54 protein-coding genes and 1 pseudogene (1 of these 55 only partly in view) are annotated in these 56,688 nt (G+C 73.4%); 13 read left to right on the forward strand and 42 right to left on the reverse strand.

Annotation, left to right across the window (positions count from 1 at the left end; genetic code table 11):
- Positions 1-113: 113 nt before the first annotated feature.
- A complete protein-coding gene (locus tag ACFOYX_RS31845; protein ID WP_322442639.1) occupies positions 114-1,325 on the forward strand; it encodes an arginine deiminase in 1,212 nt (403 codons plus the stop codon).
- Between the two features lie 72 nt (positions 1,326-1,397).
- Here ACFOYX_RS31845 and ACFOYX_RS31850 read toward each other — a convergent pair whose 3' ends face one another.
- The 14 genes from ACFOYX_RS31850 to ACFOYX_RS31915 all read right to left on the reverse strand — a co-directional run bounded on the left by ACFOYX_RS31850 (position 1,398) and on the right by ACFOYX_RS31915 (position 16,283).
- Positions 1,398-2,282 carry a DUF5926 family protein gene (locus tag ACFOYX_RS31850; protein ID WP_109803782.1) on the reverse strand — a complete coding sequence of 295 codons (885 nt, stop codon included), beginning with the start codon at positions 2,280-2,282 and terminating at the stop codon, positions 1,398-1,400.
- Between the two features lie 61 nt (positions 2,283-2,343).
- A complete protein-coding gene (locus ACFOYX_RS31855) occupies positions 2,344-2,760 on the reverse strand; it encodes an ATP-binding protein (protein WP_201749828.1) in 417 nt (138 codons plus the stop codon).
- A 66-nt stretch (positions 2,761-2,826) separates the two neighbouring features.
- A complete protein-coding gene (locus tag ACFOYX_RS31860; RefSeq protein ID WP_109803784.1) occupies positions 2,827-4,281 on the reverse strand; it encodes an ATP-binding protein in 1,455 nt (484 codons plus the stop codon).
- 140 nt (positions 4,282-4,421) lie between these two features.
- Positions 4,422-5,213 carry a glycerophosphodiester phosphodiesterase family protein gene (locus tag ACFOYX_RS31865; protein WP_322442638.1) on the reverse strand — a complete coding sequence of 264 codons (792 nt, stop codon included), beginning with the start codon at positions 5,211-5,213 and terminating at the stop codon, positions 4,422-4,424.
- 12 nt (positions 5,214-5,225) lie between these two features.
- Positions 5,226-5,561 (reverse strand): rhodanese-like domain-containing protein, encoded by a 336-nt coding sequence (locus ACFOYX_RS31870; RefSeq protein ID WP_109803786.1) that lies wholly within the window; start codon positions 5,559-5,561, stop codon positions 5,226-5,228.
- 29 nt (positions 5,562-5,590) lie between these two features.
- Entirely contained in the window at positions 5,591-6,508 is a 918-nt protein-coding gene (locus tag ACFOYX_RS31875; RefSeq protein ID WP_201749829.1) for an LCP family protein, read from the reverse strand.
- A gap of 211 nt (positions 6,509-6,719) precedes the next feature.
- Positions 6,720-7,931 carry an LCP family protein gene (locus tag ACFOYX_RS31880; protein ID WP_109803787.1) on the reverse strand — a complete coding sequence of 404 codons (1,212 nt, stop codon included), beginning with the start codon at positions 7,929-7,931 and terminating at the stop codon, positions 6,720-6,722.
- 204 nt (positions 7,932-8,135) lie between these two features.
- Complete coding sequence (locus ACFOYX_RS31885; protein WP_109803788.1) at positions 8,136-9,377, reverse strand: LCP family protein; 1,242 nt, start codon at positions 9,375-9,377, stop codon at positions 8,136-8,138.
- A 74-nt stretch (positions 9,378-9,451) separates the two neighbouring features.
- On the reverse strand, positions 9,452-10,432 hold the full coding sequence (locus ACFOYX_RS31890; RefSeq protein ID WP_322442637.1) for an NAD-dependent epimerase/dehydratase family protein: 981 nt from the start codon (positions 10,430-10,432) through the stop codon (positions 9,452-9,454).
- A gap of 94 nt (positions 10,433-10,526) precedes the next feature.
- The gene (locus tag ACFOYX_RS31895) at positions 10,527-12,200 is read right to left on the reverse strand and encodes a cation acetate symporter (protein WP_109803790.1); all 1,674 of its coding nucleotides are present in this window, start codon (positions 12,198-12,200) and stop codon (positions 10,527-10,529) included.
- A complete protein-coding gene (locus tag ACFOYX_RS31900) occupies positions 12,178-12,546 on the reverse strand; it encodes a DUF485 domain-containing protein (protein ID WP_109803791.1) in 369 nt (122 codons plus the stop codon). The genes ACFOYX_RS31895 and ACFOYX_RS31900 overlap by 23 nt, the downstream gene beginning before the upstream one ends.
- Positions 12,547-12,704: 158 nt before the next feature.
- Positions 12,705-13,334, reverse strand: coding sequence for a flavin reductase family protein (locus ACFOYX_RS31905; RefSeq protein ID WP_322475121.1), 630 nt, complete (start codon positions 13,332-13,334; stop codon positions 12,705-12,707).
- A gap of 496 nt (positions 13,335-13,830) precedes the next feature.
- The gene (locus tag ACFOYX_RS31910) at positions 13,831-15,534 is read right to left on the reverse strand and encodes an ABC transporter permease (RefSeq protein ID WP_322442636.1); all 1,704 of its coding nucleotides are present in this window, start codon (positions 15,532-15,534) and stop codon (positions 13,831-13,833) included.
- Positions 15,519-16,283, reverse strand: a complete 765-nt coding sequence (locus ACFOYX_RS31915) for an ABC transporter ATP-binding protein (protein WP_109803792.1) — start codon at positions 16,281-16,283, stop codon at positions 15,519-15,521. The genes ACFOYX_RS31910 and ACFOYX_RS31915 overlap by 16 nt, the downstream gene beginning before the upstream one ends.
- Positions 16,284-16,496: 213 nt before the next feature.
- On the opposite strand from ACFOYX_RS31915, the gene ACFOYX_RS31920 reads away from it, so the two are divergent.
- Positions 16,497-16,841 (forward strand): VOC family protein, encoded by a 345-nt coding sequence (locus tag ACFOYX_RS31920; RefSeq protein ID WP_109803793.1) that lies wholly within the window; start codon positions 16,497-16,499, stop codon positions 16,839-16,841.
- Between the two features lie 149 nt (positions 16,842-16,990).
- Here ACFOYX_RS31920 and ACFOYX_RS31925 read toward each other — a convergent pair whose 3' ends face one another.
- Genes ACFOYX_RS31925 through ACFOYX_RS31945 form a run of 5 tightly spaced genes read right to left on the reverse strand, consistent with a single transcriptional unit; the run spans position 16,991 to position 22,372 of the window.
- Entirely contained in the window at positions 16,991-18,631 is a 1,641-nt protein-coding gene (locus tag ACFOYX_RS31925; protein WP_322442635.1) for a cation acetate symporter, read from the reverse strand.
- Position 18,632: 1 nt separating this feature from the next.
- Positions 18,633-19,079 carry a hypothetical protein gene (locus ACFOYX_RS31930; protein WP_236648196.1) on the reverse strand — a complete coding sequence of 149 codons (447 nt, stop codon included), beginning with the start codon at positions 19,077-19,079 and terminating at the stop codon, positions 18,633-18,635.
- Positions 19,080-19,110: 31 nt separating this feature from the next.
- Complete coding sequence (locus ACFOYX_RS31935) at positions 19,111-20,628, reverse strand: DUF4173 domain-containing protein (protein ID WP_322442634.1); 1,518 nt, start codon at positions 20,626-20,628, stop codon at positions 19,111-19,113.
- Positions 20,625-21,698: an ATP-binding protein gene (locus ACFOYX_RS31940; protein ID WP_377534675.1), complete on the reverse strand. Its 1,074-nt coding sequence runs from the start codon at positions 21,696-21,698 to the stop codon at positions 20,625-20,627. The genes ACFOYX_RS31935 and ACFOYX_RS31940 overlap by 4 nt, the downstream gene beginning before the upstream one ends.
- Entirely contained in the window at positions 21,695-22,372 is a 678-nt protein-coding gene (locus ACFOYX_RS31945) for a response regulator transcription factor (RefSeq protein WP_322442633.1), read from the reverse strand. The genes ACFOYX_RS31940 and ACFOYX_RS31945 overlap by 4 nt, the downstream gene beginning before the upstream one ends.
- Before the next feature lie 162 nt (positions 22,373-22,534).
- Between ACFOYX_RS31945 and ACFOYX_RS31950 the strand changes: the two genes are divergently transcribed.
- A complete protein-coding gene (locus tag ACFOYX_RS31950) occupies positions 22,535-23,086 on the forward strand; it encodes a Uma2 family endonuclease (protein ID WP_322442632.1) in 552 nt (183 codons plus the stop codon).
- Positions 23,087-23,146: 60 nt separating this feature from the next.
- Positions 23,147-23,359, forward strand: a pseudogene (locus ACFOYX_RS31955) (RNA polymerase sigma factor); the annotation flags it as partial.
- Between the two features lie 69 nt (positions 23,360-23,428).
- Here the strand turns inward: ACFOYX_RS31955 and ACFOYX_RS31960 are convergent.
- Positions 23,429-23,599: a hypothetical protein gene (locus tag ACFOYX_RS31960; RefSeq protein ID WP_322442644.1), complete on the reverse strand. Its 171-nt coding sequence runs from the start codon at positions 23,597-23,599 to the stop codon at positions 23,429-23,431.
- A gap of 61 nt (positions 23,600-23,660) precedes the next feature.
- Here ACFOYX_RS31960 and ACFOYX_RS31965 point away from each other — a divergent pair, with 61 nt between their 5' ends.
- On the forward strand, positions 23,661-24,167 hold the full coding sequence (locus tag ACFOYX_RS31965) for a hypothetical protein (RefSeq protein WP_322442643.1): 507 nt from the start codon (positions 23,661-23,663) through the stop codon (positions 24,165-24,167).
- Between the two features lie 49 nt (positions 24,168-24,216).
- Here the strand turns inward: ACFOYX_RS31965 and ACFOYX_RS31970 are convergent, their stop codons facing one another.
- The 5 genes from ACFOYX_RS31970 to ACFOYX_RS31990 form a co-directional block, all read right to left on the reverse strand.
- Positions 24,217-24,915, reverse strand: coding sequence for a DUF5701 family protein (locus ACFOYX_RS31970; protein ID WP_322442631.1), 699 nt, complete (start codon positions 24,913-24,915; stop codon positions 24,217-24,219).
- A gap of 63 nt (positions 24,916-24,978) precedes the next feature.
- Positions 24,979-25,740 carry a LytTR family DNA-binding domain-containing protein gene (locus ACFOYX_RS31975; RefSeq protein ID WP_322442630.1) on the reverse strand — a complete coding sequence of 254 codons (762 nt, stop codon included), beginning with the start codon at positions 25,738-25,740 and terminating at the stop codon, positions 24,979-24,981.
- Complete coding sequence (locus ACFOYX_RS31980) at positions 25,737-26,960, reverse strand: histidine kinase (RefSeq protein ID WP_322442629.1); 1,224 nt, start codon at positions 26,958-26,960, stop codon at positions 25,737-25,739. Before ACFOYX_RS31980 ends, ACFOYX_RS31975 begins: the two co-directional genes overlap by 4 nt.
- Positions 26,961-27,000: 40 nt before the next feature.
- The gene (locus tag ACFOYX_RS31985) at positions 27,001-28,506 is read right to left on the reverse strand and encodes a sugar transferase (protein ID WP_322442628.1); all 1,506 of its coding nucleotides are present in this window, start codon (positions 28,504-28,506) and stop codon (positions 27,001-27,003) included.
- 327 nt (positions 28,507-28,833) lie between these two features.
- Positions 28,834-29,694 carry a DNA-formamidopyrimidine glycosylase family protein gene (locus ACFOYX_RS31990; protein WP_322442627.1) on the reverse strand — a complete coding sequence of 287 codons (861 nt, stop codon included), beginning with the start codon at positions 29,692-29,694 and terminating at the stop codon, positions 28,834-28,836.
- Between the two features lie 24 nt (positions 29,695-29,718).
- Between ACFOYX_RS31990 and ACFOYX_RS31995 the strand changes: the two genes are divergently transcribed.
- Positions 29,719-30,987, forward strand: coding sequence for a glycosyltransferase family 4 protein (locus tag ACFOYX_RS31995; protein WP_322442626.1), 1,269 nt, complete (start codon positions 29,719-29,721; stop codon positions 30,985-30,987).
- Positions 30,988-30,997: 10 nt separating this feature from the next.
- On the opposite strand, the gene ACFOYX_RS32000 is transcribed toward ACFOYX_RS31995, so the two are convergent.
- From ACFOYX_RS32000 to ACFOYX_RS32025, 6 genes are all read right to left on the reverse strand, one after another.
- Positions 30,998-31,723: a CDP-alcohol phosphatidyltransferase family protein gene (locus ACFOYX_RS32000; RefSeq protein WP_322442625.1), complete on the reverse strand. Its 726-nt coding sequence runs from the start codon at positions 31,721-31,723 to the stop codon at positions 30,998-31,000.
- Positions 31,698-32,765, reverse strand: a complete 1,068-nt coding sequence (locus ACFOYX_RS32005) for an iron-containing alcohol dehydrogenase family protein (RefSeq protein ID WP_322442624.1) — start codon at positions 32,763-32,765, stop codon at positions 31,698-31,700. Before ACFOYX_RS32005 ends, ACFOYX_RS32000 begins: the two co-directional genes overlap by 26 nt.
- A complete protein-coding gene (locus ACFOYX_RS32010; RefSeq protein ID WP_322442641.1) occupies positions 32,753-33,484 on the reverse strand; it encodes a phosphocholine cytidylyltransferase family protein in 732 nt (243 codons plus the stop codon). The genes ACFOYX_RS32005 and ACFOYX_RS32010 overlap by 13 nt, the downstream gene beginning before the upstream one ends.
- Positions 33,485-33,565: 81 nt before the next feature.
- Entirely contained in the window at positions 33,566-34,324 is a 759-nt protein-coding gene (locus ACFOYX_RS32015) for a hypothetical protein (RefSeq protein WP_322442623.1), read from the reverse strand.
- Positions 34,321-34,770, reverse strand: a complete 450-nt coding sequence (locus ACFOYX_RS32020) for an NUDIX domain-containing protein (protein WP_322442622.1) — start codon at positions 34,768-34,770, stop codon at positions 34,321-34,323. Before ACFOYX_RS32020 ends, ACFOYX_RS32015 begins: the two co-directional genes overlap by 4 nt.
- Positions 34,734-36,029, reverse strand: a complete 1,296-nt coding sequence (locus tag ACFOYX_RS32025) for a transposase (protein WP_322442621.1) — start codon at positions 36,027-36,029, stop codon at positions 34,734-34,736. Before ACFOYX_RS32025 ends, ACFOYX_RS32020 begins: the two co-directional genes overlap by 37 nt.
- Before the next feature lie 34 nt (positions 36,030-36,063).
- Between ACFOYX_RS32025 and ACFOYX_RS32030 the strand changes: the two genes are divergently transcribed.
- Positions 36,064-36,237: a type II toxin-antitoxin system prevent-host-death family antitoxin gene (locus tag ACFOYX_RS32030; protein WP_322442619.1), complete on the forward strand. Its 174-nt coding sequence runs from the start codon at positions 36,064-36,066 to the stop codon at positions 36,235-36,237.
- Positions 36,238-36,424: 187 nt separating this feature from the next.
- Entirely contained in the window at positions 36,425-36,817 is a 393-nt protein-coding gene (locus ACFOYX_RS32035) for a CBS domain-containing protein (protein ID WP_322442618.1), read from the forward strand.
- 128 nt (positions 36,818-36,945) lie between these two features.
- Here the strand turns inward: ACFOYX_RS32035 and ACFOYX_RS32040 are convergent, their stop codons facing one another.
- From ACFOYX_RS32040 to ACFOYX_RS32080, 9 genes are all read right to left on the reverse strand, one after another.
- Positions 36,946-39,993, reverse strand: coding sequence for a malectin domain-containing carbohydrate-binding protein (locus ACFOYX_RS32040; protein WP_322442617.1), 3,048 nt, complete (start codon positions 39,991-39,993; stop codon positions 36,946-36,948).
- Between the two features lie 243 nt (positions 39,994-40,236).
- The gene (locus ACFOYX_RS32045; protein ID WP_322442616.1) at positions 40,237-41,283 is read right to left on the reverse strand and encodes a glycosyl hydrolase; all 1,047 of its coding nucleotides are present in this window, start codon (positions 41,281-41,283) and stop codon (positions 40,237-40,239) included.
- 136 nt (positions 41,284-41,419) lie between these two features.
- Entirely contained in the window at positions 41,420-42,352 is a 933-nt protein-coding gene (locus tag ACFOYX_RS32050) for a sulfotransferase (RefSeq protein ID WP_322442615.1), read from the reverse strand.
- 28 nt (positions 42,353-42,380) lie between these two features.
- On the reverse strand, positions 42,381-44,003 hold the full coding sequence (locus tag ACFOYX_RS32055; RefSeq protein ID WP_322442614.1) for a polysaccharide biosynthesis C-terminal domain-containing protein: 1,623 nt from the start codon (positions 44,001-44,003) through the stop codon (positions 42,381-42,383).
- A complete protein-coding gene (locus ACFOYX_RS32060) occupies positions 43,973-44,836 on the reverse strand; it encodes a sulfotransferase (protein ID WP_322442613.1) in 864 nt (287 codons plus the stop codon). Before ACFOYX_RS32060 ends, ACFOYX_RS32055 begins: the two co-directional genes overlap by 31 nt.
- A gap of 17 nt (positions 44,837-44,853) precedes the next feature.
- Complete coding sequence (locus ACFOYX_RS32065) at positions 44,854-46,065, reverse strand: hypothetical protein (protein WP_322442612.1); 1,212 nt, start codon at positions 46,063-46,065, stop codon at positions 44,854-44,856.
- Positions 46,065-47,552 (reverse strand): O-antigen ligase domain-containing protein, encoded by a 1,488-nt coding sequence (locus tag ACFOYX_RS32070; protein WP_322442611.1) that lies wholly within the window; start codon positions 47,550-47,552, stop codon positions 46,065-46,067. Before ACFOYX_RS32070 ends, ACFOYX_RS32065 begins: the two co-directional genes overlap by 1 nt.
- The gene (locus tag ACFOYX_RS32075) at positions 47,549-48,550 is read right to left on the reverse strand and encodes a DUF3048 domain-containing protein (protein WP_322442610.1); all 1,002 of its coding nucleotides are present in this window, start codon (positions 48,548-48,550) and stop codon (positions 47,549-47,551) included. Before ACFOYX_RS32075 ends, ACFOYX_RS32070 begins: the two co-directional genes overlap by 4 nt.
- Positions 48,547-50,358 (reverse strand): Wzz/FepE/Etk N-terminal domain-containing protein, encoded by a 1,812-nt coding sequence (locus ACFOYX_RS32080; protein ID WP_322442609.1) that lies wholly within the window; start codon positions 50,356-50,358, stop codon positions 48,547-48,549. Before ACFOYX_RS32080 ends, ACFOYX_RS32075 begins: the two co-directional genes overlap by 4 nt.
- A 498-nt stretch (positions 50,359-50,856) precedes the next feature.
- Between ACFOYX_RS32080 and ACFOYX_RS32085 the strand changes: the two genes are divergently transcribed.
- From ACFOYX_RS32085 to ACFOYX_RS32100, 4 genes are read left to right on the forward strand one after another with little or no spacing between them, the layout of a single operon-like run.
- Positions 50,857-51,333 carry a UDP-N-acetylglucosamine--LPS N-acetylglucosamine transferase gene (locus tag ACFOYX_RS32085; protein ID WP_109799803.1) on the forward strand — a complete coding sequence of 159 codons (477 nt, stop codon included), beginning with the start codon at positions 50,857-50,859 and terminating at the stop codon, positions 51,331-51,333.
- Positions 51,330-51,914 (forward strand): glycosyltransferase, encoded by a 585-nt coding sequence (locus ACFOYX_RS32090; protein WP_322442608.1) that lies wholly within the window; start codon positions 51,330-51,332, stop codon positions 51,912-51,914. The genes ACFOYX_RS32085 and ACFOYX_RS32090 overlap by 4 nt, the downstream gene beginning before the upstream one ends.
- The gene (locus ACFOYX_RS32095; protein WP_322442607.1) at positions 51,911-52,942 is read left to right on the forward strand and encodes a sulfotransferase; all 1,032 of its coding nucleotides are present in this window, start codon (positions 51,911-51,913) and stop codon (positions 52,940-52,942) included. Before ACFOYX_RS32090 ends, ACFOYX_RS32095 begins: the two co-directional genes overlap by 4 nt.
- 55 nt (positions 52,943-52,997) lie before the next feature.
- Positions 52,998-53,912, forward strand: coding sequence for a glycosyltransferase family 2 protein (locus ACFOYX_RS32100; RefSeq protein WP_109799800.1), 915 nt, complete (start codon positions 52,998-53,000; stop codon positions 53,910-53,912).
- A 58-nt stretch (positions 53,913-53,970) separates the two neighbouring features.
- Here the strand turns inward: ACFOYX_RS32100 and ACFOYX_RS32105 are convergent, their stop codons facing one another.
- Both ACFOYX_RS32105 and ACFOYX_RS32110 read right to left on the reverse strand, forming a co-directional pair.
- Positions 53,971-55,440 (reverse strand): hypothetical protein, encoded by a 1,470-nt coding sequence (locus ACFOYX_RS32105; protein ID WP_322442606.1) that lies wholly within the window; start codon positions 55,438-55,440, stop codon positions 53,971-53,973.
- A gap of 102 nt (positions 55,441-55,542) precedes the next feature.
- Entirely contained in the window at positions 55,543-56,412 is an 870-nt protein-coding gene (locus tag ACFOYX_RS32110) for a 3'(2'),5'-bisphosphate nucleotidase CysQ (RefSeq protein ID WP_322442605.1), read from the reverse strand.
- Between the two features lie 205 nt (positions 56,413-56,617).
- On the opposite strand from ACFOYX_RS32110, the gene ACFOYX_RS32115 reads away from it, so the two are divergent.
- Positions 56,618-56,688: the 5' portion of a PLP-dependent aminotransferase family protein gene (locus ACFOYX_RS32115; protein WP_322442604.1), read on the forward strand. 1,024 nt of this gene lie beyond the right edge of the window; the window shows 71 of its 1,095 coding nt (coding positions 1-71); the start codon lies at positions 56,618-56,620; its stop codon lies off the right edge, out of view.

Below are 56,688 nucleotides of genomic sequence, written 5' to 3' on the forward strand. Positions count from 1 at the left end.
GTGTCTACACCGATCATCAGGGCAGCTACCCGACGTACTCACACCGTTGCGCGGAAAGGCTCATTCACACTTCTTTTCCGGATGGTGCCGAACCCCTGTCCTACGCTGCGAAGGTGACCCACTACGTGGACAGCGAGGTGGCCCGGCTCGGCACGGTGCTGCTGCACCGCCCGGGACCGGAACTCGCCCGGCTCACCCCCCGCAACAACGACTCGTTGCTCTTCGACGCTATCCCATGGGTGGGCCGGGCACAGGAGGAGCACGACGCGTTCGCCGCCGCCCTGCGCGGTCGCGGAGTCGAGGTGCTCTACCTGGCCACCCTGCTGGCCGAGACGCTCGCCGTCGCCGACGCCCGGGCCGAACTCACCGGACTGGTGCTGCGTTCGCCCCGGCTCGGCGACACCCTCCGCCGCCGGATCGCCGATCATCTCGCCTACCTCGACCCGGCCGCCCTCGCCGACGTGTTCATCGCCGGGCTCGCCCACGAGGAGCTGCGGCTGGGCCGGGACCGCCCCGGCGGCCTGGTCTGGACGCTGATGGACCGGCACGACTTCGTCATCGACCCGCTGCCCAACCTGCTGTTCACCCGGGACTCCTCGGTGTGGATCGGCGACCGGGTCGGGGTGACCAGCCTGGCGATGCCCGCCCGGCGGCGGGAGACCACGCTGACCGACGCCATCTACCGGTACCACCCGCGCTTCGTCGGCACCGAGTTCGTCTACCATCCGGAGCTGGAGCACCTGGAGGGCGGCGACGTGCTGCTGCTGGCGCCGGGGGTGCTCGCCGTCGGGGTGGGCGAGCGGACCACCCCGGCCGGCGCGGAACGGCTCGCCCGGCAGGTCTTCGCCGCCGGCCTGGCGCACACCATCCTGGTGGTGCCGATCGCGCAGGAACGGGCCACCATGCACCTGGACACCGTCTGCACGATGGTCGACGTGGACGCCGTGCTGATGTACCCGAACATCGCCAGCACCCTGTCGGCGTACACGGTGATCGCCGGCGCGGACGGCGACGAGCCGCGGGTGGGCGGGCCGGCGCCGTTCCTGCGCGCCGCCGCCGACGCGATGGACCTGGACCAGCTCCGGGTCATCGACACCGGTCTGGACCCGGTGACCGCCGAGCGGGAGCAGTGGGACGACGGGAACAACACCCTCGCCCTCGCCCCCCGGCTCTGCGTCGGCTACGAGCGGAACGTGGAGACCAACGCCCAGTTGGAGCGGGCCGGCATCGAGGTGATCGCGATCGCCGGCTCGGAGCTCGGCTCCGGCCGGGGCGGTCCGCGCTGCATGTCCTGCCCGCTGGTCCGCGAGCCGCTGCGGCGCTGACCCCGGCCGGTCGCCGAGCGACTCGGGCCCGCCCGACGCGAGGCGTCCGGCGGGCCCGTCGCGACGTTCGGGTCAGCGGAGGGTGAGCTGCCGGCCGACCAGACCGTGCCGGGCCCGCCGGCCCGCCGCGTCCAGCGGCTCGGTCTCCTTGAGCGCCTCGGCGTACCGGTCGGCGAAGGCGGCGACCGGCGCCTCCCACTCGGTCGCCGGGGTCGCCTCGGGCAGGTCCCACACCGGCACCAGCCGGCCGTGCGCCCGGAACATGCCGGCGAAGCGAGTGTGCTCCCCGAGGGTCAGCGTGCCGGCCACGCTCAGCCGGGACAGCGCGTCCAGGGCGGCGTCCTCGTCGTCCGGCAGCACCCAGCGCACGTGGGCCTTCTCCGGCACCTGGCACCAGTACGCGGCCCGGGCGGCGGCCAGCCGGACGGTCGGGTAGACCGCCGCGTTGGCGCGTTCCAGGGACGCCTGCACGGTCGGGTCGTCGGCCGCACCCGGGTCGAGCCAGAACTCGAAGCCCTCGTGCATGGTGATCTCCAGCGGACCGTCCACCAGGATGTCCTGGAGGCGGGGCCCCGGACCGGGCAGCGGGGGGACGGTGACCTCGCCGCCCGGCTCGGTCCGCAGCGCGCAGAGCAGCGCCTCGGCCAGGTCCCGGGAGACGTCGCCGGACTGCTGGTGCCGCTGGAGGCCGACGAAGACCCGCCCGTCCGGCTTGGTCATCGCCGGGGCGGCCATCGGCAGCACGGTGGCCAGGGTGACCGGTCGGTCGCCGTACTCCTCGACCAGCTCGGGGGTCAGCCGCAGCGGCGCGGAGGCGGCCGGGACCAGCTCACGCAGGGCGATCCACTCCGGCTCGTCCACCAGCCCCTCGAACGGGCGGGGCACGAAGACGTCGCGCACCTTCTCCCGCTTGGGGGTGGCTTCGGTGGCCCGCTGGCTCTTTCGACGCTTGCTCACGGCGAGACAGCCTAGATGCCGGGCGGGCGCGGGGTGGGCGCGACCCGCCCCGGGGGCCGGCTCAGCCGGCCGCGACCAGGTCCGGCCGGGCCGTCGCGACCGGGTCGAACTCGGCCCAGACGCTCTGGCCGAGGCCGTCCCGCTCAACCCCCCAGCGGCTGGCCAGACCGGAGACGATGTGCAGCCCGCGCCCGTCGGCCGCGTCCGGGCTGGCCGCCCGCATCAGCGGGCCCGAGGCGGAGCCGCCGTCGGTGACCCGGAGCTGGACGTGCTGCCCCTCGGTCGTCCACCGCAGCCGCCAGGCCACCCGGACCACCCCGCCGGGCAGCGGGTCGGCGTGCCGGACGGCGTTGCCGACCAACTCGGCGAGGACCGCGACCAGGTCGGCGAGGAGGATCGGCCGGACGAGGTCGGCCAGTTCGTCGGCGAGCCGGTGCCGGGCCAGGCGCGCGCCGGTCGCGTGGTGGGGCACCACCACGCACCATGATCGTTCGGCCGAACCCGTCGACACCGTCGTCCCTCTCCGCCCCCGTCGGTGCCGGGATCATCCCCGCGGCAGCCGCACCTCTGCGACGGTACCGCCACCGACCCTCGGTCGGAGGGATACCCATCCATTCTGCTGTTCAACGATCTGCCGGACGAGATAGAGACCGAGCCCGGCGCCCGGATAGCGCCGCCGGTCGCCGGACTCGCCCTGCCAGAACCGGTCGAACGCCCGCTCCACGTGCTCGGGGCGGATGCCGATGCCCCGGTCGGCGACCCGGAAGGAGACCGTTCCGTCGCAGGCCGACGCGCTCACCTCGATCGGGGTGTCGGGCAGCGAGTACTTCCCGGCGTTGGTGCTCAGCTCGGTCAGCACGGTGGCCAGGCTGCGCCGGTCACCGAGCGCCTTGGGCAGGTCGTCCGGCAGGTCGAGGACGATCCGGTGCCGGACGTCGGCCGGCAGGTCGGGCACCGCGGCGCGGAGGGTGTCGGCGAGGTCGAAGGGGGCGGCCGGCTCGCCGCCGGGCCGGCTGTCGGTGGCCGCGGAGAGCAGCCGGTCGACGAGCCGGGCCAGCTCGTTTGCCCGCTGCCCGATGATCCGGGCCGCCTGTCGCCGGTCGCCGTCGTGGAGCGACTCCCAGTGGTCGGTGAGGGTGTCCGCGTACCCCTTGATCACGGTGACCGGGGTACGCAGCTCGTGGCTGGTCACCGCGACGAAGAGGTCCCGGTCGTGGTCGCGCCGCTGCTGGTCGGTGATGTCGCGGAACGTGACCACCCGCAGCGCGCCGGGGCCGGGCAGTTCCCCGGAGGTGATCCGCAGCCAGCGGCCGTCGGGCATCCGGTGGTCGAGCACCTGCCCCGGCGGGGGCAGCGGGAAGGGCAGCGGACGGCTCAGCGCCTCCCCGGCCGGGCGGCCGGTGACCTGGGCGGCGGCCGGGTTCCAGAGCCGGATGTGGTGGTCCCGGTCCACCACCGCCAGCCCGTCGGCGAGGGCCGCCACCACCGGGCCGTCGCCGTGCACGGGCAAGCCGGTCTGGTCGCCGTACATGTGCGCGATGCAGGAGGCGATGTAGCCGACGACGGCGTGCTGGGAGGTGTCCTCCGGGTCGCCGTCCGGGTAGAGGGCGTGCAGGCTGCCCACGGTCAGGCCGCCGATCTCGGCGCGGGCCACGATCATCCGCAGCAGACCCCGGTCGGCCAGCTCGTCGGCGAGCGCGCCCGGGATCCGGTCCACCCGCACCTGGCGTAGCGGGGGGCCGGAGAGGAGGCAGACGGTGGCCGGGTCGGCGGCCGGCAGCGGGCGGCCGATGGCCCACTCGGCGTCGCCGGTCGCCGCGATCACCCGGCCGCCGGTGGGGGCGAACTCCACGAACGCCAGGCTGGCCGCGCCGATCGCCGGCTGAACCACCCGGAGCAGCCGGGTGAGGACGGGCAGCCCGGAGTCCCCGGCGTTGATCATCTTGATCACCGTGGTGTGGCCGGCGATGAGGGCGGCGTAGTCGGTTCGCTCCGGCATGTCCCGAGTGTGCCCCGGCCGACCGGTCCGGGGACACCCCCGCGTGGCCGACCCGCACCGACCGCCGGGCCGACCGGCCGTGCCCGTGGGGCGCCCGCGTCGCCTCCGGTGATGGACCGGGGCCGGGCGAGGGGTGGGGCTCAGCGGCCGAGCCGGGCCAGCGCGCGGGCCGGGCGGTCGGTGATCACCCCGTCCACCCCGGCGGCGAGGACCAGTTCCAGGTCGTCGGGCTCGTTGACCGTCCAGACGTACACCTGGTTGCCGGCCGCCCGCAGCGCGGGCACGAGCTGCGGCCGGGCCCGTACCAGGCCGATGCCCGGGCCGGCGATCCGGGTGCCGAACGGCAGCCGGCCCAGCCGCAGCCAGCGCGGCAGCACCTCCAGCAGCAGCACGGTGGGCAGGGCGGGGGCGAGGTCGCGGATCCGGCGCACGGCCAGCGGGGAGAAGGACATCACGGTGACCCGTACCGGGTCGTCCGGCTTCGGGTCGGCGAGGCCGTACCGGCGCAGCAGGGTGACCAGTCGCCGTTCCACGTCCCGGCCGAACCGCGAGGGGTGCTTCGTCTCCACCAGCAGCCGGACCGGCCGGCCGGCGGCCAGCACGGCGTCGAGCAGCCGCTCCAGGGTGAGCAGCCGGGTGTGCGACTCGTCGAGCCGCTCGTCGCCGTCGGCCGGGATCCCGCCCGGGTGCCAGGAGCCGAAGTCGAGCATCTCCAGCTCGGCCAACGTGCGCGCGCTGACCAGCCCGTGGCCGTTGCTGGTCCGGTCCAGCCGGCGGTCGTGCACGCAGACCAGGTGCCCGTCCCGGGTCAGCCGGACGTCGCACTCCAGGCCGTCGGCGCCCTCGTCGAGGGCGCGCAGGTAGGCGGCGAGGGTGTGCTCGGGCAGGTCGTACGAGGAGCCGCGGTGCGCGAAGACCAGGGGGTCGCCCATGCCGGTCGGTCCCTAGACGACCCGGCCCGGCTGCCCGTCGTCGGTGACCACCGGCCGGCCGGCGGCGGCCCAGTCACCCATCCCGCCCTCGACGTTGCGCACCTGGTCCCAGCCGTTGCGCATCAGGTACGCGACGACCTGCGCGGACCGCCCGCCGGAGCGGCAGATCACCGCGACCTCCCGGTCGTTAGGCACCTCGGCCAGCCGGGCGGGCAGCTCCATCATCGGCAGGTGGTGGGCGGCCGGCGCGTGGCCGGCGGTCCACTCGTCGTCCTCCCGGACGTCGAGCAGGTAGGTGTCGTCGGGCACGGCCGACGCGGGCACGCTGGGAACCTGGGGTCCGAACACGGCTACCAAGCCTAGTCGGGCCGGTCCGGTCACAGCCGGTTGACCCAGCGGGGATTGGCCCCAGCCCACTCGGGCAGCCGGGTGCCCCGGACCGCGTCGAAGAGCCCGTCGCCGCCGTTGTCGAGCACCACGTAGGAGATCTCGTCGATGGTCTGCGGGTACGACGGGACCTGGACCCCGTGCAGCGCGTCCGCGGGCAGCGACCGGAACGCGAGCAGCAGGTCCTCCAGCGGTACGCCGTTGGTGTCCACGGTCAGCGAGCCGCCCACCGCCCGGAGCACCTGGTCGAGCTTCACCGGGTCGCTGCGCAGGTGCGTCTCGCCGGCCTTGTCCAGCACGGCGCGGAGCATCTGCTGCTGGTGCCGCTGCCGGTCGTAGTCGCCGCCGGGCAGGTCGTAGCGCTGCCGGACGTAGTCCAGCGTCCGGGCCCCGCCCATCTGCTGGCAGCCGGGGGTGAAGAGGGTCCCGGTGTGGATCGAGCGGACCTCGGTGTCGACGCACATCCGGATGCCGCCGAGCAGGTCGATGACCTCCTTGAACCCGGAGAAGTCGATCAGCGCCGCCCCGTCGAAGTGGATCCCGGTGAGCCGGGTCAGGGTGGCCGAGAGCAGCCGGGCGCCGGCCTGACCGCCGCCGCCGTGCTCGTACGCGGCATTGATCTTGTCCTGGCCGCCGCCGTAGCCGGGTGCGGGCGGGATGGCGACCAGCAGGTCCCGGGGGATCGAGATCAGGTACGCCTGCCGCACGCCGGCCGGCACGTGCACGATGAGGATGCTGTCCGAGCGCTGGTCCTCGGCGTTGGCGCCGGCGCGGTGGTCGGAGCCGACGAGGAGGTAGTTGAGCGCGCCGGAGAGGTCGGTCCGCCGCTGTCGGGCGGCGGGGTCGAGCAACTGCTCCTTGATCACGGCGCGGTCGTACCGGTTGCTCAGCCAGTGCAGTCCGGCCACGGCGAGCGTGGCGAGCAGGACCAGGGCGAGGCCACTGCCGAGCAGGAACCGGGGGAGGCGGGCGCCTCGTCCGGCCCGCCCGCGTCTGGTCCGTGCTGGCCTGGACGTGACGCCCCTCCCGCAGCCGTGACATGAGACCTTCTCACGTCAGGCTACGGGCCGGGCTCCCGGCGGCGGCCGCTTTCGGCGCAGCTACCGCCGGGTCACCGGGTCAACTACGGGTGGAGAGGACGCTCGGGTTGGCCACCACGAACTCGGCGAGCTTGTCGTCCTTGACCGCCTGGAACATGTCCATGGTGAGCTGGTTGAGCACCTCTCTGTGGTCGGCGTTGCCATTGAAGGTGCCGCCGTTGGTGCGCAGCGTGGTGAGGTCGTTGCCGCTGACGCCCTTCATCGTGTAGATGAAGTCGTCGATCGGCACGTTGCCGGTGTCCAGGACCAACGCCTTGCCGGCCGCGTTGATCAGCTGGTTCAGCTTGATCGGGTTGGTCAGCGTGCCGCTCTGGGTCGCCTTCTTCGCCATCGCCTTGATCAGCTGCTGCTGGTTCTGCTGACGGTCGTAGTCGCCCTTCGGCAGGCCGTAGCGCTGGCGGGCGTAGTCGAGCGCCTCCCAGCCCTCCATCTCCTTGCAGCCCTTCTTGTGCACCACCGGGGTCATCGGCTTGCCGGTCTTCTTGGCGTCGGCGTTCCACATCGGCTTGCCGTCGACCATCATCATGTGGTGGGACTTGACCTCGTGGCTGACGCAGATCCGGACCGTGCCGAGGGCGTCGATGACGCTCTTGAAGCCACCAAAGTTGATGATCGCGGCGCCGTCGAAGCTGATCCCGGTCATCTTCTTGATGGTCTTGGCCATCAGCTGGGCGCCGCCCTCCCAGCCGCCGCCGTTGCGGGCGCCCGCCTGGAAGGCCGCGTTGATCTTGTCGGTGCCGCCCTGGTAACCGCTCTTCTCGAAGGGCGGGATCTGCGCCTCGGTGTCCCGGGGGATCGAGATCAGGTACGCCTGGTCGTGGGTGGCCGGGATGTGCAGGATGATGATGCTGTCCGAGCGCACGTCGTCGGCGGCCCAGCGGGCCCGGGCGTCGACGCCGAGCAGCAGCATGTCGATCGGGCCGTCCAGGCTGCTGCCGCCCTCGGCGTCGGTCTTGCCGGCCTCGCCGAGCAGGTTGCGCTGGGCGATGTTGCCGGTCGCCTGGCCGATCACGGCCTTGCTGCCGACGATGGCGAGGCCGCTGGTCATCATCAGCACCGCGCCGAAGATCACCGTGAGTCGGGCCCAGAGCGGGTCCTTCCGACGGGTGCGCTTCTTGGACCCGCCGTTGCCGCGGCCGCCGGGGCCGGGCTGGGTCGGGATGAGGGGCGGCACCCGGCCGGGTGCTCCGGGATCCAGTGACTGAGGGCGACGGCTGGTCTGAACCGGCATGCGTGCTCCAGCTCGATGATCGGGGGGCTCGACCACTGTACGTACCCGTTCCCGTTCTTGCGACCTCCTGGGGGAACTATTCCCGCCAATCCCGGCACTCGATCCACTGGTTCGGCCGAACGGCCAATTGAAAAGAACCGGTCGGCGGTTGGCTCGCCGTGGACGAGCCTTGACGCCGACCGGTCGAGTGTTTCGGAGGGGGCGTCAGCCGCCGTTCCCCGCACCGCCGCTCTGCTGGTTGGCCTGCACCCAGTCGGCCATGGTGTCCGCCGACATCGCCTGGTACATCGCGAGGGCCTTCTCCCGGTCGGAGACCACCACCGACTCGCCGTTGATCGTCTGGCTGCCCACGTTCGGGCTGGTGATGAAGGTGAGGTTCTCGCCGCGCAGGCTGCGGAACTGCATCGCCATGTCGACCAGCGAGAATCCCTGGTCGACGGTGGCCGCGTCGGTCACCGACGTGAGGAAAGCGTTCAGCTTCTTCGGGTTGGTCAATGTGCCGGTGCTCGCCGCCTTGTCCATCAGCGCCTTGAGGAATTCCTGCTGGTGGCGCATCCGGGCGAAGTCCCCCTCGGGGAACTGCTTGCGCTGCCGGATCCAGTCGAGCGCCTCCGCGCCGTCCATGTGGTTCACCCCCTTGGTGAACGTCCGGTACGGCTTGTGGATCGACGTGATCGTCCGCTCCACCTTCAGGTCCACCCCGCCGAGCGCGTCGGTGACCTCCTTGAAGCCGGCGAAGTCGATCGCCATGACGTGGTCGATCCGCACGTCGCTGAAGCACTCCACCGTCTTCACCGCGAGCGGCAGGCCACCGAACGCGAACGCCGCGTTGACCTTCGCGCGCTGGCCGGAGTCGCAGGACGCGCCCGCGTTCTCGGGGATCCGCACGTAGAGGTCGCGCGGGACGGAGACCAGGTAGGCCTGCTTGTGGTCGGCCGGGATGTGCATCACGATCAGCGTGTCCGCCCGCCACTTCCCGGCGCTCTCCACCGGCGCGTCCGGGTCCCGGGAGTCGCTGCCGACCAGCAGGATGTTCAGCGCGCCGTCGACCGTCTTGGTGGGCCGGCCGCCGGTGATCTCCGAGAAGGGGTCGGTGCGGGCCAGGTCGTTGTTGAGGTTGCGGGCGTAGAACCACGCACCCGCGCCGCCGAGCAGCGCGAGCACCAGTACCGCGACGCCGGCCACCAGGCCGATCCGGCCCCAGCGCGGGCGCGGGCCGCGCCGTCCCGGCCCGCCGGCGCCGCCGCCCGGGCCACCCGGACCGGAGGGTCCGCCCGGCCCGCCGGGACCGCCGGGAGGTGGCTGCTCGTCGTACGACGGGTACCACTGGGCCTCGGTGGCGCGGGCGCGCCCGGCGGGGGCCCGGCCGGAGCCGGGGACCTGGGCACGGCCCGCGCTCCGAAGCAGGTACGGGAGCGGGACGCCAACTGTGGTGGTCGCTGACATGTAACCGAGGGTAGGTCGGTCGAGCCAGTACCGCTCTCAGGCGAGCGCGGGTGTCAGCGTCCGCCCAGGCGGGATCAGTACCCTAACCGCTCGCGGAAGTACTCGATCGTGCGTCCGAGGCCGTCTTCGGGCGCCACAGTCGGCTCGTATCCGAGCTGTTCCCAGGCGAGGGTGAGGTCCGGCCGGCGCATCTCCGGGTCGTCCGCACTGCGTGTGATGTAGCTCACCTCGGAGCTGCTTCCGGAGAGTGACACGATCAGTTCGGCGAGTTGCCGCATCGACATCTCGTGCTCGGTGCCGCAGTTGATCGGGCCCGTCTCGGTGGAGTCGAGCAGCAGCAGGATCCCGCGCACCAGGTCGTCGACGTAGCAGATCGAGCGGGTCTGGTTGCCGGTGCCGTGCACGGTGATCGGCTCGCCGCGCAGCGCCTGCGAAATGAAGGTCGGGATCGCCCGGCCGTCGTCCGGGCGCATCCGCGGGCCGTACGTGTTGAAGATCCGGACGATCGCGGTGTCCGTGCCCCGGCTGCGGTGGTACGCCATGGTGGCCGCCTCCGAGAAGCGCTTCGCCTCGTCGTAGACGCTGCGGACGCCGATCGGGTTGACGTTGCCCCAGTACGTCTCGGGCTGCGGGTGCTCCTTCGGGTCCCCGTACGCCTCGGAGGTGGAGGCCATCAGGAACCGGGCGCCGTCGGCGGTGGCCCGCTCCAGCAGGTGCAGGGTGGCCACCGAGCCGACCCGCAGGATCTCCACCGGCAGCTTCTCGAAGTCGGTGGGGCTGGCCGGGGAGGCCATGTGCAGGATCGCGTCGAACCGCTCGGCCAGCGCCGGGTGGTCGGTCGGCAGCCCCTCGGAGATGTCCGCCTCGACCAGGGTGAAGGTCGGCTTCTCGAACAGGTGGGCGACGTTGTCCTTGGCACCCGTGACGAAGTTGTCCAGCACCACGACGGTGCAGCCGCGGGCGATGAGGGCGTCGACCAGGTGGGACGGCACGAAGCCGGCGCCGCCGGTGACGAGGATTCGGTGTCCGGGTCCGAAGCGGGGCTCTACCTTCATGCCGGCCAGCCTACTCAGCGTGCCTTTCGGGCGCGGTGCGGCATAGGGCGAGGGGCCCCGCCGGCGCGGCGGGGCCCCTCGTTCGGTCCGAGCGTCAGTGGGCGCCCGCGCCGGTGAGGGCCCGCACCTCCAGTTCCGCGTACTTGTCCTCGTCGTGCTCCTTGGAGAGCACGGTGCCGATCCAGCCGCAGAGGAAGCCGAACGGGATCGAGATGAGGCCCGGGTTGGACAGCGGGAACCAGTGCCAGTCGTGCTTGGGGAACATGGCCGTCGGCGCCCCGGAGACCACCGGGGAGAAGAAGACCAGCACCACGGCGGCGAGCAGCCCGCCGTAGATCGCCCAGACCGCGCCCGAGGTGTTGAACCGCTTCCAGAACAGGCTGTAGAGGATCGCCGGCAGGTTGCCGGAGGCGGCGACCGCGAAGGCCAGCGCCACCAGGAACGCCACGTTCAGGCTCTGCGCGTAGATCGACAGGGCGATGGCGATCGCGCCGATGACCAGGGCGGAGACCCGCGCGACGGTGACCTCCTGCCGCTCGGAGGCGTCCCCACGCTTGATCACGTTGGCGTAGAAGTCGTGCGCCAGGCTGGACGAGGAGGCCAGGGTGAGCCCGGCGACCACGGCCAGGATGGTGGCGAAGGCGACCGCCGCGATGATCGCCAGCAGGGTCGCGCCGCCCAGGCTGCCGCCGAAGAAGTCCCGGCCCAGCGCCTCGGCCAGCTGCGGCGCGGCGGTGTTGCCGGCCTTGTCCTGCGCGGTGATCGCCTGCCCGCCGACCAGCGCCGCGGCGCCGAAGCCGAGAGCCAGGGTGAGCAGGTAGAAGGTGCCGATGATGCCGATCGCCCAGAGCACGCTCTTCCGGGCCGCCTTGGCGGTCGGCACGGTGTAGAAGCGGATCAGGATGTGCGGCAGACCGGCGGTGCCGAGGACCAGCGCGATGCCGAGCGAGAGCAGGTCCATCTTGCTGTAGAAGGTCTTCAACGCGTCGCCGGGCGCCTCCACGCCGTACCGCAGCCCGGGTTCCAGGAAGGCCGAACCCTTGCCGGAGGCGGAAGCCGCGTCGCCGAGCAGCGAGGACAGGTTGAACTTGTACTTCGCCAGCACCAGCAGGGTCATCACGATCGCGCCGGTCATCAGCAGGAACGCCTTGACGATCTGGACGTACGTGGTGCCCTTCATGCCGCCCACGGTGACGTAGATGATCATCAGGGCGCCGACCATGATGATGGTCGCGACCTTGGCGGTGCCGGCGTCCATGCCGAGGAAGGTGGTGCCCGGCTTGATGCCGAGCAGCAGCGCGACCAGCGCGCCCGCGCCGACCATCTGGGCCAGCAGGTAGAAGATCGACACCGTGATGGTGGAGACCGCGGCAGCCGTGCGGACCGGGCGCTGGCGCATCCGGAACGCCAGCACGTCGGCCATCGTGTACCGGCCGGAGTTGCGCAGCAGTTCGGCGACGAGCAGCAGCGCCACCAGCCAGGCCACCAGGAAGCCGATGGAATAGAGGAAGCCGTCGTAGCCGTAGAGGGCGATGATCCCGGCGATGCCCAGGAAGGACGCGGCCGACATGTAGTCGCCGCCGATCGCCATGCCGTTCTGGAAGCCGGAGAAGGAGCGACCGCCGGCGTAGAAGTCGGTGGCCGTCTTGGTCTGTCGGCTGGCCCACACGGTGATGGCCAGCGTGATCGCCACGAAGATCAGGAAGAGCGTGATGGTGAGGTTGCGGGCGGTCGTGCTGCCCGCCTCAGCCGCGAGGACCGTGTTCATGGGTCACCTCCCCGATCTCGGCGCGGATCCGGTCGGCGACCGGGTCGATCCGCCGGTCGGCGAACCGGGAGTAGAGCCAGGCGATGACGAACGTCGAGACGAACTGGAGCAGGCCGAAGACGAGGGCGACGTTGATGTTGCCGATGAGCTTCGCGCCCATGAAGCCCCGCGCGTAGGCGGAGAGGATGACGTAGAGCGCGTACCACAGGAAGAACGCGACGGTCATCGGGAAGACGAAGCCGCGCAGGGCGCGCCGCAACCCGGCGAACTCGTCCGACCGTTGTACGGCGAGGTACCGCTCCGCGGCGGATTCGGCCGGCGCGGACGCGGGTGTGTCCGTGGACATCTGTGGATCACCACCTTCACAGGCGTGGGGAGTTTCGCGCACGGTAAGGAGCGCGCTCCCCGCCGGGGAAGGCCGAGATCGGCGTCGGTCGACGGTTGCGCCGAACGGTGGTCCGGCTGCGCCGAGTGACCCAGGTCACTCCGTTGACCGGTCGCCGCTCAGTCGGTCAGTTCGCGGTACCGGCCCCGGTAGTGCAGCAGTGGGGCGGTCTCCTCGACCAGGTCGACCGCCTCGATGACGGCCTCGACCAGCAGCCCCCAGCCGTACTCCCGGGCGCTGTCGAGCCGGCAGCCGGCCCACCCGCCGCCGTCGGCGGGGACCGGGCCGTAGGGGGTGTCGAGCCACGAGCCGGTGGCGAAGAGGCCGCCGGGGGACGGGAAGAGGCCGGCGAACCGGTCGGCGAGCTGCCGGTGCGGCGGGCCCAGCGGGCAGACCGCGAAGCGGCCGGCCTCCTCGACCGCGGCCCACAGGTCCGACTCCGCGTCGATCAACCCGAGCAGCCGGTCCGGTTCGCCCTCGGCGACCAGGGTGGACGACACCGTCAGCCCGGCCGGCCCCGGTGCCGTCCAGAGGGTGACCGGGGCGGCGAGCCGCCCGCGCAGCCGGCGTACCGGTGAACGCTGCCCGGCCGGCACGGCGAACGGGTCGGTGTGGTGGATCTCGGCACCCGGCTCATGATTCACGTGAAACATTGTGCCGCCCCGGGCCCGCGCCCAGCCGAGGAAGCGGTCGTGCAGGTCGGCGGGCCGGGCGAGCCGCGCCGGCTGGCATGGCGGTGCGCCCCGCACGCCCGGCACCGCCACAACGGCCCCTCCAGGGGCCATTTGCGTCCCAAGATCTGCTCGGCGACCACTCGCGACCGCTCCGGCGTCTCAACCGGGAATGGGGAGCATTCGGATGAGCGTGATGACGCAGAGGCATATTTGTGCCTGAGAGGCATAACGCTCGCAGGAGTGGGTGCCTCCCCGCCACGACCCGCCTGGGCCCCGATCACCAGCGGCCGCCGTTCGCCCGCCACGTCTGCGCCGGGTCAGCCCAGCCGGCCCGGGTTGACAACCCGCAACATCCGACCGGAGACAGGAGGGCGGGCCGCCCCATCCGGGACGGCCCGCCGCGTCAACGCCTGCTCAGGAGAAGTCGACCAGGAAGTAGTAGCTCGCAGTGTCCGTCCATACCCCATTGGCCGAGTCCGCGCACCCTCATGGTGTGCGAACTCGCCGAGGTCGGCGTGTAGTTGCGGTGGCAACCCCGGCCGGGTTCGCCGCCACCATCACCGCCTGGCCGTCATCGGCGGGGCGTGACAGCGGCGAGCAGCTCCGGCTGGCGGCGGTCCAGCACGTCCCCGGCCAGGTAGGAGCCGAGCAGCGCGGCCCCCAGCCCGTGGGCCACGCCGACCGGCAGGGCCAGCCAGAGCCACAGGTCGCCGAGCAGCGCCGCGGCCACCACCATCGGCACCGCCGCGGCCGCGGGGGCGACCATGGACAGCAGGGTGAGGAAGCTCTTCGCCACCCCGGCGCCGGTGTTCATCGCGAACGGGTTGCTCGTCTCCGGCAGCGCGTACGCGCCGAGCACCGAGACGAACGCGTTGATCGCCAGTCCGCTGCCGTACGCGGCGAGCAGCGCCCCGGCCATCACGCCCAGCCAGGCCGGGTGTCCGAGCAGCGTGGCGAGGACGACCGCGACCACGCCCAGGATCGGCACCACGTAGAGGGAGAACGCCGTCATCCGGGCCCGCAGCTCCAGCCGCCCCGGCACGCCGGCCACCACGTTCGCCGCGTACGCGCTGCCGTCGAAGCCGAACTGGTTGGCCAGGGTCACCGAGGCGAGCACCCCGACGAAGAGCATCGAGAGGCTGACCAGGACCGGCGAGGAGTCGGCGGTGGCCTCGCCGAACGCCTGCCCGCCGTCGGTGGCGAGCCGGGAGCCGCCGAGGTTGACCATCACCGGCACGAAGACGCCGACCACCGCGATGGTGATCAGGTTGGCCCGTCGCCGGGCGTCCCGCCACCAGTAGCGGCACTCCCGGGCGACCAGCGCGCCGAACCGGTTCCGCCGGGCCCAGCCGACGGCACGCGGGAAGAGCTGGGCGACCGCCCCGCCGGCGGGGCCCCGTCGGTCCCGGGCGGGACCGGCGCTGGCCGCGCCGACCATCGCCGACTCCAGCGACCGCGACCACCACAGCAGCAGCGCCCCGATGGTCAGCACGGTGATCAGCAGCTTCACCGGGCCGGCCCACACCCGCCCCTCGGCCACGTCGATGCCGGCGGTCCACGGCGCCCCGAACGGGGTCCAGCCGATCACCCGGGCCACCCCGGTCAGCCGGTCCCAGTCGGCCTGGCGGACCGCCGCCAGCACCGCGATCTGCAGCGGCCCGAGCAGGGCGGCGACCACCGCCAGCAGCACGGCGGCCAGGTCACGTACCCGGCGGGACCGGAGCATGGTGGCGAAGGCGCTGGTCACCGCGCGGGCCGCCGCCACGCAGAGCAGCAGCCCGGCGGCCACCCCGGCGACCGCGACCAGGCCGGCCGGCCAGCCGCCCAACGCGCCGGCGGTGACCACCAGCCCGGACACCGCCACCAGCGTGGTCAGCACCGGCACGCTGACCAGGGCGGCCGCGAACAGGCCGGTGACCAGGGTGCGGCGGGTCAGCGGCAGCAGCGCGAACCGGGCCGGGTCGAGCGTCTCGTCCACGCCGAAGAAGACCAGCGGCAGCAGCAGCCAGCCGAGCACCAGCAGGCCCCCGCCGAAGGCGGCGGTCAGCAGCGCGTACCGGGGCTCGCCGGCCAGGCCGGGTGCCGCCAGCGCGAAGAAGCCGCCGGTGGCGAACCAGAGACCGACCAGCACGCCGACCACGAAGAGGGCGATCCGCCAGCCCTGGCCGTGGAAGTTGTTGCCGAGCACCCGCAGCTTGAGCCGGACGAAGTGCGGGGCGGCGACCCGCCGGGCCGGCCCGGCCGGCGCGGCCGGCCCGGTCACCGGGACAGCCACGACAGCTCCTCGCCCGTCGCGGTCCGCCCGCCGACCACCTCGACGAAGACCTCCTCCAGGGACCGGTCCCCGCGCACCTGGCCGAGCGTGCCGACCCGCTTGATGGTCCCGTCGGCGAGGATCGCCACGTGCGAGCAGAGCCGCTCGACGACCTCCATCACGTGGCTGGAGAAGACCACCGTGCCGCCGCCGGTGACGTACCGGTGCAGGATGTCGCGGATCAGCGCGGCCGACACCGGGTCGACCGCCTCGAACGGCTCGTCCAGCACCAGCAGCCGGGGGCCGTGCAGCAGGGCGCAGGCCAGGCCGATCTTCTTCTTCATGCCGGCCGAGTAGTCCACCACCAGGGTCCGGCCGGCGTCGGTGAGCGCCAGCACGTCGAGCAGCTCCGCCGCCCGCTGCTCGACCACCGCCGGGTCCATGCCGCGCAGCAGACCGTGGTACGCCAGCAGCTCCGCCCCGCTGAGCCGGTCGAACAGCCGTACGCCGTCCGGCATCACGCCGAGCAGGCCCTTGGCCCGGACCGGGTCGGCCCAGACGTCGTACCCGAGCACCCGGGCCTGGCCGGCGTCGGGCCGCAGCAGGCCGACGGCCATGGAGAGGGTCGTCGTCTTGCCCGCGCCGTTCGGGCCGAGCAGCCCGTAGAAGGAGCCGGCCGGGACGTCCAGGTCGACCCCGGCGACCGCGACCTTCGTGTCGAACCGCTTGGCCAGGCCGCGCAACGCGAGCGCGGGGTGCTCTTGGGTCATGTCCCGACGTTAGTCCGCCGCCGCCAGTGATCTCTCCCGCCACGGGACGACCTCGATCTCCTACCCGGGCAGGGGATCGACTGCGGGTGTGTTCCTCGAACCGCTCCGTGAGCCAGTTCTGCTCGTCCGCCGTTACCTTTCCTCCCCGCCGTCGGTCAGCAGTGTGACGGACCGGAGTGGTCCGAGGTGATACCGCGAGTGGAGGAGCGACGCGTGACGTCAGGCATGAAGACGATCATCTACCCGGTCCGCGATCTGGAGCGGGCGAAGGCGCTGTACGGCCGGCTGCTGGGCGTCGAGCCGGTTGTGGACCAGCCGTACTACGTCGGGTACGCCCTGGGCGGGCAGGACGTCGGCCTGGACCCGAACGGCTACGGCCAGGGGATGACCGGGCCGGTGGCGTACTGGCACGTGGACGACATCGAGGGGAGCCTGAAGGAGCTCCTCGATGCCGGGGCGGAGAAGGTGCAGACGGTCAAGGACGTCGGCGGCGGCAAGCTGGTCGCCTCCGTACGCGACGCGGACGGCAACGTGGTCGGCCTGATCCAGGCGCCCTGACGCGGACCGGATCTCGTCGGGCGTCACCGCCCCCCGGCGCCCGACGAGATCCGGGAGGATCACGACGACCTGACGCCCGAGGTCGACGCCGTCGGGTGAGGTGTGGGCCCTGCCCGATCGGAGGCGCCCCGGCTCGGAGGCCCCCCGGCTCAGAGGCGCAGCGCTTCGGGGGCGTGCAGGCGCAGCATGGTGGCGCCGACGTCGGCGGGGAGCCGGCGCCGGGTGGCCAGCGACACCGCCACCATCACCGTGAAGGCCAGCGGCACGGTCCACGCCGCCGGCTGGGTGGTCAGCGTGGCCGGCCAGCCGCTCAGCGGTGGGCCGAGGACGGTGACCAGCACCGCCCCGATCGCCGCGCCGCCGCCCACCAGCACCCCGGCCGCCGCGCCGAGGTCGGTCAGCCCCCGCCACCAGATGCCCAGCACCAGCAGCGGGCAGAAGCTGGACGCGGCCACCGCGAAGGCCAGCCCGACCACCTGGGAGACGTCCAGCCCGGAGACGTTCAGCGCGAGCACCGCCGGCACTCCGCCGGCGATCACCGTGGCCAGCCGGAAGCCGCGTACCGAACCGCGCCCGAGCACGTCCGTGGAGATCACCCCGGCGACGCTGGTGAGCAGCCCGGACGAGGTGGAGAGGAAGGCGGCGAACGCCCCGGCGGCGACCAGCGCGGCGAGCAGCCGCCCGGTCAGGCCGTCGCCGAGCGCCGCCCCGGGCAGCAGCACCACCACCGCGTCGGTCTGGCCGGTCACCAGCAGCTGCGGCGTGTAGATCCGGCCCAGCACGCCGTAGATCGTGGGCAGCAGGTAGAAGGCGCCGACCAGGGCGAGCACCACCAGCGTGGTGCGGCGGGCCGCCGCGCCGTCCGGGTTGGTGTAGAAGCGCACCAGCACGTGCGGCAGGCCCATGGTGCCGAGGAAGGTGGCCAGGATCAGCGAGTACGTCGCGAACAGCCCCCGGTCGTCGTCCCCGGCGGTGTCCGGCAGCAGCCAGTCCGCCGCATCGGTGGCCGTGCCGGAGACCTCCGGCACCGGGTCGCCGGCCGCGAAGGCCAGCCGGTCGCCGGGGCGTACCTCCCGGATGTCGCCGTCGGCGAGGGTGAGGGTCGCGCGGTGCTCGACCACGACGGTGGTCGCGGTCCGGAACGCCGGCCCGTCGGGCGGGGCCACCGCCGGGCGGGCGTCGGCCTGCCACTGCAACGCCAGGAAGATCGCCGGTACGGCCAGCGCGGTCAACTTCAGCCAGTACTGGAACGCCTGGACGAAGGTGATCGCCCGCATCCCGCCGAGCGCCACGTTCGCGGTGACCACCACCGCGACCAGCAGCGCCCCCACCGGGTAGGGCGAGCCGGCCACCGTGGCCAGGGTCAGCCCGGCGCCCTGCAACTGCGGCACCAGGTAGAGCCAGCCGATGAAGATCACGAAGACGGTGGCCAGTTTCCGCAGCCGGCGGGACCCGAGCCGCACCTCGCAGAAGTCGGGCAGGGTGAACGCCCCGGAACGGCGCAGCGGAGCCGCCACGAAGAGCAGCAACGCCAGGTAGCCGGCGGCGAAACCCACCGGATACCAGAGCACGTCCACGCCGTACTTCAGGACCAGCCCGGCCACGCCCAGGAAACTCGCCGCCGACAGGTACTCCCCGCCGATCGCGGCGGCGTTCCAGGTCGGGCTGATCGCCCGGGAGGCGACCAGGAAGTCGGAGGTGGTCCGGGCCAGCCGCAGCCCGTAGAAGCCGATCCCGACCGTCACCAGGGTGACCGCCACGATCGCCGGGACGACGAAGCCGTTGCCCACCTCAGCGCTCCGGCCGCTGGACCAGGTCGGTGAAGTCCTGCTCGTTCCGCTCGGCCAGCCGCACGTACGCCCAGCCGACGCCGATCAGGAACGGGAACGAGGCCACCCCGAGCAGCAGCCACGGCAGGTTGACGCCGAGCACCGTGACCCGGCCGACCGAGGGCGCGATGGCGAAGAGCCAGGGCAGCCCGCCGAGGGCGATCAGCACCACCAGGCTCAGCCGCACCGCCAGCGCGAGCTGGGCCCGGACCAGGCCCCGGACCAGCGCCTCGCCGACCCGGGTCTGCTCCGCAAGCTCGGCGCGGGTCCGCCCGGACCGGTCGTCCCGGCGGGACACCTCGGCCAGCACGATCCGGGTCCGCCGGGGCGGCTCGGCGACGCGCGGGGCCGGCACCGGGACGGCCGCGGCGGGCCGCCCCGGGCCGTCGTGCTCCCCCGGACCGGTCATCCCCGGCAGTCTTGCCTGCTCAGCGGGAATGTCAAGGGCACGCAGTCGCGCCGGCCTCGGCCGGATCCGGGCCGAGCACCGCCCGGGCCTGCGCCCGGCCCACGTTCGCGGCCCGCCACCCGTCCTCGGGGAGCTGGGCGGCGATCTCCCGCAACGCGCAGGAGCGCATCGGCTCGGGCAGCCGGTCCAGCGCCGGTACGGCGTCCGCCGAGAGCCCGGACAGGTAGTCCACGTCCAGCCGGTCGATGCGCTGCCACCGGTCGACGTTCCAGTCCGCGATCAGCCGATCCGGGTTGACCACCGCGAGCCCGAGCAGGGCGACCACGGCCGCGCCCAGCGCCAGCCGGGGCAGCCACCCGCTCCGGAGCCGGACCGTGGCCACCCCGACCAGCACGAAGAGCAGCCCGAGGCAGAGCTCCGCCGTCGCCACCATCAGGCGCAGCCGGGTCGCCCCGTACGCGTCGGTGTAGACCCGCATCCGGTACAGCGCCGACGCCACGACCACCAGGCTCAGCGCGGTCAGTCCGCCGACCAGCAGCCGGATCAGCACCCGGTCCGCCCGGGTCCGCCGGGGCGCCCAGCGCATCGCGCCGGCGATCACCAGGAGGGTCAGCGCGGAGACCGCGAGCAGTTGCCAGAAGCCGCCCCGGGCGTACTCGGCGTAGGTCAGCCCGGCCGTGCGCAGCACGTGGGCGGAACCGCCGAACAGCACGGCGAGCTGCACCAGGACGAACGCGGTGAAGAGCGCGTCGAGCAGGGCCAGGGGCAGCACCCACTCCAGCTGGCGGACCGCCCGGGCCGGCCCGGTCCGCAGCTCCAGGTCGGGCGGCGCGGCCAGCAGGTACGCCCCACCGAGCAGCACCGCGCCCACCAGCAGCAGGCGGAACACCCAGCCGAACACTCCCGGGGTCGAGACGTCCGGCAGCGCCTCGGCCACCAGGTCGGCGAAGACCGCGTCGGCCGAGGAGAAGAGCAGCCCGAACAGCAGGAGCAGCGCAACGGTGATCCCGATGCTGGCCAGGCTCCGCCCGACGCCCGGGCCGCCCGGCCGGGTCCGGGGCAGCCCCCGGGCCGCCCAGGGCAGTGCCCGCAGGGTGGCGATCGGCGGCAGTATCCCGGCGGTCAGCAGGCCCAGCGGCGTACGCCCGCCCGCCACGGCGAGCGAGGCGGTGCCGAACGCGGCCAGCAGGCAGAGCGCGAAGAGCCAGCCGGCGGCGCGTACCGTGCCGACCCCGACCAGGGCGACGGTGGCGACCGCCCAGGCCAGCCGGGCCGCCCGGCCCGGCGCCCCCGTGGCGTCGGGCCGGGCGGCCGTGCCGAGGGCGGCGGCCCCGGCGACGGCGGCCACCAGCCAACCCAGGCCGGGTCGGTCCAGCGGTACCACGGACGCGCTCACCCCGGCGGCCACCGCCACCGCCCCGAGCACCACCGGCCGGACGGCTCCGGTGGCTCCCGGCCAGCGCCGTTCCCACGCGGACGGCTGGGGCGCCGGGCCGGGCAGCACCAGCCGAGGGTCCACGGGCGGGCGCGGCGGGGGTGCGGTGGTCATGCGGCCTCTTCTCGGACGGGTTCGGTACGGGGCAGGGTGACCTCGATCCGGCAGCCGGGGCGAGTGCCGGGCGCGGCGGTGGGCGGGTCGGCCACCCGGATGGAGCCGCCGTGCAGTTCGACCACCCAGCGGGCGATGGCCAGACCCAGCCCGGTGCCGCCGCCGGCGGCCCGCTCGCCCCGGGTGAACCGTTCGAACACCCGAGAGCGTTCCGCCGCCGGGATGCCCTCGCCCTCGTCGCTGACCTCGACGTGCAGCTGCCCGGCCCGCTCCTCGGCGGCGACGAGCACGGTCCCGCCGGGCGGGCTGTGCCGGGCGGCGTTGTCGAGCAGATTGGCGAAGACCTGGTGCAGCCGCCACGGGTCGGCGCGCACGGTCAGCGGGGCGGCCAGCGGCCGGAGTCGGAAATGGACGTCCTGCCCGGTGCCGGTGGCCGTCGCGGCGGCGTGCTCCACCGCCTCGTCGAGGAAGTCGGCGACATCCATCCGGACCCGGCGCAGTGGCACCACACCGGCGTCGAGCCGGGACAGGTCGAGCAGGTCGGCGACGAGGTGCCCGAGCCGTTCGGTCTGGGTGAGCGCGGTGCGCAGCGCCGCCGGCTCCGGGGTGGCGACCCCGTCGACCAGGTTCTCCAGCACGCCCTGGAGGGCGCTGATCGGCGTACGCAACTCGTGTGAGACGTTCGCGATCAGCTCGCGCCGGCGCTGGTCGGCGGCGGCCAGGTCGGCGGCCATCTTGTTGAACGCGTGGGCCAGCTCGCCCACCTCGTCCCGCGAGGTGGCCCGCACCCGGCGGGTGTAGTCGCCCCGGGCCATCGCCCCGGCGGCGGTGGTCATCTCGCGCAGCGGGGAGGTCATGCCGTGGGCGAGCACCTGGGCGGTCAGCAGGGCGATGCCGATGGCGGTCAGCGCCGTGCCCGGCGGGAGCCAGCCGACCCCGTACCAGAAGTAGCCGACGGCGACCGCCCAGGAGGCGACCAGCAGGACGCCGAGCTTCATCTTGATCGAGCGGACCGGGTCGAGCGGTCGGGGCAGCACGCTGTTCAACCGGTCCACCACCCGGCCGGTCACGCGGACACCTCCAGCGCGTACCCGACGCCGTGCACCGTCCGGATGAGGTCCGCGCCGAGCTTGCGGCGCAGCGCCTTGACGTGGCTGTCGACCGTACGGGTGCCGGCACCGTCGGCCCAACCCCACACGTCGGCGAGCAGCCGTTCCCGGGGCAGCACCGTGCGCGGCCGGCCGGCCAGGTGCACCAGCAGGTCGAACTCGGTGGGGGTCAGGTGCACCTCGGCGCCGGCCTTGACCACCCGCCGCTCCGCCGGGCTGATCTCGATGTCGCCCAGTCGCAGGGTGGTCGGCGGGGCGGTCGTCGCCCGCTCCACCCGGCGCAGCAGCACGTGCACCCGGGCCGCCAGCTCGCGCATGGAGAACGGCTTGGTCAGGTAGTCGTCCGCGCCGACCGCCAACCCGACCAGCAGGTCGGTCTCGTCGTCCCGGGCGGTGAGCATCAGCACCGGCACCGGGCGGTCGGCCTGGATCCGTCGGCACACCTCCAGCCCGTCGAAGCCGGGCAGCATCACGTCGAGGACGACGAGATCGTGCTGCCCGGCTCGGAACCGATCGACCGCGCTCGGGCCGTCCCCGGCGATGTCCACCGTGAAGCCCTCCGCACGGAGGCGGGCGGCGACCGACTCGGCGATGGTTCGTTCGTCCTCGACCACCAGTACCCGGCGTTCCTTCATGGCGTCAGACTGTAGGGACCGGCCGTGGAGATCGGTGGCTCGCCTTGTGAACAACCTGTGGAGAACGCCTCACTCCTGTGGATAACCCGGTGGATGGGCGGAGGCTCGTTGTGGACGACGGGGCGGGATGTCAGGGTGAGCCGGTAGAGAGGAGGTGTGACAGTGACCAGCCCGGCTCGGCCGAGCGGGCGCGAGCCCTGGACGGTGGACGACCTCCAGGACCTCCCCGAGGACGGCCAGGACTACGAGATCTTCGACGGGAGCCTGCTCGTGTCCCCCCACGCGGACGTCTTCCACGGTGCGGTCGCCAACCGCCTCCGCCGGCTCCTCGACCGTCAGGCCCCGTCCGGCCTGCTCGTCGGGCAGGACATCGGGGTCAGCGCGAAACGGTCGTCATACTTCGTCCCCGATCTCTTCGTGGCCCGGGAGGACGCCCTGGGCCGGGGCGGTCCGGCGCTCGCTCCGGCCGACGTGCTTCTCGTGGTCGAGGTCGTCTCGCCCGGCAACGCCGGTCGTGACCTGGTGCTCAAGCGCCACGAGTACGGCGTGGCCGGCATCCCGCGCTACTGGCTGGTCGAGCCGCGCAAGCAGACCCTGACCGTGCTGGAGCACGTGGGCACGGGCTACCGGGAGTCCCAGGTGATCTCCGCGCCGGAGGTCTACCGGACGGACGGCCCGTTCCCGCTCGTCCTGCCCGTCGCCGACATCTTCTGAACCTGCCCCGGAACCTTCCGGCCCGCCCGTGAGTGGAAGTGGTGGAGAGGGGAGGTGACGGTGTCCGACGGCGAGCTGATCTCCGAGTTGTACGCCGGCTGTTTCCGCCGGCTGGTCGTCCAGCTGTACGCGGTGACCGGAGACCTGAACGAGGCGCAGGAGGCGGTGCAGGAGGCGTTCACCCGCGCGCTGGCCGCGCCCCGGCGCTTCGCCGGCTTAGAGAACCCGGAGGCGTGGCTGCGCCGGGTGGCGGTGAACGTCGCCCGCAGCCGGCACCGGCGGGGCCGGCTGCTCCACACCCTGCTGCGGTGCATCGGTCCGCCGCCCGCCGTCGCCGACCGGTCACCCGAGCACCTCGCCCTGCTGGCCGCCCTGCGCGACCTGCCCGAAGGGCAGCGCCACGCGTTGGCCCCAGCAGGGCTGCGGCGCGGTACGGGAGCCGCTGGCGGTGGATGGGTCCACGGTGTATCGGCTCTCCGGGAAGCCGCCGTCGCCGTACCCGCCATACAGCATCTACCCGACCCCGGACGGGACGGTGTGGGTGACCTATTGGCCGGGGGAGGTCGACCAACCCATGGTTGTGGCCCGCAGCGCCGGCCGGGGGGCGAGTTGGACCACCTGGCGACCGGAGGTCCGGACGAACGTGGTGGCGGCGGTCGGGGTCGACGACCGGGAGGCGTACCTGCTGATCGAGCCGCCGCCACCGGCCGGGTCGATGGCGCCGACCGGTGTGGCGACGCTGCTCCGGACCAGGGACGGCGGGCGCACCTGGGCCGACACCGGGACGGACCTACGAGCGAGCCAGGAGAACCCGCAGATCACACTCGGCTCGGACGGATCGCTGCTGGTCGCCCGGACCGGCTCCAGCTCGCCGGACCTGATTCCGGAGCTGTTGGTGAGCCAGGACGGCGGACGGCACTTCGGAACGGTGCGCAAGGACCGCCAGCTCGAGGGGGCTGCCGGGGTGGCGCCGGGCCGGGCCTGGTTCTTCGAGCGCGACGACCTGTCGGATCCCGCCGCCGACCATGTCTTGATCACCAGCCACGGGTTGGACTGGATCCGCTTTAGTCTTCCGCGCTGAGCCCCGACGCGCCGGCGCGGCCCACCGAGGACCACGCCGGCGCCGGTGTTCATTCCAGGCCGACCCGGACCGGGTGGGCGGTGGCGGAGCCGAGCCAGGTGTGCGGGTTGCCGTACCAGCACCAGCCGAGCTTCGGCGCGCCCTGGCTGATCCAGAGCGCCGGCACCCGCTTGTCGCCGCAGCGCGACCCGACCAGCGAGAAGCACCGGTTCGAGGCGAGCGCCGCCGGGTGCTGGGTGACGAAGGCGAGGCCCTCGTCGATGGTGAGCGGCAGCCGGCCCTGGGCGGTCATCCCCTCCATGGCGGCGGCGGGCGCCAGGTTGCGGAACTCCTCGCCCCGGTCCACGTCGAAGAGCAGGTACGCCGGTCCGGCCGGCGCCTCCAGCTCCTTGATCGGGTCGAACCGGGGCAGATCGGCGGCGGGGAAGTTGCGGTCCAGGAAGCCGGCCCTGCGCTTGCCGGCCAGCGTGGTGAGCCCCAGGCGCGCCTCTACGGGCACCAGCTCGCGGGTGATCACCAGCAGGAACGGCACCCGGGCCTCCGTGGGCGGCCGGTGCTCGGCACCCCCGGGCGGGCCGGCGACGGCCGCCGCGCGCAGCGGGGTGACCAGCGCGGTGAACGCCTCCTCGGTGAGCCCGGCCAGCTCCGGGTAGCCGAGCCGGAGCAGCGTGGAGACCTGGCGGTCGAACTCGGCTCCGGCGTCGAACGGGTCGGTGGTCAGGGCGGTGGCGGACGGGGATTCGGACACGGCGACCTCCAGCTGTCGTACGGCCTACCGTACAGCGTACGCTAACTGGAGGTTATTCCCGGTTCAGCGGTTCCAGTCCTGCTTCGCCGCCCGGACCAGCTTGTCCTTCAGCTCCCGGGTGTGCCGGCGGCTCACCGGCAGCTCAGCCCCGTCGATCACCACCACGTAGCCGGAGTTGACCAGCCGCAGCTCGGCGATCAGCTTCAACTGCACCAGGTAGGACCGGTGGATTCGGACGAACCCGGCGTCGGCCCACCGCTCGGCGAGGGTCGCCAGCGACACCCGGACCAGGTGCGAGCCGTCCGCGGTGTGCAGCCGGGCGTAGTCGCCCTGCGCCTCCACCCAGCGCACCGCCGAGCGGGGCAGCATCCGGGTCGTCCCGGCCAGCTCGATCGGGATGGTCGGGTCCTCCTCCGCCCGGGCCATGGCGGCCGGGTGCGACGGCACCACCCGCGAGCCGATCACCCGGCGCAGCGACTCGGCCAGCCGGTCGGCGCGGACCGGCTTGCGCACGTAGTCGGTGGCGCCCAGGTCGAAGGCGTCCACCGCGCCGTCGTCGTACGCGGTGACGAAGACGATCGCGGGCGGCCGGGCGAACCGGCGTAGCACCCGGGCCAGCTCCATCCCGTCCAGGCCGGGCATTCGGATGTCCAGGAAGACCACGTCCACGTCGCCGTCCCGGAGCACCCGCAGCGCCTCGGTGGCGTCCCCGGCCGTGTGCAGCCGGGCCACCCGCGGGTCGGCCCGCAGGTGGTACGCCAGCTCGTCGAGCGCCGGCGGCTCGTCGTCCACGGCGAGCACCCGGAGGAAGCCCGTCGCGTTCATGAACCGGCCCGTACGCCGGGGTGGAACTTCGGCACCCGCATGCTCACCTTCGTACCCGAGCCGAGGCCGGTCTCGACGACCAGGCCGAACCGGTCCCCGAAGGCCGACCGGAGCCGCTCGTCGACGTTGGAGAGGCCGACATGCTGGCCCGCGTCGTCGGTCGGGTCGCTGCCGGCGCCGGCCAGCTCGGCGATGCCGGCGGTCAGCGTCGTCGGATCCATCCCCACTCCGTCGTCCTCCACCGTTATGTGGCATTCCGCGCCCGCGTCCCGGGCCTCGATGCTCACCATGCCGGTGCCCGGCTTGCGGGACAACCCGTGCCGGACCGCGTTCTCGACCAGCGGCTGGAGGCAGAGGAACGGCAGGGTCACCGGCAGCACCTCCGGGGCGATCTGCAACCGCACCTGGAGCCGGTCGCCGAACCGGGCCCGCTCGATGGTCAGGTAGCGGTCGATCGAGCGCAGCTCCTCGGCGAGGGTGGTGAACTCGCCGTGCGCCCGGAACGAGTAGCGGGTGAACTCGGCGAACTCCAGGATCAGCTCACGGGCCCGCTCCGGGTCGGTCCGGACGAACGAGCCGATCGCGGTCAGCGCGTTGTAGATGAAGTGCGGGCTGATCTGGGCGCGCAGCGCGCGTACCTCGGCCCGGGCCAGCCGCTCCCGGGACGAGTCCAGCTCCGCCAGGGCGAGCTGGTCGCCGGCCCAGTGCGCCGTCTCCAGGGTGGCCTGCACCAGCCCGGGCGCCGGCTGGCCGTCGGCGATCGCCACCAGCGCTCCGACCACCCGGCCGTCCGCGCTCAACGGGGCCACCACCGCGCCGCGGACCGGGCAGTCCACCAGGTCGCAGTGCAGCTCCGACTCGCGCAGCACGGTCGAGCGCCCGGCCGCCGCCGCCCGCCGGGCCGCCGCGAGCAGCTGGTCGCCGTGGTGCGCACCGCGCCCGTCGAGGGCGAGCAGCGCCTCCCGGTCCGTCAGGGCCAGCCCGGCCGCGCCCACCAGGGTCCGCAGATGACGTACGGCCTTCGCCGCGCCCGCCGCGCTCAGCCCCGCGCGCAGCGGCTCGGCGGCCAGCCCGGCGGTGTGCAGCACCTCGTACGTGGCCCGCTGGGTCGCGGTGGCGATGCCGCGCCGGGCGCGCAGCCGGAGCACCGCCCAGAGTGCCGCGGCCAGCGCGCTGACCAGTGAGACGACGCCGAACACGGCGGAGAGGTTGGCACCCACGCAGCGATCCTGACGGGTGGCGGCCGTTACGCCAAGAGGATCAGTACGCGCCCTTGCGTGCGAGCACCACGCCCACCGTGCGCCACAGGATGCTCAGGTCGTACGCCAGCGACCAGTTGTCGACGTAGTAGAGGTCCAGCCGGACCGCCTCGTCCCAGGACAGGTCGGAGCGGCCGGAGACCTGCCACAGCCCGGTCATGCCCGGCCGGACCAGCAGCCGGCGGCGCACGTCACCGAGGAAGTCGCCGTCGTCGGCGGGGAGCGGGCGCGGCCCGACCAGGGACATCTCGCCCCGGAGCACGTTGATCAGCTGCGGCAGCTCGTCCAGCGAAGAGGCACGCAGGAAGCGGCCCACCGGGAAGACCCGCGGGTCCTCCTTCATCTTGAACAGCATGCCGTCGGTCTCGTTCTGGTCGACCAGGCCGGCCAGCCGATCCTCGGCGTCGACGTACATGGTGCGGAACTTCCAGACCCGGAAGGTCCGCCCCTCGTGGCCGACCCGGGGCTGGCGGAAGAAGACCGGCCCGGGGTCGGAGATCCGGATCGCGACGGCGATGGCGAGGAAGAGCGGGGCCAGCAGCAGCAGGCCCAGCCCGGCGGCGACGCGGTCCAGCAGGTTCTTGACCAGCAGCGCCGGGCCCGACAGGGTCGGCTCCTCGACGTGCAGCAGCGGCAGGCCCTCGATCGGCCGGATGTGCACCCGGGGACCGGCGATGTCGGTGAGCTGTGGGGCGACCACCAGGTCGACTCCGGAGCCCTCCAGCTGCCAGGCGAGCCGGCGCAGCTCACCCGGCTCGGCGCTGGCCGAGCCGCAGACCGCGATCGTGTCCCCGCCGACCTCGCGGACCAGGGCGAGCACGTCCCGGCCGGCGTACACCGGCACCGGGGTCTCCATGCCCCGGGCGGCGGCGTACCCGTCGGTGATGTGGATGGCCACCGGCACCAGCCCGGCGCCCGGGTTGCGGGTGACCGCGGTGTAGACCTCCAGCGCCTCCGGCAGCGTGCCGACCAGCACCATCCGGTGCCCGGCGTGGCCCGCCCGGCGGCGCACCGCGTGCAGCACGAACCGGGCCACGAACCGGCCCAGCAGGATCAGCAGTAGGGCCCCGAGCAGGGCGAAACCGACCGTCCACCGGGACAGCAGGGTCCTCGTGGCGAAGGCGATGAACGAGACCGTCGCGGCCACCGCCACCCCGGCCCGGATCACCCGCTTGAACTCGTCCGGCCCGAGGCCGAGGTACCGCCGGTCGTAGGCCCGGTTGCCCCACAGGATGATCAACCAACCAAGCGGGAGCAGCAGGAACGCCACCGTGTGGAACCAGGATTCCTTGGCGTCCTGGAAGCCCGAGGCGGCCTGGTCGAAGGTCTGGATGGCGATCCAACTCGCCAGCGCCGCCGAACCGTAGTCGAGCAGCAGCAGCATGGCGATGTAGGGGCGGTGCCAGCGGGAGACGCGGCGGCGGGCACGGGCCCACGCCGACCGGGGTACGCCGTTGTGCGACGGCGGAGTCGGCGGCTGGATCTCGAAGCTGTCGACGTGCCGCACGCTCTTGCTCCGGCCTGTGTTGGTTACCGGGCGCTGGAGGCTTGTCGTCACCTCAACCCATGTCCTCCCGCATGACACGCGCCCTCACTCGCCGTGAGGGCCCGGGTCGCCCACCGTTCCAGTCTCCCACGCGGGCTCCGGGTCGGACGGCGACCCTAAGGACAACCCGCCCGGTGGTGCCGGCTTGGGATCCGGCCGGCTCCGCACCAGTTTCGAAGCCGGGGACCGAGCCACTATACCGATGGATGACGGTCCCGGTAGAGCCGCGGACCGGGAGGTTCGGCGCGCTCGGGCCGATTCCTCTCCGTAATCGGAAAGTGTCGTTACTCACCGTACGAGCCGGGACAACCGACGGTCAGCGAGCGGCTTGCCCCCGGTCTGACAGGTGGGGCAGTACTGGAGGCTGGAGTCGGCGAATGAGACCTCCCGCACGGTGTCCCCGCAGACCGGACACGGCAGCCCGGTCCGGGCGTGCACCTTCAGGCCGGAGCGCTTCTCGCCCTTCAGCTCGGCGGCCCGCTGGCCCATCGAGCGCCGCACCGCGTCGCCGAGCACCGTCCGGGTCGCCGCGTGCAGGCCGGCCAGCTGGTCGTCGGTCAACCGGTCGGTGATCGCGAACGGCGACAGCTTCGCCGCGTGCAGGATCTCGTCCGAGTACGCGTTGCCGACCCCGGCCAGCACCGACTGGTCGGTCAGCACCCCCTTCACCTGGCCGCGCCGGCTGCGCAGCCGTTCGGCGAAGGTGGCCAGGTCGGCCCGGAGCGCGTCCGGGCCCAGCTTCGCCACCCCGGGCACCTCGGCCGGATCGGTCACCAGGTAGGCGGCCAGCTTCTTCTGGGTGCCGGCCTCGGTCAGGTCGAAGCCGGAGCCGTCGTCGAGGCGTACCCGCAGGGCGACCGGGCCCTTGCCGGGGCGCAGCGGCGCGCTGGACGGGAACGCCTCCCGGTAGTGCAGCCAGCCGGCCCGGGCCAGGTGCACCACCAGGTGCAGGCCGCCGTCGAAGATCACGTCGAGGAACTTGCCGTGCCGGCCGGCGTCGACCACCGCCCGGCCGGCGACCGCGCTGGGCGCCGGGTCGTACGTCTTCAGGGCGCTGATCGCGGCGACCTCGAGCCGATCGACCCGCCGCCCCACCGCGCGCTCGCGCAGATATCCGGCGAGCGCTTCCACCTCCGGTAGTTCGGGCATCAGACAACGGTAGCCTTCTTTCCCGTGAGAATCGTGGTGGCGCACAACCGGTACCGGGAAGCCCAGCCCTCCGGCGAGAACACCATCGTCGACGCGGAGATCGCCCAGCTCACCGCGGCCGGGGTGGAGGTGCTGCCGTTCATCCGCAGCTCCGACGAGATCCCGACGATGCCGAAGGCGGCGAAGGCGCTGCTGCCGATCTCGCCGATCTACGCCCCGAAGGCCCAGCAGGAGCTGAGCCGCCTGCTCACCGAGCACCGGCCGGACGTGCTGCACCTGCACAACCCGTACCCGCTGCTCTCGCCCTGGGTGGTGCGGACCGCGCACAAGCACGGCGTGCCGGTGGTGCAGACGGTGCACAACTACCGGCAGGTCTGCTCCTCCGGGCTGTACTTCCGGGACGGCGTGATCTGCCAGGACTGCCGGGGCCGGGCGCTGGGCGTGCCGGCGATCGTGCACCGCTGCTACCGGGGCTCGCGGGCGCAGAGCGCGCTGATGGCCACCACCCTCGCCGTGCACCGGCCGACCTGGAAGTCGGTCGACCGGTTCATCGCGCTCACCACGGCGGTCGCCGACCACCTGCGCGACTACGGCATCCCGGACGAGCGCATCGTGGTCAAGCCGAATGCCATCCCCGACCCCGGGCAGCCCGCCCCGCTCGGCGAGGGTTTCCTCTTCCTCGGTCGGCTCTCCCCGGAGAAGGGCCTCGATCTGTTGCTGGACGCGTGGCGCCGGCACCCGGAGGGGGCGCTCGGCCCGCTGCGGATCGCCGGGGACGGGGAGCTGCGTCCGCTGGTCGAGGCGGCGGCCGCCGAACGCGCCGACCTCTCCTTCCTCGGCCCGCTGGACCGCGCCGGGGTCCGCGCCGCGCTGGACGCCAGCGCGGTGGTGCTGGCCACCTCCACCTGGCACGACGTGCTGCCCACCGTGATCATCGAGGCGCTGGCCAGTGGCCGGCCGGTGCTCGGCACCGCGCTGGGCGGGATCCCGTACCTGGTCGGCGCGGACACCCCCCGCGAGCCCGCCGGCACCGGCCCGGCCGCCGTCGCCTCCGCCGTCCCCGGGGACGGCCGGGTCGCCCCGCCGGTCGGGATCGAGGCGGGCGAGGCCGGCTGGGTGGTGGCCCCGGAGCCGGCCGCGCTGGCCGCCGCCCTGCCCGTGGCCCGGGCCGGGGCCGCCGCGCTGGCGCCCGCGGCGCGCGCCCGCTACGAGCGCACCTTCCACCCCGACGTGGTCACCAAGCAGCTCATCGACATCTACGCGGGGGTGGCCCGCACCGCGCGCCCCGCCTGACCCGTCCGGGTCAGCGGAGCGAGGCGCGGGCGGAGAAGGCGATGCTGGCGAGGAGGAAGCCGCCGTTGACGATCGTGAAGGCGACGATCACCCAGACCGCCAGCGCGGGGGCGACGGTCAGCACCAGGCCGGCCAGGAGGATCACCGCGCCGTAGTCGCGGACCAGCTTCACCAGGCGTACCGGCAGCGAGGTCGAGGTGACCATGCTGGCCGCGTTCGGGCCGGCCTGCATCACCGAGGTGACCAGGTTGACCATCCAGGTGCCGGCGAAGACCGCCACCAGCCAGGTCGGCGTCGCCGGGCGCTGCGCCACGGCGGTCGCGCCGAGGGCGGTGACCAGCGCGATCTGGGCCGCCACGTCGCAGAGCACGTCCACCCGGGCGCCCGCCGCGCTGCCCTGCCCGGTCACCCGGGCGAGCTGACCGTCGGCGCAGTCCAGGGCGTACGCGACCTGCCAGCCGACCAGCGCGACCAGGCCGACGACCCAGGCCGGTACGTCCCCGGCGGCGACCGGCTCGGCGAGCGCCACCACGGTCACCGAGACGGCCAGGCCGAGCAGCAGGTTGGCGATGGACAGCGCGGTGGGGCGCAGCCCCAGCCGCTGGGCGGCCAGCGCGAAGGCAGCCCCCAGCCACTGGCTGATCGATTCGCTGAACAGGCCGCCGCCCCGGTTGACCCGGTGGAAGTCGGCGACGGAGGGGCGGGACGGCTCAGCCGAGGTGGTCGTGGAGTGCACCGGCGTAGTCTGCCAGCCGCTCCCGCGTCTCGGTAGGCGACATCGCCAGGTGTTCGAGGATGGTGTAGCGGTCCGGGCGGGTGGCCGGCGCGAACTGCACCGCCTCGACGAACTGGTCGTCGGTCAGGCCCACGGCGGCGGGGAGCCGCGGCAGGCCGTGCCGGGCCAGGCAGGCCGACATCTCCGCGAAGCGCCGCTGGTCGCCGCGGAGGAAGGTGCAGAAGAGCGCGCCCAGGCCGGCCAGCTCGCCGTGCGAGGCGGTGCCGGGGAAGAGCGCGTCGATCGCGTGCATGATCTCGTGGCAGCCGCCACTGGCCGGGCGGCTGGTGCCGCAGACCGCCATCGCCAGCCCGCTGGAGATCAGCGCCTCGGCGAGCACGGTCACGAACGCGTCGTCGGTCATGTCGCCGCGGTGGGCAAGCACCGCCTCGGCGCCCATCCGGGCCAGCGAGGCGGCCAGCCCGTCGACCGGCTCGCCGCGGACCTGCCGGGCCAACTCCCAGTCGGCCAGCGCGCTGATGTTGCTCACCGCGTCGCCGATGCCCGCCCGGTTGTGCCGCTCCGGCCCGGCTGCCACGAAGTCCAGGTCGACGATCACCGCGATCGGGATGTGCACCCCGTACGAGCCCTTGATCCCCTCGTTGACCAGGCTGGCCACCGGGGAGGCGATGCCGTCGTTGGCCAGGCTGGTCGCCACCGTCACCATCGGCAGCCCGCGCCGGGTGGCCGCGTACTTCGCCACGTCGATGGTCTTGCCGCCGCCGATGCCCACCACCGCGTCGTACGACCGGGCACGCAGCTTCGCGCCGAGGTCGTCGGCGGCGTCCAGGGTGCCACCGGCCACGGTGAACATGTCCGCCGAGCGCAGCGACGGCCGGATCAGCTCGGCGATCTGCTCGCCCTGCCCCGGCCCGACCACCACCGCCACGTCGCCCCCGGCGGAGATCCGCCCGTCGGCGAGGATCGCGGCCAGGTCGGCCACCGCGCCCCGCCGCACGTCGATGTGCAGCGGGGTGAGGATCGTCCGGGCTAGTAGCGGCATGCGATCTCCCGCGCCCGGGCCAGGTCGGCGTGGTTGTCGACCTCGACCCAGGAGACGTCGCCGATCGGCGCCGCCCGCACTTCGCCGCCCCGGTCGGCGAACTCCTGGTAGCCGTCCTCGTAGTAGAGGTTCGGGTCGCGCCGCCAGGTCGCCTCCAGCGCGTCGGCGAGCGCGTCGGCCACCTGCGGCTCGATCAGCGTCGCGCCGATGTACTCCCCGTACGCCTCGAGCGGGTCCATCACCTTGGTGATCCGGGTGAGCTGGCCGGCGGCGTCGAAGGTGGTCTTCATCTCCTCCTCCGCCAGCGCCTTGATGTTGTCGATGGCCAGCAGGATGCCCGGGCCGCGCTCGGCCAGCAGGGTCTTCTCCACACTCACCGGGTGCACGGTGTCGCCGTTGACCAGCAGCACGCCCCGGGCGAAGTGCTCCCGGGCCAGCCAGAGCGAGTAGGCGTTGTTCCACTCCTCGGCCTTGTCGTTGTGCACCAGCGTGATCGTCACGCCGTACTTCTCCGCCAGGGCGGCCTGCCGCTGGACGACCGCGTCCGCCGCGTAGCCGACCACGATCACCACCTCGGTCAGCCCGACCTCGGCGAGGTTGCGCAGCGCGATGTCCAGGATGGTGGTGTCACCGTCCACCGGCACCAACGCCTTGGGCAGGGTGTCGGTGTACGGGCGCAGTCGGCGCCCCGCACCGGCCGCGAGCACCATCCCGATCATGCCGGCATCCTCCTCCGTACGACTCCGGGTCACCGGTGGAGGATAGCGCCGGGTGACTTGGCCGCTGCCGCCAACCGTGGTTCAGCCGGGCAGGGCCGCCAGGTCGGCGAGCATCGCCAGCCGCTCCTCCGCGGTCAGCACGACGTACGGCCCGGCGGCCCGGCGGTCGGTCTCCAGCTCGATCGCCAGCCGTTCCGCCCCCGGCGGCAGCTCCGCGATGCTCGCCGCGGTGTGCCCCGCCGCCCGCCACGCCGCCGCGTGCGCGTCCGCCCGGTGGTAACGCAGGGTGCCCAGCCGGTTGAGCAGCAGCACCCCCGGCGGGGTGCCCTCCGGCTCGTACGGCGGGGCCATCGCGGCGAAGGCCGAGCCCGCGACCGCCGGCTCCGCGTCCGCCAGCACCAGCGCGTACGCGAGCAGCCGGCCGAGCGCCTCCACCAGGCGGACCACCCGGTCGTCGTGGCCGGCCCACAGCTCCTCGGTCACCTCAGCGTGCACCTGGTAGATCTCGGTGAGGAAGGCGAGCCCGCGCTCGGTGGCGCTGAAGCCCCCGTCCCCCGGTGCAGCATCCCGTGGGCGACCTGCTTGTCCAGCGCCCGCCGGCAGGAGGCCGGATCCCGGTAGCGGGTGACCGCCGCGAAGCCGGGCCCGTCCACCGGGCGCGGCCAGTCGGGTGCGGAACTCGACCAGGAAGCCGGTCGCGGCCGGCCCGCCGTACCGGGAGCTCAGCTCGGCGCCGCCGCCGTCGCGGCCGGCGAGCATGCCGGCGACGAAGGCTCGGTCGACCGCCGGGGCGACCAGCCCGGCGAACCGGTGCGGGGCCAGCTCGACGCCGTCGCTCACAGACCGATCGACCGCAGCGCGGCAAAACCGTTCTCGGCGATCCGCCGGATCAGCCCGTCGTTGACGTCCCGGTGCTCGTCGAGCAGCGCGATCTCCTCCTCGCCCAGCCAGCGGAACTCGGTGTGCTTGCCCGCCTCCAGCCGGGGCCGGCTCAGCTCGCCGTCCACCCGGACCAGGAAGTCGGACTCCAGCCGTTCCAGCCCGTCGTCGCCGGTCCAGTGGTACTCCCCGACCAGTCCGAGGACGTGCAAGACGCTCCAGCCGGTCTCCTCGGTGACCTCGCGGCGCAGCGCCTCCTCCACCCCCTCGCCCGGTTCCAGGTGGCCGCCGACGATGTCCCAGCAGTTGGGGAAGATGGCCCGGTCCGGGGACCGGCGCTGGATGAAGATGCGGCCGTCGTCGTCCACGATCAGCGCGCCGGCGCAGCGGACAGGCTCGGTGGGCACGTGACGACATTGACGTTCTCTCCGCCCTGAAGGACGGGGATTCCCTCCACGCTGCGGGTGGAACACGCGGCGTCCGAGTGGATTACCGCTTCGACGCGCGGTGCCAGCACGGGGGCTGGTCTTACCTGCGCTCCACGGTCGTTTGAGTTGTCCGCCCGTCCGGCGGCCAACACGTTCTTGGCGGCATTGACGTCCCGGTCGTGGGTGCTGCCGCACGGGCAGTCCCACGCTCGAACGCTGAGCGCCATATTGTCGTTGATGCGACCGCAGTCGGAGCACATGCGGGTGGAGGGAAAGAACCGGTCCACCCGGGCAAAGGTCCGCCCGTGTCGGGCGGCCTTGTACTCCAACATGCCGGTGAAACTGGCCCAGCCGGCGTCGTGCACGGACTTCGCGAGCCGGGTTCGGCCGAGACCGGTGACGCACAGGTCCTCGACGTACACCGCTTGGTTGTCGCGGATGATCCGGGTCGAGAGCTTGTGCTGCCAGTCCCGCCGCGTATCGGCCACCCGGGCGTGCGCCCGGGCGACCTTGACGACGGCCTTGCTGCGGTTGTTGCTGCCCGGCTGCTTGCGGGACAGGTCCTGCTGCAGCCGGCGCAGCTTGCGGGCCGCCCGGCGCAGGAACTTCGGCGCGGCGATCTTCTTGCCGTTGGACAGGACCGCGAAGTGGGTCAGGCCCAGGTCGATGCCCACCTCGGCGTCGACCGGCGGCAGCGGCTCATCGCTGGTCTGTACGACGAATGAGGCGAAGTACCGTCCGGCCGCGTCGCGGATGACCGTGACCGAGGTGGGCGGTGCCGGCAGTCGCCGGGACCAGCGCACCGCCAGGTCGCCGATCTTCGGCAGCCGGAGCCGGCTGTTGTCCAGGACCTTGAACCGGGCGTTCGCGGTGAACCGGATCGCCTGCCGGTTGTCCTTGCGGGACCGGAACCGAGGCGGCGCGACCTTGCGGCCCTTGCGCTTGCCGGACAGCGAGGTGAAGAAGTTGCGGTACGCGGTGTTCAGGTCCGCGAGGGCCTGCTGGAGCACGACCGCCGACACCTCGCCCAGCCACTCCCGCTCGGGCGTCCGCTTCGCTTGGGTGATGACCCGCTTCGACAGGTCCCCGTCCGACAGGTACGCCTCGCCCGCCTCGCGGGCCTGCTGACGTGCGCGCAGCCCGTCGTTGAACACCACCCGCGCGCACCCGAACGCCCGCCCCAGCGAAGCCTGCTGGGCAGGCGTCGGATAGACGCGGTAGTTGTACCGGAGCTGCACAGCCACCAGCGTACACAAGAGTTAACATGTCGGCATGACCGACACTCCGAACGAGATCAGCGTCCGTGAACTGCGCCAGGCCCTCGCGGGCACCCTCAATGATGTCGCCGTCCGCGGCCGGATCATCTACGTGACCAATCACGGCCGCCGAATCGCCGCGATCGTGCCCGTCCCCGTGGCCGAGCAGATCAACCAGCCGCCCGGCTAGAACACGGCTCGGGCCTTGACGGCCCTCCCCGCACGGGCCTTCACCCCCGCCTTGAAGGGCGGAGCACTGGCCCGCGTCTTGGTAGCGAGCCCGGCCCGTTTCCGGCGATGCCCGGCCTTGTCCCGGTCTGCATCGATGGCCCACCATGTCCGTACCGGGTGCCGCCGTCCCACAGGGGTGATGTGTGATGCAGGTTCGAGAAGCGATGTCCAGTGAGGTTCTCGTGGTCGGCCCGGAGCACACGCTCCGCCAGGCGGCCCGGATGATGTCGGCCCGCGGTGTCGGGTCGGCGGTGGTGATCGATCCGGACTCCGAGGGGGTCGGGATCATGACGGAACGCGACGTGCTCAACGCGATCGGCGCGGGGCTGGACTGCGACGTCGAACGCACCGCGGCCCACCTGACCTGGGACGTGGTCTACGCCGGCCCGGACTGGACGGTGGAGGAGGCGGCGGCGGCCATGGCCCGCGGCGGCTTCCGGCACCTGGTGGTGCTCGACGGCCGGGAGGTGGCCGGGGTGATCTCGGTCCGGGACCTGATGCGGGTCTGGGCCCGGGAGCACACCCCGACCCGGGTCTGAGCCGACCGCCCGGGCGCGACCCGGGCCGGGCGAAGGAGACGACAAAGGCCCGGGCGCGACGCGCCCGGGCCCGGAAAGGGCGATGGCCCGGCCGATACCGGCCGGGCCATCGCTGTTCACGCGTCAGATCACGGGCCGACGAAGACCGCCGCGCCGCGCCAGTCGACCCCGTCCATACCCGGGCCGCTGACCGTGGAGGAGAACTGCGGCTCCGACGGGTCGGTCGGCCACGCCATCCGCTCCAGGTTGCCGTTGCTCTGCCGGACCACGTAGAGCGAGTTGTCCGCGGTGAAGACCCCACCGGCCCCGGCGAAGAACGTCGAGGTCATGTAGGTGAACCGGTCGGCGCCGACGGTGCCGCTGTCCGGCGTGAACCAGCGCCAGTAGAGGCTGCTCTGCCCGGCGAGGGTGTAGTAGAGCCGCCCACCCTTGTAGAACATGCCGGTCACGTTCGGGATCTCCGCGTAGAAGCTCGACGCGGAGCCCACGTACGTCTGCGACTCACCGGGCTTGGCGGACCCGGTCTCGACGGTGTCCCAGGTGGCGTCGTGGTACGGGTCGACCTTGCTCGGCGCACCGAAGGTGTCGCCGTCGAACGAGCGCTGGTAGAGCGAGCCGTTCATGCCGTAGAAGAGCGTGCCGCCGATCCAGAACGCGCCCTTGGCGGACGCCCAGGCGGTGCCGTCGGAGTTGGCGACGGCGCTCGCCGAGCCGGCCGCGTAGCCGCCGTCGTACGACCGCTTGGTGACGCTGTTCAGCTCGGCCGCGGAGGGCAGCGCCGGCACCTTGACCAGCTCGATGGCCTGCACGAGCGGGTTCTCCACCACCCGACCGAAGTCGATGTCGACGTTGCCGTCGCTGGTGACGGTGAAGGCGCGCATCGTGCCCCGGTCGGTGCCGCCGGCCTCGACCACCGGGTCGAAGTCGTTCAGCCGGACCAGGCCGTCGATGCTGACGTCGAAGAACCGCTTGCCGGGGGTGTTGGTGCCGGTGTACCGGTTGGCCAGGTAGAGCCGCACCTGGACCTGCTGCCCGGCCGGGACCGGGAAGTCCCACTGCATGTCCGGCGCGGTGCTCGGGTCCCACCGCTCGTCGCTGTACAGCGACGCCGGGGTGCCGGCGGGAACCGTGGCGTCGAGCGCCGCCAGGGTGGCGTAGCCCTTCGTGTTGCTGCCGGCGTTGTGGTACTGGCTCGGAGCCTCGACGGTGTCGACCGCCCAGGCCGGGCCGCTCGCGGCGGCGACCGCGGGACCGCCTGCGTTGACCCGGTACAGCACGTCGTCCGCGGTGGGCGCCGGCGCGACCTGCACGATCTCGATGCCCTGGACCAGCGGGTTCTCCACGACGTGGCCGAAGTCGATGTCCACGTTGCCGTCACTGACCAGCGGGAAGGAGCGCATCGTGCCCCGGTCCGTGCCGCCGGTGGCGGCGACCGCGTCGAAGCGGTCCAGCTTCAGCGCGCCGTCGATGCTCACGTTGAACACCCGCGAGCCCACGGTGCCCGTGCCGGAGTACCGGTTGGCCAGGTAGAGCCGCACCTGGATCTGGGCGCCCGCCGGGACCGGGAAGTTCCACTGCATCTCCGGCGCGGTGTTCGGGTCCCACCGCTCGGTGCTGAACAGGTCGACCGGGGTGCTGCCCGGCACCGTGGAGTCCAGCGTCGCCGGCGTGGCGTACCCCTTGGTGTTGCTGCCGGCGTTGTGCAGGCTGCTCGGGGCGGTGTACGGGTCGGGCGCCCAGTTCGGGCCGCCGTCGATCGCGGCGAGCTGCGGGCCGCCCGCGTTGACCCGGTAGAGCACCTGGGTCGGCTTCGACTGGCCCGCCTGGTAGACGTTGCCGGGCAGGTCCTTCGTGGCGGTGGAGTGCGGGGCGTTGCCGCCGGTCAGCGGGAAGAAGGCGATCTTCGCCCGCTTGTACTGGAAGTTGCCGATCCAGTCCTCGTCGCTGCCGAGCCAGAGGCCTTCATCGGTGACCAGCAGCTCGGTGACGCCGTACCCGCGGGGGTGCCGGCCCGGGTTCCAGGCCAGCGGCAGGCCGCTCTTCGGGTCGAGCGCGGCGATGCTGGGCCGGCCGACGGCACCCGGGGCGGCCTTGTCGGTGCCCGTCGAGTTGTTCGACCAGCGGAAGTGGCCGCCGACGTAGACGGCCTGCTCGCTGATGCCGACCGAGAGGAAGGTGTCGCCGCCGCTGTAGTTGACCCAGGTGGGCTGCTGCCCGGAGCCGGTGGCGTCGGACTCCCAGCGCGCTACCGCGTCGCACAGCGTGCCCGGGTACGCCGCACCGGTGGTGCCCACGACGAAGTACTTGCCGTCCGGGGAGAACTGCACGTCCCGGACGTACGAGTCGAAGGACGCCGCCCGGCAGGCCGGGGCGTACCGGTCGGTGTTCCAGTCGGCGACGGTCGCCGAGGTGTCGCCGAGGTTGATCCGCACGATCTGGTCGTGCACCGCTGCGTCGGCCTTCTTGAAGTTGCCGATGACCACCAGCTGCTTGCCGTCCGGCGACACCGTCAGCTTCTCGGCGCCGACGCCGGCCTGGGCGCCGGTGCTGCCGGTGGTCCAGTTGTGGTGCTCGGTCAGCGGCACGTTGAGGTAGCTGTCCAGCGCACCGGTGGTGGCGTCCAGCGAGGCGAGACCGTTGCGGGCGCTCGCGTCGGCGGTGAAGAAGATGCCGCCGACCAGCAGTCGGTCACCGACCTTGGTGATGTCGTTGATGGTGCCGTTGAAGGCCGGGCCTTTGAAGGTGGTGACCAGCGAGCCGTCGGAGACGTTGACCAGCGCCAACTTGCGCCGGTTGACGCCGTTGGCGGTGGTGAACTCCCCGGCGAGGTAGACCGTGTCCGCGGTCGGGCCGGCGATCACCGCGTTCACCGGACGGTCGAGCACCGGCTTGAAGGCGGTGTCGATGTCACCGGTGGCCTTGTCGAAGGCCAGTACGTACTTCTGGGTGACGGTGGTGGGGGACGAGCCGCGGTTCTGCGCCTGGGTGAACGACCCGGCGGCGATCACCTTCGTGCCCGCGTCGTAGATCGCCACCACGTTGCCGTCGACGATGTTGGGGGTCTGGCTGGACGGCACGTCGGCGACGACGGTGTCGTGGTTCGGCGGGGCGGCCAGCGCGGGGCTGGCCGTGAAGAGGCTGGTGACGCCGAGTGCGGCGGCACCGAACAGGGACACCGTGCGGTGTCTCAGTAACGAGGAAGGCACAGGCAACTCCGGAGGCGCGTCGGAGAGCTGTGATCGGGGCCGGGAATCGGAGCGGCGTGAGGCGTCCGACCGGGATGGCCGACCACAGACGTGAAAGCAACACTTTCGCGCATGGAGGTGCGCCGCGTCCACCCGGGATCGTGATATTGGCCGAGCAATCTGCCCGGGCGGGCCGCCGAGCCAGTGCGGATCACACGAAAAGACGAGGGACGATCAGCGGGCCGATGCCGGCGGGGGCCCCGACGAGACGGTCAGGTCGGGCGGGGGCGGCGAGAAGTACGGGTCGGTGGCCATCTCGCGGAAGACCGCCGCGCTCTCCGGGTCGTTACCGAACGTGCTGTCGTACAACGGCTTGGTGGTCTGCTTCGCGGCGAAGTAGAGCGCGGCCTTGATCTGCGGGTGCTTCTTCAGGTACGGACCGACCTCGCGCAGCCACTCGGCCCGCTGCCCGGGCCGGCCCTCCTGGGTGAGGCCGTACTCGCCGATCACCACCGGCCGCGGGTGCTGCTGGGCGAAGGCCATGAAGTGGTCCATCCGGTTGCTGAAGCTGGCCCACTCCGGGCCCGGGTAGACGTCGGCGCAGAGCCAGTCCACCTGGTCGTCACCCGGGTAGTACGCCTCGGCCGCGCGTTCGTCCTCGGCGAAGCCGTCCGCGTGCGGGCACCACACCCAGCCCGCGTTGGTGACCCCGACCTCGGTGAAGATGGCCCGGATGTGCTTCCAGGCGGCCACGTAGTCCTCCGGCGAGTGGATGCTCGCGGCCAGGTTCGGCCGGTCCATCTCCCAGCGGTACCGCAGCAGCACCGGCAGCCCGAACGCCTTCACGTCCTCGGCCCGCTGCCGGATCAGCGAGTCGTAGGTGCCGCTCACCGTCGACCGGGTGTCCGTACCCTGCCAGGAGATCATCTGGAGCTTCCCCATGGCCTGGAACGCCTGTTCCGTCGCGCCCGGGAACGACTCGTTCCACTGGTGGAACATGTGCGCCATGGTGAGCTTCCCGCCGGCGGCCCGGTTGAACTCGTCGAGCGCGGCGGCCCGGCCGGTGGCGTTGTGCCATTGCGGCTTGACCCAGGCGCCGAGCCAGGCGCCCTGCTCCGGCGGCTCGGGCCCCAGCCCGGTGGTCCGCACCGGGTCGGTCCGTGGCTCCACCGTGGGTGGTGGCGCCACCACCGTCGCCCGCTCCGCCGGCCGCTCGGCGGGATTCGACTCGCAGGCCGCCAGCGCGGGCGCCAGGCAGGTCAGGGTGAGCACAGCCGCCATCGTCCGTCGTAGTCGTCGTACCACCGCAACCTCTCCCCAGGAAGGTCGCCGGCCCCACGGATTCCCCCGACGGCTCCGCCTCAGCGGAGCCCGGGATGGCCGGACGACCCCACGCACTCTACCGGCGCGGCGGAGCTCACCCGGGGTAGCCGAGTTCGGTCAGCAGCGGCTCGGCCTGGGCCCGGACGTCGGTCAGGTCGGTTTCGTCGAGCCGGGCCCGCCACCGGCCGACCGAGCCGGGGCGGGCCTGGCCGAACCGGGCGTGCAGGGCCTGCCGCCCCGCCGGGTCGCCCACCTCGAGGAAGTCGGCGACCACCTCGGCGGCCTCCGCCGGCCGGGTGACGATGTCCTCGTAGCGCAGGTGGCGTACCCGCTCGGCGGGCAGTTCGGCGAGCTGGGCCAGGGCGCTGCCGGTGAACCGGCGCCACATCCACGCCGAGCGGGCCAGGTCGGAGACCCGGCTGAACTCCTCCCGCCGCTCCGGCTCGACCCAGAAGCGCGGCGCCGCGCCCCACGGGGTGCCGCCGCGGCCGCTCTTCCCGGTGCCGGTGGAGGCGGCGTTCAGCCAGGGCTGCTCGGCGTGCGACACCGCCACGTCCCGGCCGTCCCGGTAGACGTGCAGGAAGACCGCGTCCGGGAAGACCTCGGTCAGGAACGGCACGATGAAGCAGTTCTCCGGGTCCTTCTCGGCGAACCGCAGCCCGCCGTGGCCGGAGGCGGCGAGCAGCGCGCCGTAGTAGCCGCGGAAGTAGCGGGCCGCCCGCTGCGGGGTCCAGCTGCCCTCGTACACGCAGCGGGCCACCGCCTTGGTCAGCCGCGGCTCGAAGTGGTACGACACCTCCGGCAGCGCCCCGACGCAGCTGCCCAGGAAGGTGGTGCCGGAGCGGGGCGCGCCGAGGATGAAGATCGGCCGCTCGACCTTGAGGCTCAGCTTCCGGCCGGCGGCCGGCACCGGGCGCTCCAGCTCCCGGCGTTCCTTCCGGTCTGCCACCAGACCTACGGCGGCGAGTTTCGCGGCCTGCACGGCGGAGAGGCCGGTGTGCGGGGCGAGGGGCGTGCTGCTGGTCATCGGTGTCCCATCGGTGGGCAGGGGCAGGTCACGACTGTGCGGCGGGCGCCGGACCGGAGCGGTTCCGGCCCCGGCGCAGCGCGCGGAGCGCGTCGAGGTGCAGGGTGGTCCGCCAGCGCCAGGCGCCGGCCAGGTACGCCGCCGCGCCGACCGCCGTCACCAGGGCGAGCACCGGCGCCGCCGCGCCGAGCAGGCTGGCCAGCCCGAGCGGCAGTCCGAACGTGGCCGTGGCGAGGGCCATCGCGGCGCGGGTGCCCCGACCGAACGGGTGCAGCCGCAGCGACCACCAGAGCTGCGCCAGCGGTACCAGGTTGGTGAGCAGGATGGACGCGGTCCAGGCCAGGGCGGCGCCGACGATGCCGTACACCGGGATGAGCGCGACGTTGGCGACCACGTTGACCGCGGTGCCGGCCATCGCGTTGTAGAAGGTCCAGGCGGTCCGGCCGGCCATGTTGAGCACCATGTCGACCATGCCGCAGCCGGTCGCCACCAGCATGGTCAGCGCGAGCAGCACCACCACCCGGCGACCCGCGCCGTAGCCGGCGCCGAAGAGCGCCAGCATCGGCCCGGCGAAGGCGGCGAAGACCAGGTACGCCGGCCAGGAGAGCAGCACCAGCCAGCCGGTCGCGGCCTGGTAGAGCTGTCGCGCCTCGGCCTGGTCGTCGCGGGCGAAGGCGGCGGCCATCCGGTGCTGCACCGAGCCGGCCAGCGCCACGCTGGAGAGCTGGCCCAGCGCGAGGAACCGGGTCGCGGCGGTGTAGACCGCCGCGTCGGCTGGCCCGCGCAACGCGCTGAGCAGCACGATGTCCAGCCGCTGCACGATGATGGCGGCCAGGCTGCTCAGTGCCCGGGGCCCGGTGAACCGCCAGAACGGTCCGGCCAGCTCGCGCGCCGGCACCGGCCGGGCGACCTCGCGTTCGGCGCGCCGGACCAGCCGGCCGAGCCAGGCCAGCGCGACGGCGGCGGTCAGCAGGTAGGGCACCGCCCAGGCCAGCGGCAGCGCGCTGGTGGCGGAGAGGCCGAGCCAGGCGGCCACGGCGACCGCGACGAACTGGACCAGCGTCCGGCCGAGCCGTTCCACGGTCAACAGCGGGCGCATCTGCCCGAAACCCCGGCAGGCGGCGAGCGCGTAGTCGGTGAGCGCCGCCAGCGGCACGAAGGCCAGCAGGATGCGCAGCGCGGTCACCGCGCCCGGACCGGCCTCCGGCATGGTCAGCTCGGCGAGCGCGGGGGCGGCCAGCCAGCCGGCCAGGGCGAGCAGCGCCCCGACGGCCAGCACCGGCACCAGCCCCACCAGCACCGTGCCGCGGATCCGGTCGCGCTGGCCGAGGGCGCGGTACCGGCTGACGAAGTAGACCGTCCCCACGTCGGTGCCGAGCCGGGCCGCCGACGACGCGATCATGAACGCGCTGGCGGCGGCGAAGAACATGCCGGCCTCGCGGACCGACCAGCCCCGGGTGATGACGATGTTCAACCCGAAGCCGGTCACCGCGGCGATGCCGACCCCGACCAGGTTGGCGAAGCCCTGCCGGGCCGCCCCACCCAGGCCCGCGCCGGCCGCCGCGGCCGGACCGCCGGCCTCGGCGGTCACCGCCGGGCCGGCACCGGTGTCCGCCCGGGTCACCGCCGCCACGACGGCACGCGTCCCCACCAGGTGGCCAGCCGCTCGTCGTACGGGGCGAAGTGCTCCTCGAGCCGGGCCCGCAGCTCGGCCGACATCGGAGACCGGGACCGCGAGTTGTGCTTGCCGAAGGAGATGTCCGTCCAGCGGGGCAGGCCGACGAAGTCGCAGACCGCGTCGAACGCCGGCCGCGGGTCGGCGAAGAAGTCGTCGCTGTCGATGACGTGCAGCCGCTCCCGGCCGACCAGCGACTCCAGCCGTTCCAGCTGCTCGATGTACCGCCCCCGGGCCAGGTACGCGTTGTGCTGGAGGTGGTGGCTCAGGTACGCCGGGTCGGCGGTCATCCGCTCCCGCTCGCCGGCGGTCCGCTCCTCCTCCAGCGCCAGCGCCCGCTCGAACGACGACTCGGTCTCGTAGCCCCGGGCCAGCTCGTGCGAGTGCGCCGAGTACGCCCGCTCCACCGGGTCGCGCAGCAGCACGAGCAGCCGCACCCCGGGCAGGTCCTTCGCGATCCGCGCGCCGGCCAGCGGGTGGAACATGTAGAACGGGCTCGACTCGCCGGTGATCCCACGTACGCCGAGCTGTTCCCGGACCGCCTCCGCCTTCGCGGTGGTGGGGAAGTGCCCGAGGTACCAGTTCATTCCCCGCTGGTAGTCGGTGTCGAAGTAGTGCACACCCTTGTGGTACGCCGGCGGCAGCACCCCGGGGTGCTGGGAGAGCGTCTTGAACAGCGAGGTGGTGCCGCAGCGCTGCGCCCCCACGATCAGGAACCCGGGCGTCATCCGGGATCCGGCGGTCAACCGACCGACCGTCCGACTCACCGTCCGCACCGCTCGGAGCGCCTGCTCCTTGGCCACCGTCACGTCCCCACTCCTCACTCTCACCGGGCCCGACGGGCCAGGTGCTCCTCGACGGCCGGCAGCAGCCAGGCGTCGACGTGCCCCAGTCGCGCACCCGCCTCCGCCTGCCGGTCCCGCAGATAGCGCGTTGCCAGCTCCACCAGGTAGAGCACGGCGACCAGGTCGGCGTCCCGTCCCTCCTGGTCGAACGGCGCCAGCGTCCCCGCCGCGTCCGTGATCAGTGCCCGGGCGGCGTCGGTCGGCTCCACGCCGTCGTGCCCGATGGCGGTCTGCACCGCCCGGTGCAACGCGTCGTAGCCGACCGGCACGTCGGAGGAGAACCGCTCCCAGTCCCAGACCAGCACCCGGCCGTCGGCGAGGACGGCGCTGTTGCCGCCGTTCCAGTCGCCGTGCCAGGCGCCGAAGGCCACCGTCGGGTCGGCGTCCGCGACGCTCTTCAGCACTGCGCGCAGCCGCCCGGCCTCCGCCCGCGGGCCGAGCGCGTCGATCGCGTCGGCCAGCCGGGCCGCGTGTTCACTGCCCGCGTACGACCGGCGGCGTACGCCCAGGCAGCCGGCGACCGCCACCATCGCCGCCCGCTCGCCCGCTGCGGCGGCGGCCGGCGTGGCCCGGGGCAGTCGCACCGGCAGGGCCTCCTGCACGAGCAGCGCGTGGCCGTGCCACTCGGTGTGGTGCAGCACGCCGGCCACGGTCACCGGGCCCAGCGGCAGGTCGGCGAGCCGGCGCAGCGCGGCGGCCTCCACGTCGATCAGGGTCCGGGTGAGCGGGTCGACGCCCAGCTTGGCGTACCCGAGCGCCCGCCCGTCCGGGCCGAGCAGCTGGAGCACGGGCTTGCGGTTGGCCCGCGCCGGCCCGATGTGCATGCTGACCAGCGACCGGGTGCCCAGCACCTCGGCCAGGTACGCGTCGAGCGTGCCGGCGGCGGAGCGCACCACCAGCCGGTCGCGGAACACCAGCGGCCCCAGCCCGAGCCGGAACGCGGTGGCCAGCCCCTGCCGGACCAGCTTCGCCTTCCGGCCGACCGCCTCGGTGGAGTGCCGGACGGCGCTCGCCGCGGCCCGGGGCGACCCGGTGGGCACCAGCAGCCGCGGGCGGGCCGCCGAGGGCACCACCACCCAGCCCCGGCCGCCCCGGCGCAGCGTCGGTTCGGCGGGTGCGGGCCAGATCAGTTCCGCCAGTTCGGCCAGGTACGCGGAGCGGCCGTCGCCGTCCGGGGGAACACGGAACACCATCAACGGTCACCGGCTGCTTCGATTCGGGCCCGCAGCCCACCCACGGTGCTCCTGGGCGGTGCCGGCGCGACGGCCCGGCGCAGCCGGTCGTTGCGGGCGAGCAGGGCGACCGAGGTCAGGCCGTAGGCGAGGGTGGCTTCCAGCGCACCGTAGGTGAACTGGAAGAAGAGCATCAGGATCACCACCAGGCTGCCGGCGATGCCGATCGCGCTGTGGTCGTGCCGGAACCGCCAGAGGCAGTAGAGGAAGAACGCGCTGTAGCAGAACGCCCCGACGTACCCCTGGCCGACCAGCAGGGCCCAGAGCTGGCCGTTGCTGCCCAGCTCCCGGTTGCCGCACTGCTTGCAGTCGTCGGACTTGCCGATCGCGATCGACCGGTTGCTGCCGATCAGCGCCCGGTTGCCGCCGTACCCCAGGACGGGCGAGTGGTTCGCGGCGGCGATCGCGCCCTCGGAGAGGGTGGTGCGGATGTCGTCGCTGTGCCCGTTCTGCAGGCGTTCGTCGAACGTCCGGCCGAGGGGGGTGGCGATGACCAGGATGCCGATCAGCCCGACCGCGAGGGCCAGCCCGCCGAGCACCGCCATCCGGCCGCGCAGCGCCAGCCGGATCGCGACGTAGACCGCGGAGATGCCCAGGCCGATCCAGAGGCCCCGGTTGAGCGAGTAGATGATCGGGAAGACCGCCGCCAGCGCGATCGCGATGCCGAGCAGCCGGCGCACCGGCCGGCCCAGCACCACCCACCCGACCAGCAGCCAGATCAGCAGGATCGCGGTGTTCTCGCCCCACGAGTTGGTGTACTCGAACGGTGCGGAGGGGCGCGGCGAGCTGGCCTCGCCCGCCAGCACCTGCTGGACCTGGGCGAACTCCACCTGCATCAGCGAGGCGACGAAGGGCTGGCTGGCGATGGAGTGCGGCAGCACGAAGTGCAGCGGCGCGACGAAGCTGAAGGTGGGGAAGAGAGAGCCGAGGTAACCGCCGATCACGACGACGACGGCCATGAAGCCGAAGAGCCGGACCACCCGTCGCTGGGGCAGCTCCCGTTCGCGCAGGTTGAGCACGTAGAGCATGACCACGGTCATGGCGAGGTAGTTGGCCAGCCGGATGCCCCAGCCGATGTAGCGGCCGTCGCCGGACGCGGGGAGCGTGTTGGGTGCGGTGAGGTCGAGCATCAGCGCCGACAGCAGCACCCAGAGCAGCAGCACGAGCCAGAGCCCGAACCCGGGCGGCACCAGTACCGGACCGCGGCGGCGCAGCTGCACCAGCATCGGCACGGCGAAGATGACGAAGACGAACGACGACACCCCGAGCGCCCACCAGAGCGGGTAGAGCACGAAGAGCGCACTCAGCGGCCACCCCGCCGGCAACCGCAGCGACCAGGCCCGTGGTTGGACCGGCACCGGCGCGAGCCGGGCCGCACCGGGCTGGGGGCGCTGCCCACCGGCCGGGGCCGACCCGCGGGCGGGGCGGTGCGGGGTGACCGTACTCATCTCACGGTGACCTTGGCGGTGGTCGGCGCGTAGATCACCCAGGCGTTGCCCGCCTGCGGGTGCAGCAGGTCGCCGCCCAGGTCGGCGACGTTGCAGACCAACTGCTGGCCGGGCTTGCGCCAGGCGCCCTTGGCGCTCGACGGGCCGGAGACCGCGACGACCGCGCCCTCGCCGAAGACATTGGCCGAGGGCAGCGAGCGCGGCGACGGGTGCCGGACGTCCAGCGTCCGGTACTCCATGGTCAGCACGATCACCGATGCGGCGGTGACGGTGGTGGTGCCGACCTTGCCCACCCAGAGGGACTTCTGCTCGTCGTACCGCCAGACCATCGGCGGTCCGCCGGAGACCGTGACGGTCAGCTCCCGGGCCGGGGTGAGGTCGCGGGCGGCCAGGGCGGTGCCGGCGGTCGCGTAGTCGAAGACCGGCGTGGGCGGCTGGCCGCCCTTCGGCGCGGCCTTCCGGAGCGCGGCGGTGGAGGTGTAGTCCGAGGTGAAGACCTTGTCGCCGTCGTCGGCCGGGGTGACCCCGGTGAGCCCGGACTTCTCGAACTGACTGAGGAAGCCGGTCGGCCCGCCGTCGTGGCCGACGAAGGGCCGCAGCACGCCGACGGACCGGATGTCGACCGGGCGGATCTCGGTGACCGGGCCGACCTTGGCGGCGTCCCGGGACTGGAACACCGCCGTCAGGTGCAGGGAGTCGGACTCGGCGAACTCGACGTACACCAGGTCGGCCGAGCCGAGGCCGGCCGGCGCGCTGGACGGGGTGACCCGGATCGGCACGGCGACCGCCTGCCGGGCGGCCACCGGCGCGGCGCTGACCGGCAGGCCCGTCAGCGGGGCCGGCGGCTGGCTCGGGGTCGGGCTCGGGGCGGGCGTCGCCGCCGCGCCCGGATCGACCACATCTATGCTGCCGGCGGGCTGGGGTTCGCTGCACGCCGTGCCGAAGCCGACCACGAGGGCCGGGGCGAGGGCGGCGCGGAGCATCTGCCGGCGGTTCACCCCAGGTCCTCGCCGGAGTCCAGGGCGTAGCTGCCGCGGCCCGGGCCGTCCGTTCCCGGGCCGTCACCCCGCGACCGGTAGGTGCTGCCGTGCCCGTTGCCGGTCACCGGCAGCGGACCGCCCGCATTCGTCGGCTTGGCCGACCCGGACGCGCCGCCCGACGCGCCCGACGCGGACGGCTTCATCCGGGGCAGCACCATGGTCGATTCCACCGACATCGCGCCGGCGGAGGGGCCGGGGCCCGGCCGCGGCTTGGGCCGGTTGGCCGGGATCGCCGGCTTGCCGGCCGGGCCGCCGCCGGCCGGTGCGGGCAGGCGCGGGGCGAGCACGGCGCCGATGACCGGGGCGTCGACCTGCTCGAACTGGCGCAGCGCGGCGGTCAGCTCGCCGCTGCGGGTGCGTCCCGCCTCCGCCACCATGATCACCGCGTCGACGTGCCGGCCCAACGCCTGCGCCTCGACCGCGAGGGTCGGCTGCGCGGTCTCGATCAGCACGTGGTCGAAGCGGGCCGCCAGCTCGGCCAGGATCTCCAGCAGCGCCGCCACCGGCAGCTCGACGTCCGCGTCGAGGTCGCCGGGGACCAGCACCCGCAGCTGGCCCAGCCCGGGGACCGGGGCCAGCGCCTTCAGCGCCGGGACGTCCCGGCGGAGCACCGCGGCCAGGCTGTGCCGGCCCTCGGCGACCCCGGTGATCGCGGTCAGGGCCGAGTCCGGCTTGGTGGTGATCAGGGCGACTTGCTGGCCGGTACGGGCGTACGCGGCGGCCAGGTTCGCGGCGACGAAACCGGCGGCCGTGCCGGCCGAGCCGTCGCAGAGCAGGAGCTGACGCCCCCGGCCCGCCTGGGCGGGTTCGGGCACCGCGGAGAGCAGCACGTTGCGCAGCCGGCCCAGCTCGCGGGAGATCTTGTGGGTCGCCGGCAGCACCGCCAGCGCCGAGGTGCGCGGCGGAAGCTCCAGCAGCAGCGGCAGCCCGACCCGGTCGGAGATGTCCCGGCCGCGGCGGACCCGGGTGTCGAGCCGGTCCAGCGCCAGCGCCAGCACGATGCCGAGCAGCAGCCCGGCGCCCATGCCGCTGGCCAGGTTCAGCGTCCGGTTCGGCGAGCTGGGGCTGGTCGGCAGCCGGGCGTCGGAGATGATCTCGCCTGGGTCGGTGTCGGCGGAGAGCAGCGGGCTGAGCCGGTTGTTCAGCGAGGCGAGCTGGTTGGTCAGCACGCTCCGGTCGGCCTCGGCCCGCTCCCGCTCGACCGAGTTGGCCGGCGCCGCCGCGATCCGCCCGGCGACCGTGCCGAGCTGCTTGGTGACGTCCGTGATCTGCTGCTTCAGCGAGGTGGTCTCGTTGTCGAGGCTCTTCTGGGCGGTGGCCTTGCGCAGGTCCAGGTACGCCTGCGCGAAGGCGTGCGACCCGGCCTGGGCCTGGGCTGGGCTGTCCGCCTCGTACGCCACCTGGAGGACCTGGCTGTTCGGCGGCACGGTGACCGTCGCCGACTGGAGCAGCTGGTCGGCCGGGGTCGTGCTCTTCATCAGCGTGCGCGCCCGGTCCGCGACGACGAGCGAGCGGACCACCTGCGCCTCGGTGTCGAGGTTCACCTTGGCGTTCGGGTTGCTGTCCGCGCCGGCACCCAGCGGGCGCACCAGCAGCGAGGTGGTCGACGTGTACCGCGCGTGCTGGAACTGGCTCACCGCCAGGCCGCCGGCCGTGCCGAGGACCGCCGCGAGGAGCAGGATCCACCAGCGGCGGCGGAGCCAGCCCAGGTAGGCCATCAGGACGGGCCCGTCGGAATCGCTCTCGGCCAGGTGGGGTGAGGGCATCAGAGTGTGTCGCTCCCTTTCGACCGAGCCGGGCAGTCCACGGCGCAGCTGGACCGGACCGTGGCTTTGAGTGTCCCCGATCCGAACGATGAGGGAAAGTCTGCTCGCGTCCCGGTAAGCATGCCCAGGTGTAGGTGGACCGCGTAGATGTGGCCGACCCCGCCTGACCATTCGGCGGGGTTCCGCGCTCCCCGCCGACCCGCACCGGTCACGGCGTCCACGTCGACGCCTCGCCTGGAGCGGGTGACGGAATCCTGACACACTCCCGACCGGTCGTGGTGCGGTGGCCCCGGACCACGCCTGACCTCGCCCTCGGCCGGGGTCGGCGGCGGCCCCGGCCGAGGGCGCGCCGGTCCGCCGGACGCGCGCCGGACCGGTGGTGCCGGATCGGTCCAACGGCCACTTCAGTTGTCCACCCCCGCGCCGATAGGTTGTCATGGCGCGTCCGAGGGTCAGTCACCGAAATCCGGGCGCGGTGGCACCGGACGGGGAGGAACGTTGGTAGGCGGGTCAACCGAGGGCGCGGGTCAGGTCCTGCTCGTCGGGTCCAGTGGCGGGCATCTCGCCCAGCTGCTGGCCCTGGAGCCGTGGTACCGGGACCGGCCGCGCGCCTGGGTCACCTTCGACACCCCGGACGCCCGATCGCTGCTCGACGGCGAGGACGTCGTGTGGGCCCATCACCCCACCACCCGGAACGTGCGGAACCTGGTCCGCAACGCCTTCCTGGCGCTGCGCGTGATGCGCCGTCGCCCGGTCGACGCGGTGGTCACCACCGGCGCCGGGGTGGCCCTGCCGTTCGTCGTCGCGGCCCGGCTGCGGCGCATCCCGACGGTGTACATCGAGGTCTACGACCGGATCGACAGCGCGACGCTGACCGCCCGGCTCTGCCGACCCTTCCTCTCCGCGATGCTCGTCCAGTGGGAGGAGCAGCGCCGGATGTACCCGGAGGCGACCGTCGTGGGGAACCTGCTGTGACCGCCTACATTCCCCGGCAGCGCGACGGCCGCGGTTCGGCGCCGTACGTGCTGGCCGTGGTGGGCACCGACGTGCACCGGTTCGACCGACTGGTGGACTGGCTGGAGCGCTGGCACGCCGACCACGCCGAGGTCCGGCTCGTCCTCCAGTACGGCCACAGCCGCGCCCCGCGGCTGCCCGGCGCCGCGCCGTTCCTCGGCCACGAGGAACTCCAACGGGCGATGGCCGAGGCCACGCTCGTGCTGAGTCACGGCGGCCCGGCCACCATCACCGAGGCGCGGCGCACCGGTCACCTGCCGATCGTGGTGCCCCGGGATCCGACGCACGACGAGCACGTGGACAACCACCAGCAGCTCTTCGCGCGCCGGCTCGGCGCGGCCGGCCTGGTCCGGCTCTGCGAGTCCGAGGCCGAGCTGGTCGCCGCCCTCGACGAGGGGCTCGCCGACCCGTCCCGGTTCGTCCTGGCAGCGGACCCGGACCGGCCGGATCCGCGCGCCGAGGCGGTGGCCCGGGTCGGCCGGGTCGTCGACGACCTGGTGGCGCGGCGGGTCCGCCAGCGCATCGGTGGGCGGCGCCCGTGAACGGGGACGGAACGGCGGCCGACCTGCCCCGGGTGCTCTTCGTCGGCGGCCTCGGCCGCAGCGGCTCCACCCTGCTGGAACTGCTGCTCGCGCAGAGCCCGGACGTGTGCGCGGTGGGGGAGGTGGTCCACCTCTGGGAGCGGGCGCTCGGCGCCGACGAGCGGTGCGGGTGCGGCGAACGCTTCACCGCCTGCCCGTTCTGGCGGCAGGTCGGCGAGCACGCCTTCGGCGGCTGGTCGACCGTCGACCGGGACGAGGTGCTGGCGCTCAAGGACCGGGTCGACCGGACCCGGCACATCCCCCGCCTGGCCAGGGCCTCGCTCGCCCCGGCGGAGCTCGCCGACGTCCGCCGGTACGCCGACCTCTACACCCGCATCTACCGGGCGGCGACCAAGGTGACCGGCGCCCGGGTGGTGGTGGACTCCAGCAAGCACGCCTCGCTGGCGTTCGCGCTGCGCTGGGCCGAGGGCCTCGACCTGCGGGTGCTGCACCTGGTCCGGGACAGCCGGGCGGTGGCGTACTCCTGGGGCAAGCAGGTGCGCCGCCCCGAGGTGGTCGACGGCGAGGACTTCATGCCGACGTTCTCGCCGTTCGAGGTGAGCAAGCTGTGGACCGCCCAGAACGCGGCGTTCCACCTGCTCGCATCCCGGGCGTCGGTGCTCCGGCTGCGGTACGAGGACTTCACCGCCGACCCGGCCGGCACCGTCCGCCGGCTCCGCGAGTTCGCCGGCCTGCCGGACGACCCGGCGGCGCTGCGCATCCTCACCGGCGACGACTCCCGCTCGGCGCGACCGGCGCCGGGCGGCGACCCGGAGCCGTCGCCGCCCGCATCGCCGGTCCGGGTGCACAGCGTCGCCGGCAACCCGCTGCGGTTCAGCGGCGGCCCGCTGCAGGTGCGCCGGGACGAGGCGTGGCGCAGCCGGCTGCCCCGCCGCAGCCGGGCCGTGGTCAGCCTGGCCACCCTGCCCTTCCGAGTCCGCTACGGCTATCTGGGCCAGCGGGGCTCCGATTCCGTGGAGACATCGTGAGCGCGAGGAGTGAGCCGGGCTTGCGAGCCCCGCAGTCGCGAACAGTGGAGGCACAGTGACCGGTCCGAGCATTTCCGTCGTCGTGCCGACGCGGGACCGTCCCGAGCTGCTGCGCGCGGCACTCGACGCGATCCTCAGCCAGGCGCACCCGGGCCCGATCGAGGCGGTCGTGGTCTACGACCAGTCCGAGCCGGACCGGTCGCTGGAGATGGACCGGGGCGACCGTCGGGTGCGGGTCATCACCAACACCCGTACGCCCGGGCTGGCCGGCGCGCGGAACACCGGGATCGAGGCGGCCACCGGCGACCTGGTCGCGTTCTGCGACGACGACGACGAGTGGCTGCCGGGGAAGCTCGCCGCCCAGCTCGGCGCGCTCGACGTCCACCCCGACGGGGCGCTGGTGAGCTGCGGCATCCGGGTCAGCTACGACGACCGGACGGTGGACCGGTCGCTGGACCGGCCCCGGGTGTCGCTGGAGGCGCTGCTGCGCGACCGGCTCACCGAGCTGCACCCGTCGACCTTCCTGATCCGGCGGGCCGCCCTGCTCGACGGGATCGGCCTGGTCGACGAGCAGATCCCGGGCAGCTACGCGGAGGACTACGAGTTCCTGCTCCGGGCCGCCCGGTACGCCCCGCTGGTCAACGTGGACAGTCCGTACGTGCTGGTCCGGTGGCACAAGCGGTCGTACTTCGCGCAGCGGTGGGAGACGATCTCGACGGCGTTGCAGTGGCTGCTGCAGCGCTATCCCGAGTTCGCCACCGTGCCGCACGGCGAGGCCCGGGTGGCCGGCCAGATCGCCTTCGCGCAGGCCGCGATGGGCAACCGGCGGGACGCCGTCCGGTGGGCGCGGCGCACGCTGGCCCGCAACCCGAAGGAGCCGCGCGCCTACCTGGCGCTGGCGGTGGCGACCCGGGCGGTGCACGCCGACCGGGTGCTGCGCACGCTGCACAAGCGCGGCCGGGGCATCTGAGCGGAACGCGACGGGCGGGTGACCAACCGGTCACCCGCCCGTTTTCGTCGCTGCCGGCTCAGGCCACGCAGAACGACCGCCACGCCTGGATGCTCGGCGAGTCCCGCAGGCGGAAGTCGCCCTGGCTGACCACCTGGTTGTAGTACGCCACGAACTCCGGCCGCTGGCCGTTGAGGTAGCCGGCCATGGACCGGATCCACGTGGCCCGCCCCGTGCCGGAGTCGCCGGGCACCAGGTCACTGCCGGTCTCCGCCACGCCCCAGGGCTTGCCCAGCTCCCGGGACTTGCTGATCATTCGGCCGTAGATCTCCTGCGGGGACGCGTACCGCTTCCACTTCGCGCCCCAGTTGTAACAGTCCCAGCCGAGCGTCTCGACCAGGTCGCCGCCGGGGTAGAAGGCGTCGAAGTTCCGCCCGGACTTGGGGTCGAGCGTCCAGCACATCAGGATGATCGTGTTGATCAGCTTCGGGTTGTCCGCCCGGTCGGCCAGCCCGGCGATCCGGCGCCAGGCTGCCTTGTAGGCGGCCGGCGTGAAGGCGCCCCGCTCGACGTCGTCCTCCGGCTCGTGGAAGTACGACCAGTACACGTTGTGGTCGCGGGGGATCGAGGCGAACCAGGACGCCAGCCGGGAGTCGTACTTCCCGCTGTTGACCTCCTGGGGGGCGGCCTTGAAGGAGACCACGACCGTCCGGTCGACGACGTCGGCCCGGCTGCCGTTCCAGGCCGGCGGGAGCCCGGGGTAGAAGACCCGGGCCATCCGGAGCCTGCCGAAGGTCCGGTCGGACCGGGAGAGTGCCTGGCCGAACGTCTCGCCACTCTGTACCGCGATCGACGCGCCCGGCAGGGTCAGGCGGGTGCCGGCGAAGGCCGGGCCGCGCCCGGCGGCCGAGGAGGACGGCGAGGCGCTGGCCGGTCGGCCGCCGAGCCCGGCCACCCCGCTCGGGGTGGCCGAGGGCGCGGCACTCCCGGTCGCGGGTGCCCCGGTCGGTGCGGGACTCGGTTGGTTCGGGCCCGCCTGCGGCGACCGGTCCGGCTCGCGCAACGTCGCCACGGCCACGCCGCCGCTCGCCAGGGCGAGGGTCACGGCCGCCGCGACGGCCAACCGCCAGCGACGGCGGGGGAAGCCGGGCGGGGCGGGGGGCGGCGCCGCACCGGGCGACCGCTGATCCGGACCGCCCGCCACCGGCGGGACGGACCCGGTGTCGCCCGGCCACGCGGGGTCCGCGGCGGTCTCCACCGGCGGGTATCCGGGGTCCGCCCACCGCGGCTCCGGACCGGCCTGGTCCGGGTGGTCGGTGTCCGGCCACGCCTGCTCGGGGCGGACGTCGGTGGCGACGGGGTGGCCGGCCGGTTCCCCGGCACCGGGCCAGGGCAGCGCCGACCGGGTGCCGTGCGGCCGTGCCGGGCCACCGGAGTCCGGCCACGGCAGGGCCCGGTCGCCCTGCTGGCGGGGGATGTCCTGGCCCGGCCAGAGGCCGGTCGGCTGGGACGATCCGACGACGCTGTGCTGGTCTCGCTCGGCCGGCATGACCCTCCCTGGCTGGCGGCGGCCCGTCACGGGGCGATAGGTCGGAGATGCTTCCCGCCCGACACTATCCCCCGGTCACCTGGGCCATGGGTACCGTGACACTCAGCCGAACGCCTTACCGGCACTGCCGGTGACGGTCGAAGCGGGCATCTCGACCCCGGTACGGGCGATCGCGTCGAGCAGCCGTTCGGCGAGTTCGGGCCGGCAGACCAGCAGGTCGGGCAGGCGCGGGTCGGCCCGGTTGTAGCGCAGCGGCGAGCCGTCGATCCGGGACGCGTGCATCCCGGCGCCGAGCGCCACGGCGACCGGGGCGGCGGAGTCCCACTCGTACTGGCCGCCCGCGTGGACGTACGCGTCGACCTCGCCGGTCACCACCGCGCAGACCTTGACCCCGGCGGAGCCCATCGGCACGGCGCGGGCGTCGAGCAGGTCGACGAGTTCACCGACGAAGGCCGGCGGCCGGCTCCGGCTCACCGCGATGCGCGGCGGAGCGTCCACCGCCGGCGGGGTCGGGCAGCGATTGCCGAGGACCAGCGGCCCACCGTCCAGGGTGGTCCGCGCCGGCATGCCGACCGCCCCGGCGACCAGCCCGCCGTCCGGGCCCGCCGACCGCTGCCAGAGGGCGACGTGCACCGCCCAGTCGGTCCGGCCGGCCTCGGAGAACTCCCGGGTGCCGTCCAGCGGGTCGATGATCCAGACCCGGTCGGCGCTGAGCCGGGCCGGCCCCTCCCCGGCCGTCCAGGCCCGCCGGGCGTCGGCCTCCTCCTCGGAGAGGACCGCGTCCGCGGGTCGCCACCGCGCCAGCGCGGTCGTCATCAACTCGTGCGAGGCCCGGTCACCGGCGTCCTTGAGGGCGGCCGGGTCCGCGAAGCCGCGCTGGGCCCGCAGCGGGGTCAGCGTCTCGCCCGCCCGCTCGGCCAGCCATTCCGCGAAGGCCTGGTCGTCGAGCTGACCGGTTCCGTCCTGGGTCACGCGCCCACCACCTCGTCCTGGTCCGACAGCGACCTGCAATGCTCCGGCCGCCCTGCGATCGGAGCCAGCGTACGGTCCGATGGGCGACAGCTCGCGAGCCGGTTTCGGATCTCCGTCGACCCAGGTGGACGGCTCGACTGCCCGCATACTGAACTTCGCGTGTATGGCGGTCGGACCGGCCGGACCAGGCCCTAGGCTCGTGCGCATGACCGCCGAGCAGCTGATCTCCTTCGCCCGTGGCGCTCCCTCACTGGACATCGTCGATGTCGAGGGGCT

This window comes from Micromonospora sp. GCM10011541, from assembly GCF_042650725.1.
Classification (GTDB): Bacteria; Actinomycetota; Actinomycetes; order Mycobacteriales; family Micromonosporaceae; genus Micromonospora; species Micromonospora sicca.

Coding starts and splice junctions, on each gene's coding strand:
- ACFOYX_RS31865 (WP_322442638.1), bottom strand. CDS start 5,213: ATGGGCGACCCCCTGGTCTTCGCGCACCGCGGCTCCTCGTACGACCTG.
- ACFOYX_RS31890 (WP_322442637.1), bottom strand. CDS start 10,432: ATGAAGGTAGAGCCCCGCTTCGGACCCGGACACCGAATCCTCGTCACC.
- ACFOYX_RS32045 (WP_322442616.1), bottom strand. CDS start 41,283: ATGGCGGCTGTGCTCACCCTGACCTGCCTGGCGCCCGCGCTGGCGGCC.
- ACFOYX_RS31945 (WP_322442633.1), bottom strand. CDS start 22,372: ATGAAGGAACGCCGGGTACTGGTGGTCGAGGACGAACGAACCATCGCC.
- ACFOYX_RS32105 (WP_322442606.1), bottom strand. CDS start 55,440: ATGCCGGCCGAGCGAGACCAGCACAGCGTCGTCGGATCGTCCCAGCCG.
- ACFOYX_RS31935 (WP_322442634.1), bottom strand. CDS start 20,628: ATGACCACCGCACCCCCGCCGCGCCCGCCCGTGGACCCTCGGCTGGTG.
- ACFOYX_RS32080 (WP_322442609.1), bottom strand. CDS start 50,358: ATGCCCTCACCCCACCTGGCCGAGAGCGATTCCGACGGGCCCGTCCTG.
- ACFOYX_RS32030 (WP_322442619.1), top strand. CDS start 36,064: ATGACCGACACTCCGAACGAGATCAGCGTCCGTGAACTGCGCCAGGCC.
- ACFOYX_RS31930 (WP_236648196.1), bottom strand. CDS start 19,079: ATGACCGGTCCGGGGGAGCACGACGGCCCGGGGCGGCCCGCCGCGGCC.
- ACFOYX_RS31915 (WP_109803792.1), bottom strand. CDS start 16,283: ATGACCCAAGAGCACCCCGCGCTCGCGTTGCGCGGCCTGGCCAAGCGG.
- ACFOYX_RS31900 (WP_109803791.1), bottom strand. CDS start 12,546: ATGTCCACGGACACACCCGCGTCCGCGCCGGCCGAATCCGCCGCGGAG.
- ACFOYX_RS32070 (WP_322442611.1), bottom strand. CDS start 47,552: ATGAGTACGGTCACCCCGCACCGCCCCGCCCGCGGGTCGGCCCCGGCC.
- ACFOYX_RS32035 (WP_322442618.1), top strand. CDS start 36,425: ATGCAGGTTCGAGAAGCGATGTCCAGTGAGGTTCTCGTGGTCGGCCCG.
- ACFOYX_RS31880 (WP_109803787.1), bottom strand. CDS start 7,931: ATGCCGGTTCAGACCAGCCGTCGCCCTCAGTCACTGGATCCCGGAGCA.
- ACFOYX_RS31990 (WP_322442627.1), bottom strand. CDS start 29,694: ATGCCCGAACTACCGGAGGTGGAAGCGCTCGCCGGATATCTGCGCGAG.
- ACFOYX_RS31895 (WP_109803790.1), bottom strand. CDS start 12,200: ATGAACACGGTCCTCGCGGCTGAGGCGGGCAGCACGACCGCCCGCAAC.
- ACFOYX_RS31965 (WP_322442643.1), top strand. CDS start 23,661: ATGGTTGTGGCCCGCAGCGCCGGCCGGGGGGCGAGTTGGACCACCTGG.
- ACFOYX_RS32065 (WP_322442612.1), bottom strand. CDS start 46,065: ATGGTGTTCCGTGTTCCCCCGGACGGCGACGGCCGCTCCGCGTACCTG.
- ACFOYX_RS32050 (WP_322442615.1), bottom strand. CDS start 42,352: ATGACCAGCAGCACGCCCCTCGCCCCGCACACCGGCCTCTCCGCCGTG.
- ACFOYX_RS31975 (WP_322442630.1), bottom strand. CDS start 25,740: ATGAACGCGACGGGCTTCCTCCGGGTGCTCGCCGTGGACGACGAGCCG.
- ACFOYX_RS32005 (WP_322442624.1), bottom strand. CDS start 32,765: ATGCCGCTACTAGCCCGGACGATCCTCACCCCGCTGCACATCGACGTG.
- ACFOYX_RS31860 (WP_109803784.1), bottom strand. CDS start 4,281: ATGCCGGAGCGAACCGACTACGCCGCCCTCATCGCCGGCCACACCACG.
- ACFOYX_RS31960 (WP_322442644.1), bottom strand. CDS start 23,599: ATGCTGTATGGCGGGTACGGCGACGGCGGCTTCCCGGAGAGCCGATAC.
- ACFOYX_RS31885 (WP_109803788.1), bottom strand. CDS start 9,377: ATGTCAGCGACCACCACAGTTGGCGTCCCGCTCCCGTACCTGCTTCGG.
- ACFOYX_RS32010 (WP_322442641.1), bottom strand. CDS start 33,484: ATGATCGGGATGGTGCTCGCGGCCGGTGCGGGGCGCCGACTGCGCCCG.